The organism is Pseudomonas sp. PSPC3-2 (assembly GCF_049897085.1).
Lineage (GTDB): Bacteria > Pseudomonadota > Gammaproteobacteria > Pseudomonadales > Pseudomonadaceae > Aquipseudomonas > Aquipseudomonas paraveronii.
Genome location: NZ_JAFCVO010000002.1, coordinates 282,846 through 338,481, shown reverse-complemented (window position 1 = coordinate 338,481; position 55,636 = coordinate 282,846). Strand labels below are relative to the sequence as shown.

The following is a 55,636-nucleotide window of genomic DNA, read 5'->3' as shown; positions in this document are numbered from 1 at the left end:
GGCTGTGATCATGCCGAGTGGGCGATTGTCGGCTTCCGGCGCAAGAACGCCGAAGGCACCCAGGACTATTGCTTCGCGGTGCTGCCGCGCAGCGACTATGCGATTCGCGATGACTGGTTTGCCGCCGGCATGAAAGGCAGCGGCACCAAGACCTTGATCATCGAGAACGTGCTTGTGCCGGAACACCGCATCCAGAAAGCCAAGGACATGATGGAAGGCAAGTCCGCAGGTTTCGGTCTGTACCCGGACAGCAAGATTTTCTACTCGCCGTACCGTCCGTACTTCGCCAGTGGGTTTTCCACCGTAAGCCTGGGGGTCGCCGAGCGCATGCTGGATGTCTTCCGCGAGAAGACCAAAACCCGCGTGCGGGCCTACACCGGGGCGGCCGTGGGCGCGGCGACGCCGGCGTTGATGCGCCTGGCCGAATCGACGCACCAGGTGGCCGCCGCCCGAGCCTTTCTCGAGAAGACCTGGCAGGAGCATGCCGAGCACAGCGAGCAGCATCGCTATCCGACCCGCGAAACCCTGGCGTTCTGGCGCACCAACCAGGCCTATGCGACCAAGATGTGCATCCAGGCCGTCGACCGTCTGTTCGAAGCTGCCGGTGGTAACGCCTGGTTCGAGCACAACGAACTGCAGCGCCTGTTCCGTGACTCGCACATGACCGGCGCCCACGCGTACACCGATTACGACGTCTGCGCGCAGATCCTTGGCCGCGAGCTGATGGGCCTCGAGCCCGATCCCAGCATGATCTGAGTCGCTCGCCCCACGCCCCATCACAATAATCAGGACTGCTTGTGCACGCAGTCCGGGAGTCTTGCATGTCCGATAACCGCCCAACCCCCTTCGACCCACGCGCCTTCCGCCGCGCCCTGGGCAATTTTGCCACCGGCGTCACCGTGGTGACCGCCGCCGACGCCAGCGGGCGCAAGGTCGGCGTGACGGCCAACAGTTTCAACTCGGTGTCCCTGGACCCACCGCTTGTGCTGTGGAGCATCGACAAACGTTCCAACAGCCACGAGGTGTTCGAGCAGGCCAGCCACTTTGCGGTCAACGTGCTGGCCGCCGACCAGATCGACCTGTCGAATAATTTCGCGCGGCCCAAGGAAGACCGCTTCGCCGAAATCGAGTTTGAACCGGGCGAGGGCGGATCACCGGTATTCGCCGACTGCTCGGCGCGTTTTCACTGCGAAAAATACCAGCAAGTTGACGGTGGCGATCACTGGATCATGATCGGCAAGGTGGTGGCGTTCGACGATTTCGGCCGCTCGCCGTTGCTGTATCACCAGGGCGCCTATTCGATGGTCCTGCCGCACTCACGTATGACCCGGCGCGACGACAGCCAAGCGCCCAGCAGTCATTTTCAAGGGCGCCTCAGCCACAACCTGTATTACCTGATGACCCAGGCCGTGCGGGCCTATCAATCCGGCTACCAGCCTCGGCAATTGTCCACCGGCTTGCGCACCAGTGAAGCGCGCATGCTGATGGTGCTGGAAAGTGATGCCGGCCTGAGCACGCCTGAATTGCTGCGTGAGGTGGCAATGCCGGTGCGCGAGATCGACGAAGCCGTGGCCAACCTCAAGCGCAAGGCGCTGGTCAGTGACCCTGACGGCCGCGTGCGCCTGACCGCCGCAGGCCTCGAACAGGCTGAAGACCTCTGGTCGATTGCCCAGGAGCAGCAGGATAAGGTGTTCAGTGCATTCAGCGCGGAGCAGATCGATACCTTCAAAACCGTGTTGAAGCAATTGATCAGCCACGCTGCCTAGCCCCGAAAAGGCTCAGGAGCGGCGCAAGGCGGCTCCTGGTTCGATCAAAACGGCACCGCCACGGTCAGTTGGCTGTACACGTTGGTGCCATTCCCCCCCACTGGGTTGCCAGCGTTGTGCTGGTCCCGCTCGGGTTTGTACAGGCCCAGCAGCGGGGTGACGATCAGGTGCTCGCTCACCGCCCATTCGGCGTACAGGTCAAGCTCGCGGCCGTTCAGGTTTGGCATGCCGTGCGTGCTGACGGTCTGGTAATCGAAGAACAAGGCGCCGAGGGTCACGGCTTGGGCCGGCTTGACCTTGAGCGCGACATGTTGGATCACCGCGTTGGTATTGAATGGCCCCGCGTAATTGCCGGCGACTTCGCCCTGCACCCAGGTGCCAAAGCCGCGATTGAAGCCCGAGAACATCGCGTCCCAGTTTTTCGAATAGCGTGTGTAGCGATAGGTCAGGTCCGGCGACCACGGCAGGCTGGTGAAGGTATAGCCGGCCTCGCTGTACCAGGCGTTTTGCGCACCGATGCGTGTGTCCTGCCAGGCATATTCGGCGGCGAAGTGCGCGTTTTCGATGCCGGCATTCCCGGCGCCGCGCAGGCTATAGAGGTTCATGCCGGCCCGTTGTTTTTGCAGGTCATTGGCGTAGCGCTCGTCGACGCTGATGCCGTGGATATAGGTCAACCCCAGGGTGCCCGGGGCGGCGCTGTATTCCAGGGTGCCGGCGGCCATTTCGGTGTTGGCCTGGGCGCGATTGTCCGACTGTATCCACATCAGGCTGCCATGCACGCCCTCCTTGCCGCCCAGGCGCAGCAGCGCGGTTTGATCGAAGGCATGGCGGGCCGCGAGGTAGTAGGCGCCGCCCCGATTGAATTCGCCGTCTGCCACGCCCTTGCCGAGGTTGGTGCCGTCATCGTTGATGATGAAACCATCGCCGAGCATGATCACCTGGCGCCCGAAGGACAGGTCCACGCCGTCCGTGCCCAACACCGGGAATAGTTCGCCAGAACGCCAGCCGGCGAAGGCTTCGTCAAATTGGCTGGTGCGTTCGCTGCCCGTGGTCACGCCGGAGGCATCGCCATCGCCCCAGGTGCCGGAACTGACCTGGTTGGCCGTGCCGTAGACGCTGCCCAGGCCGCCCAAGCGCTGCTCCAGGCTGACGCCATACTTGATGAAACCTTCGCGCCAGGTGGAACCGCCCGGGGTGCCGTCGTAGTTCTTGCGACTGTTGAACATCCCGTAGACGGCCAGGAAGTTGCCGCTTAGTCGCGTGTCGTCGTCCGCATACAGCTCGAAGGCCTGGACCGACGATTCGCCGATCAACAGCGCAAGGCCCATGCCGACGGCCTGGTACAGTCGGCGCGTGTTGTGTGTGTGCTCCATGGTCAGTGTCCCCAACTGGATGAGTGGAGGCGCATTAAGGCGAGCGGGGCCGGGCGGCGTCTTTCATCTGCGTGCCAGGCAATTGACCCAGGCCGCCAGCCGGCCGGCGATGGCAGGGAGCAACAAAACCCAAGGCAGCCAGGGGCAAGACGCTCAATCGAGGCAGGGCGCACAGTGGCTCAACGTCTAAAAATCCGCTGCTTGAGGGGCTGCACCATGTTGATCAACGACCGGCTTAGCGCACATTTGAAACAGGGCACCGTGGGCTTTCCCACGGCGCTCGCCAGCACCATCGGCCTGATCATGGCCAGCCCGGTGATCCTCACCGCCACCATGGGCTTCGGCATCGGCGGCAGTGCCTTTGCGGTGGCCATGCTGATCGCGGTGGTGATGATGCTGGCCCAGGCGACCACCTTTGCCGAGGCGGCGGCAATCCTGCCCACCACCGGCTCGGTCTACGACTACATCAATTGCGGCATGGGCCGGTTCTTCGCCATCACCGGCACCTTGTCGGCCTACCTGATCGTGCATGTCTTTGCCGGTACGGCGGAAACCATCCTCTCCGGGGTCATGGCGCTGGTGAACTTCGAACACCTCAATACCCTGGCGGAGTCGGCCGGCGGTTCGTGGTTGCTGGGGGTGGGTTTCGTGATTGTGTTCGGCATCCTCAATGCTTTTGGCGTCAGCGCATTCGGCAAGGCCGAGATCATCCTGACCTTCGGCATGTGGACCACCTTGACGGTGTTCGGCGTGCTGGGGCTGATCGCGGCACCGGCGGTGCAACTGGACGGCTGGTTCGGCGCATCGTTGGTGGGCACCGACCTGATCACCATCCTGTCGCTGGTGGGCATGGCCATGTTCATGTTCGTCGGCTGCGAATTCGTCACACCGTTGGCACCGGACTTGCGCAACTCGGCCAAGGTCATGCCCAAGGCCATGATGCTGGGGTTGCTCGGCGTCGCCAGTTGCATGTTCATCTATGGCGCGGCGATGAAGCGCCAGGTGGAAAACGTGCTGCTCGATGCCGGCAGTGGCGTACACCTGCTGGACACACCGATGGCGATTCCGAAATTCGCCGAACAGGTGATGGGCAGCATCGGCCCGCTGTGGCTGGGGATCGGCTTCCTGTTTGCCGGGGCCGCGACCATCAACACCTTGATGGCCGGGGTGCCGCGCATCCTCTACGGGATGGCGGTCGATGGCGCGTTGCCCAAGGTCTTCACCTACCTGCACCCGCGTTTCAAGACCCCGCTGCTGTGCATCCTGGTGGCGATGTTGATTCCGTGCCTGCACGCGTTGTACCTGGGTGGCAACACCGACAACATCATGCACCTGGTGCTGGCGGCGGTGTGTGCCTGGAGTTTCGCCTACCTGTTGGTGACGATCTCGGTGGTGAGCCTGCGCATCCGCCGTCCGGACCTGCCGCGCGCCTATCGTTCGCCATGGTTTCCGTTGCCGCAGATCCTGTCCAGCGTCGGCATCCTGCTGGGCATCTGGTTTATCACGCCGCCGGGGATGAACCCGGCAGACATCTACATTCCGTTTGGCGTGATGCTGGCCGGCACGGCGGCGTATGCGTTGTTCTGGACGTTGGTGGTGCAGAAGGTCAATCCGTTCAAGCCGGCGTCAGTCGAAGCGGTGTTGGCCAACGAATTCGCCCATGCACCGAGCCAGCCTCACACCGAGTATCAGCGCCATGCTGCGAAGCCTGTTTGAGCGGTTCAGTGCCCGGCGTGCCCCGGCGGGGTATCGCCCTGGAGTGACCCTGGAACACCTGCGCCGTAACCTTGGCCTGGCGCACTTTCAGCACACCGCTTCGACCGTGGCCGAGGCGGTCCTGCTCGATGGCCGCTTGCGCGTGGAGATCGTCGAACGCGCCGAGTCGCAGTTGCTGATGCACCTGGTGATGACTGAGTTCGTGCTGCGCCTACCTGCCTCGCGAGAGGGCACGGCAAGTGTTGAACTGCACCACACCGGAGCCGTTTGGCGCACCGGCATTCGTTGCCGGCAACGCAGCGGCGACCCGGCGCTGCAGGCGTTGTTACAGCCCCACGGGGCATTGCTCCAAGCGTTGATGCCGCTGGATTTCAAGCGTCTGCGCATCGATCTGCAGGCCCGTCAGTGGTGTGTGCGCCTGGAGCATATGGGCGGTAGCGAGGTGATTAACCGCATGCCCGCGTTTCGCCGCTATATCCCGCTGAGCCCCGATCAACGCAGCGGGTTGCTGGCGACCTTGCTCCATTTTCAGCGCCTGCTGGCGGCACTCTGATCGCAGGTTTTGGCACCATTAGTGCAATCGCTTTGGTTGAGACGGAGGTGTTGCGGGCGCTTAGATAACATGTTAACTATTGCCTGACAACAACAAAAAAACCAAGGTGGACACAACCATGAGCATGCAAGCGGTTGGACAAGATGGGCTCGACAGTTGGACCCGCGATCTGCGCTCGATCTGTGGGCACTTCCACACAGAACTGGCGTTCAATCGCTCGCTGTTTATCGGTGATATCTCGGCCTGTTCCCGTGGCGGGCTGCCCCTGGCCAACCTGCGCACCAACGCCGGCCTGATCAAGCGCCCCAAGGTCCGCGCCGACCACGATGACGACCAGCAGTGTTTCCTGGTCAGCCAACGCAGTGGCTACAGCCAGATTGCCCAGGACGGTCAGGTCATTCGGCTGGGCCCCGGCGAATTGTTGCTGATGGACTCGGTAGGCTCCATCGAGATCACCCCGTTCGGGCTGATCGAGCACGCCTCCCTGTGCCTGTCCCGCCATGAAGTGTGCAAGCAACTTGGCACCCGGCCACGTACCTTCGGCAAAATTTCTTCAAGCAAAGCCTGCGGACGCATGCTGCATGTGTTGATGGATCAATTGTGCACGGATGCGCTGGAGGGTGACGCGGCGGTGGCGGAGGGCCTGGCGTTGCAGTCGGCGTTGGTCTCGCTGCTCGGCTCGGCCTTTGCGCAGCAGGAGGAGGCGACCGACGACTGCGCGGCACTGCCGGGCGTCAACCTGCGCAGTTACGTGCAAAAAGTCATCGATGAGTCGCTCAGCCAGCCGGGATTGAGCCCGCTGGGCCTGGCCAATCGCCTGAATATCTCGGTGCGGCATTTGTACCGGCTGTTTGAAGCGCAGGACGACAGTGTATGCCGCTACATCCAGCGGGCGAGGCTCAAGCGCAGTGCAGATGACCTCGCCAATCCGTTCCTGCGCGGCGAGTCGATCACCGCGATTGCCTACAAGTGGGGCTTCACCGATTCAGCGCACTTCAGCCGCTCGTTCAAGAAGCAGTTCGAGGTCTCGCCCAAGGCGTTTCGCTCCAGCCACGTGCAGCAGGTGGCGCAGGGAGTGTGAGCGTTCAACGAAGATGAAGCGAAGAAGCTGCCGGCGAGCGCCGGCAGCCGAGGCTACTACGCGACGGCGAAGTAGTGTTTGACGAAGCTGGGGCTGACGATTTCCCACAGCACCGCAGTGCCTTTGGTCACGAACCAGCTGTCGCCGGCCTTGAAACGTGTCTGCTGGCCGGTGGTTTCGTCGGTCAGCAGCACTTCGCCGGTGACCACCGTGGCTTGTTCGGTAAACGGGTAGACCATGCGGAACTTGCCCTGGGTGGTACCGAAATAGGCGCTGCTGACCGGGTCTGTGGGCGCGCCGAAGGTCATCTTGCCGAAGGCTTTGCCGTCGCCTTCGAGCAACTGCGAGCCGAGGTCGGCCACGGTGCCCCAGGCGTCGAGTTCCGAAAGCTGGATGTCGTGTTTGAGGGGGGTGAGGGTCATGGCAGGTACTCCTGATGGGAAAAATTAGCGGCGACCGTTCCAATAGCCCGACAGTTGGTGCCAGGACTTGCCGGCGGTCAGCAACAGCGGGCGGATCGCGTCTTTGCCGAGGATGGTCGGGCGGCGGATCGAACTGAGCAGGTCGTAGCGCGCCGACCCTTCGCTCATGCCTTCGGCCAGCACCTTGCAAATGATGTGGCTGGGGGTCACGCCGAAGCCGGAATAACCTTGCACGTAGAAAGCGTTGCTACGGCCGGGCAGGGTGCCGACCTGGGGGAATAGGTTCGGGCTGCACGCCATCGGGCCGCCCCAGGCCAGGTCGATCTTCACGTCCTTGAGGTACGGGAAAATTTTCAGCATCAGGTGGCGGTTCCAGGCTTTCAGGTCGCGGGGGATATGCTCCACCAGCGGTGTGGCAGCGCCGAACAGCAGGCGGTTTTCGTTGGTGACACGGTAGTAGTCGATCACCGGGCGTATATCACTGTAGGCCCCGCGAATCGGGCTGATCCGCTGGATCAACTGTTCCGGCAACGGCTCGGTCATCATCTGGAACGCATAGGTATTGATGGTCGATCGGTGCAGCTCGGGTTCCAGTTTGTTGAGGAAGCTGTCACAGGCCCACAGCAGCTTGCTGGCCCTGACCGAGCCGCGCCCGGTACGCACGTTGATGCGTTCGCCATAGCTGACTTCCAGGGCCGGGCTGTTCTCGAAAATCCGCACGCCGTGCCCCGCCAGGGCCTTGGCTTCACCGAGCAGCAGGTTCAGTGAGTGAACATGACCACCGCCCATGTGCAGCAAGGCGCTGCTGTAGGCATCGGAACCGATGATTTGCTTGACGTCCGAGCCGCCGAGAAAACGAATTTCGTGGGCCGTACCGATCGACTGGAAGTCTTTTTCCCAGGCCCGCAGGGTCTTGGCCTGACGCGCGTTGAAGCCCATGTAGCCATAGCCGTGGCAGAAGTCGGCATCGATATCGTACTTGGCGATGCGGTCCTTGATGATACCGGCCCCCAGGTCGCTGATCTCGAAGATCCGGCGCAGTCCGTCCTCGCCCACTTCCTGTTTGATCTTTTCCAGGTCGTGGCCGATCCCGGCCATGATCTGCCCGCCGTTGCGTCCGGTGCCGCCAAAACCCAGGTAGCGCGCTTCCAGTACGACGATGTTGGTGATGCCTTTTTCCGCCAGTTCAAGGGCCGTGTTGATGCCGGAAAAACCGCCGCCGATGATCACCGCGTCGGCGTCTATGTCCTGTTCGAGGCACGGGAAACTGAGGTTGTATTTCTTGGTGGCCGTGTAATAGGTGGGTGTTTCGATAGTGATCATGGCGCAGCCTGAAAGTGACGATGTGATGGTGTTTATTAAGGGCCATGGCGTCGCACTTGTCTTGATTCTGTGTGCCGCCGCTTTGATCCTGCGCGCCAGCGGCCTGGCGGCGGCCGCAAGTTATAGCGCGCAATGAAGAGGACAGTGGTAGAGTTTCGTTAAAATATTAACTAACTGAGTTGTGATGCCCAGACCCATGCGTAAACTCCGACAATCCCTGACGTTGACCCTGTTGCAGGCCCGCGAAGCGGCCATGAGTTTTTTCCGCCCCTCGCTCAATGAGCACGGCCTGACCGAGCAGCAATGGCGGGTTATCCGCATTCTCAGCCAGCACGATGAGCTGGAAATCTATCAACTGGCCGAATTGGCCTGCATTCTCAAACCGAGCATGACCGGCGTGCTGGTGCGCATGGAGACTGCCGGCCTGGTGCATCGGCGCAAGGCTGAGCAGGACCAGCGGCGCGTACTGGTGACCCTGGCGGATAAGGGCAAGGCCAGCTTCGACTCCATGAGCCAGTGCATGGAGGAGAACTACCAGAAGTTGCAGGCGCAGTTCGGCGAAGAGAAGCTGCAGACGCTGCTGGGGTTGCTGGATGAGTTGAAGGCTATCAAGCGCTGAGTGCCAGCCCATCGCGAACAGGCGAATGGGCTGGTTGTGCTGAGGGCGCTGCGTGCAGGGGGTTAGTACACACCGCCGGACCGGAGTGGCGCCACGCCGTCCTTGAACGTTGCCGCGAGGCTTTGCAGGCCGCGCATTAGCACGGTCGTATCGACCCCGACGGCGACAAACGCGGCGCCCAATTCGATGTAGCGCCTGGCCAGGGCCTGGTCTGCGCTGAGAATCCCCGCCGCCTTGCCGGCCTGGCGAACTCGCGCAATGGCGTCTTCGATCGCGGCCTGCACGGCGGGATGCCCTGGGTTACCGCGATAGCCCATCGCCGCACTCAAATCCGCCGGGCCAATGAACACCCCGTCGACGCCTTCAACCTGCGCAATCGCCTCCAGATTGGCCAGGCCTTCGAGGTTCTCGATTTGTACCAGCAGGCACATCTGTGCGTCGGCCTGATCCAGGTAGCCGGCAATGCTGTTCCAGCGCGACGCACGGGCGAGGGCGCTGCCGACGCCGCGAATGCCCTGGGGCGGATAATGCATCGCGCGCACCAGTTCCCACGCCTGCTGTGCGCTTTCGACCATCGGCACCAGCAGCGTTTGCGCGCCGATATCCAGCAATTGCTTGATCAGTGCGCTATCGCCGACCACCGGACGAATGATCGCTTGGCTCGCATAGGGCGCGATGGCTTGCAACTGGCCGAGCATCCCGCGCAGGTCATTGGGCGCGTGTTCGCCGTCGATCAGCAGCCAGTCAAACCCGGCGTTGGCCGCCAGCTCGGCGCAGTAGGCATCGGCCAGGCCGAGCCACAGGCCGATCTGCGTCTCGCCGCTGCACAGGCGCTGCTTGAAGCGGTTGATGGGCATATCCATGGAACGGTCCTCCAGGGTCAGACAAAGCGGCAGGAGATCGAGCCCAGCATGTCGTAGTCGACATGGAAGGTGTCGCCGGGATTGGCCGCCACCGGGCGGGTAAAGGAGCCGCCGAGGATGATCTGCCCGGGCTGCAACGTCACGTCGTAGGGCGCCAGTTTGTTCGCCAGCCAGGCCACGCCTTTGGCCGGGTGGTTGAGCACGGCGGCCGACACGCCGGACTCTTCGATCACCCCGTTGCGGTACAACACGGCGGGCACTTTGCGCAGGTCGATTTCGGTCGGCCGCACGGCCCGCCCGCCCATGACCACGCCCGCGTTGGCGGCGTTATCGGAGATGGTGTCGAACACTTTACGGGTGGCGTGGGTCTGCGGGTCGATCTGTTGGATGCGCGCGTCGATGATTTCCAACGCCGGGATGACCCACTCAGTGGCGTCGAGCACGTCGAAAATCGTGCAGTTCGGCCCCTTCAGCGGTTTGCCCAGGATGAACGCCAGCTCCACCTCGACCCGTGGCACGATGAAACGCTCGAACGGAATGTCGGTGCCTTCGTCGAAGAACATGTCATCGAGCAGCGCGCCGTAGTCCGGTTCGCTGATGTTCGACGACACCTGCATGGCCCGCGAGGTCAGGCCGATCTTGTGCCCGACCAGCTTGCGCCCGTCCTTGATTTTCTGTGCGACCCAGGCGCGTTGGATCGCGTAGGCGTCGTCAATGGTGATCGCCGGGTAGTCCAGCGAGAATTGGCGGACCTGTTCGCGTGAGCGCTCGGCTCGGTCCAGGTGTGCGGCGGCTTGCAGAATCTGCTGTTGATCGAGCATGACGAAGTTCTCTTACTGTGGGTTGACGATGGCCGCCGGGGTACGCAGGACCAAAAAGCCGCCAAGGGCGATAAACAGCGCCAGCACATACAAGGCCAGGCTGGCGCTTTGGGTGGTGTCACGCATCCAGCCGATCAGGTAGGGCGCGAGGAACGAGGCGATACTGCCGAACGAGCTGATCAGGGCAATGCCGGCCGCCTGGGTGCCGTTGGACAGGAAGGCCGGAGGCAGTTGCCAGAACATCGGCAGCGCCGCGCTGGCCCCCATGCCGGCGATCACCAGGCCGCACAACACCAGGGTCGGGTTGGCGGGCGACAGCCCGGCCACCGCGATACCGACGGCCGACATCAGCAGCGGCACACACAGGTGCCAGCGTCGCTCACGGTTGCGATCGGATGAGCGCCCGCAGCCGATCATGAAGAAACACCCGGCCAGGTAAGGCACCGCGCTGAGCAGGCCGACCTGGCTATCACGGCCGATGCCGGCGCCGTGGATCAGGGTGGGCATCCAGAACGCCAGGGTGTTGACCGCGAGCATCACCGCGAAATAGATCGCCACCAGCAGCCAGACCTGCGGGTCACGCAGGATGCCGCCGAACGAGGTGATCGATTTGCGCTGCTCCTCACTGCTCAGTTGTGTACGCAGTTGCTGTTTCTGCAGCGTGCTGAGCCAGTTCACCGTCTCGAAGCTGTCCGGCAGGCATTTGAGCACCACCAGGCCCAGCAGGATCACCGGGGCGCCTTCGATCAGGAACATCCACTGCCAGCCGCGCAGGCCGCCAAAATCATGGAAGTGTTCCAGGATCGCGCCGGACAACGGCCCGCCGATCACACCGGCCATCGGCACGGCAATGGCAAACAGCGCGGTGACTTGCGCGCGGCGACGGGCTGGGTACCAGCGGTTGAGAAACACCAGAATCCCCGGAAAGAAGCCGGCTTCGGCCACCCCCAGCAAAAAGCGCAGCACGTAGAAACCGCTGGAGCTTTCGATCCACAGCATGCTGGCGGACAGCAGGCCCCAGACCACCATCAGGCAGGCGATCCAGCGCCGTGGTCCGACGCGGTCGAGGGCGATGTTGCTCGGTACGCCGAACAACGCGTAGGCAATGAAAAACAGTCCGGCCCCGAAGCCGTAAACCGTGTCGCTGAAGTGCAGGTCGGTACTCATCTGCATCTTGGCGAAGCCGATGTTGATGCGGTCCAGGTGGGCAAACAGATAACAGATCAGCAGCAAGGGCATCAGGCGCCAGGTGACGAGGCTATGGGTACGCTGGTGTTCGAGCAGGGTGGTGCTGTTGGCGGTATTGGCTGTGCTCATGATGTTGTACTTTTTTTTGAGTGGCCGTTGGCGGAAGGCGGGCAGTGTTCAGCTCGCCTGGTTTTTCAAGAAGGCATGCACGTTGTTTTGCTTGAAGTTGAGTTCGGGGTGCAGCTCGATCATCTCGAACGACAGCGCCAGCAGACGCTGCGACTGCAGTTCGGCGAAGTGTTCGGTGATCACGCTGAACAGACGTTCGGCGACGGTTTTGCGCGTGTCCAGGTCGCGTCCGTGGCCGACCTTGAGGGTCATGTGGACGAAGGCGTAATCGTGCTTGCCGTCGGCCATGCGCCAGGTGTCCAGGCGCACGCCGCGGCTGCGGATGCCGCCCAGGGGGAACACACCGCTGTCGCCCAGCACGGTGTGGACCTTCTCGAACAGCGCGGGCAAGTCGGCCTGCTGCTCGATGTTGTCGGTGTATTCAGCAATGAAGTGCGGCATGGGTGTCTCCTCCCTTGATCGGTGACGCGGATCTGTCCTGTGGGAGCTGTCGGCCCCCACGTGGGTTCTTCGCCCTGGGTCAGAGGGGGAAAATGGCGTTGATCTGGCCGGTGCCGGAGCTGCCGAACGGTGGGGTGATGATCTCGGCCGGTTTGTTGTAGTCCGGGCCGCCCAGCAGGCCGAGAAGCATCGCGGTGTCGTGCATCTTGCCTTCGCCGAAGCAGTGCTCGGCGTAGTCCGGCAGCATTGCGCAGAACTCCTTGAAGCGGCCTTGCTTCCACATGTCCACCACATGCATGTCCATCTGCTTGTCGAATTCACGGGTCCAGTTGTGGATGTTGGCTTCGGCTTCGCGGTCGTCGGAGAAACGGTGGGAGAGGGAGCCCGAGGCCAGCACCAGGACTTTGCGGTCGCTCTTCTCGATCGCGCGGCGCACGGCGGCGCCAAACGTGAAGCTGTCTTCGAGGCGGTGCCAGGCGCACCAGGCGGCAATCGAGATCACCTCGAATTTTTGCTCGTCCGGCACGCCCATGTGCATGTAGCGCATCGGCACGAGGGTGCCGTATTCCAGCTCCAGGCTCGGGATGTTGTGAGCCATCGTGCGCACATCGGCCAGGTTGGCTTCAGCCGCGATCAGTTCCCCCAGTTCCGGGCAACCGGGGTAGTCGTACTCCATGTTCTTGATGAAGTGCGGCAACTCATTGCTGGTGTAGGTGCCCTTGAAATGCTCACCGCAGTTGACGTGATAGCCGCTGTTGACCAGCCAATGCACGTCGAAAACCACCACTGTGTCGGCGCCCAGTTCGCGGGCGCGGCGCCCGATTTCCTTGTGCCCGGCAATGGCGGCTTCGCGACAACCATGGTGCTTGCCGGGCAGTTCCGACAGGTACATCGAGGGTACGTGGCAGATCTTTGCGGCCAGGACGACTTCGCCCATGATGATTCTCCTGAATAATTGTTTTTGTCTTGGAAACATTGTGTGGCGAGGGCGCAAGGGCTCTCGCCAGCGGTCTGACTCACACGCCCCAGCGCGGAATGTGATGACTGCCCATGGAGATACACACGTTCTTGATTTCGGCGAACACTTCAAAGCTGTACTGGCCGCCTTCGCGTCCGGTACCAGAGCCTTTCACCCCACCGAACGGCTGACGCAAGTCGCGCACGTTCTGGCTGTTGATGAACACCATGCCGGCTTCGATGCCGTAGGCCAAGCGATGCGCCTTGCCGATGTCCTGGGTCCAGATATAGGACGCCAGGCCGTACTCGGTCTCGTTGGCCAGTTGCAGCGCTTCGGCTTCATCCTTGAACGGGATCAGGCACACCACCGGGCCGAAGATTTCTTCCTGGGCGATGCGCATCGTGTTGTTCACATCGGCAAACACCGTGGGCTGGATAAACTGCCCGCGACTCAAGTGCGCCGGCAGGTTGGCCGGACGTTCCAGGCCGCCGGCGAGCAGGGTGGCGCCTTCTTCTATACCAATCTTGATGTAGCCGGTGACCTTGTCGTAGTGCGCCTGGGTGATCATCGAGCCGACCTGGGTTTTCAGGTCTTGCGGGTCGCCGACGATCAGGCGTTTGGCGCGGGCGGCAAACTCGGCGACGAACTGCGGGTAGACACTTTCCTGAATGAACACCCGGCTGCCGGCGGTGCAGCGTTCACCGTTGAGCGAAAAGATGGTGAACAGTGCGGCGTCGAGGGCGCGTTCCAGGTCGGCATCCTCGAAGATCAGCACCGGCGACTTGCCGCCCAGTTCCATGGAGTATTTTTTCAGCCCGGCGGTCTGCATGATTTTCTTGCCGGTGGCGGTGCCGCCGGTGAACGAAATCGCGCGCACGTCCGGGTGGCGCACCAGCGCATCACCGGCGGTGGCGCCGTAGCCCTGGATCACGTTCAGCACGCCTTTGGGAATGCCGGCCTCGACGGCCAGGCGCCCGAGTTCATTGGCGGTCAGCGGCGACAGCTCGGACATTTTCAGCACGGCGGTGTTGCCCAGTGCCAGGCATGGCGCGGTCTTCCAGGTGGCCGTCATGAACGGCACGTTCCACGGCGATACCAACGCACAGACACCCACCGGCTGGTACAGGGTGTAGTTGAGCATCTGGTCGTCCACCGGGTAGGTGTGGCCGTCCATGCGGGTGCAGACTTCGGCGAAGAAATCGAAGTTGTGCGAGGCCCGTGGAATCAATACGTTCTTGGTCTGGTGGATCGGCAGGCCGGTGTCGAGGGTTTCCAGTTCGGCCAGGTGGGGCACGTTGTGTTCGATCAGCTCACCGAGCTTGCGCATCAGGCGGGCACGTTCCTTGGCCGGTGTGCCTGCCCACTTTGGAAAGGCTTCCTTGGCCGCTGCAACCGCTTGCGCGACTTCTTCGGCGCCGCCGCTGGCAACTTCACCGATGGCTTCGCCGGTGGCCGGGTTGTAGTTGATGAAGGTGTCTTTGCTTTCGACCTCACGGCCGTTGATCCAGTGTTTGATCATGCTGCTCAAGCCTCTTTACCGGCGCTGAAGAATTGCGCCTCGCTGACAATTCGATTGACCAGGCGCCCCACGCCTTCGACTTCCACGATGACTTCATCGCCCGGCACCACGTCGGCCAGGCCTTCCGGCGTGCCGGTGGCGATCATGTCGCCGGGTTGCAGGGTCATGAAGCTGGACAGGTATTCGATCAGGTACGGGATGTCGAAAATCATGTCTTTTGTGCTGCCTTCCTGGCGCAGTTCACCGTTGATCCAGGTGCGCAGTTTCAGGTTGCTCGGGTCCGGCACGTCGGCGACATCGACGATCCACGGGCCTACCGGCGTGGTCGCGTCGCGGTTCTTCACCCGCAGGTTGGGGCGGTAGTAGTTTTCCAGGTAGTCGCGGATCGCGTAGTCGTTGCACACCGTGTAGCCGGCCAGGTAGTCCAGGGCGTCTGCGCGCTTGACGTTGCGCGCCGGCTTGCCGATCACCGCGACCAGTTCGCACTCGTAGTGCATGTAGGCGACATTGTCCGGGCGCCAGGTCACTTGGTTGTGGCCGGTGTAGGTGCCGCGCGACTTGATGAAGGCCAGCGGCTCGGTCGGCGGCGTGAAGGCCAGTTCGGCGGCATGGTCGGCGTAGTTCAGGCCGAGGGCGAACATGCTGCCGGTGGCCGGTGGCAGCCACTCGACCTGGTCTTCGGCGAGCAGGCGACCGTCGCCCAGGCGCACGGCGTTTTGGGCTTCGACCAGAACCTGATGCACGGCGCCTTCAAAGCGAATACGGGCGTGTTTCATGACAGTTCCTCTGCCTTGATGTGGTTGACCAGACGGCCCAGGCCGCTGATCTCGACTTCAACGGTATCGCCGGGTTGCACATCCACACGGCCTTCGGGCGTGCCGGTGATCAGCACATCGCCTTCGTGCAGGGTCATGAACTCGCTGATTTCGGCGATCAGTTGAGGAATATCGCGCACCCAATTGGCGGTCGAGTTTTGTTGGCGAAGCTCACCGTTGACGAACAGCTTGAGGCTCAATTGGTTGGGGTTGTCGATCTGGTCGCGCCCCACCAGTTCCGGGCCCAGCGCGCAGAACCCGTCGCGACATTTGGCTTTCACCGCCGGGCGGTAGTAGCTGTCTTCCGGCAGGCTGAACTCGTTGATGATGGTGTAGCCGGCCACATGCGCCATCGCGTTCTCGACGCTGACGCGGCTGGCGCTTTTACCGATCACCACGCCCAGCGCCGGGCCGGGCTGAAGGCGTTCGCCGGTGGGCTGCACGACGCTGCCGTCATGGCCATTGCGGGTGTTGGGGGTCTTGATGAACAGCACCGGTTTGAGCGGCGGCTTCTGGTAAGGCGCTTGCTCGAATTCGGCGATACGTTGGTTCAGCAACCCCTGATAGTTCAGCGCAACGCCGAACAGGGTGCCGTTCGCACCATCATGCAGAGCACGGCTCATGCTTTTCTCCTGGCAGTGGCGGGGCAGAGACTGCTCCGAGGCATATTCGTTAACCTGTTAACGTTATAATTAAGATGTTAACTATCGTCAAGCGTGGCAAACTCTTTCGCGCCTGGCGAGCCGCTGAAATCCGGTGCAGGATGGCCTCTGCAGGTTGGTTGATAGCCCAATAAAAAAGAGAAATCCGCGATGATCGATCGTAAACCGATCCCCAATATCAACATCGGTCAGGTCTACGACCAGCGCTACAGTGATGCCGAAGTGCACTACGACAAACTCGGCAACCTGGCGGAGTTTTTCGGTCGCAACATGCCGGTCCATCGGCACGATCGGTTCTTCCAGGTGCATTACGTGAAGAGCGGCGCGGTGCGTGTTTACCTGGATGACCAGCAGTATCTGGAGTCGGGGCCGATGTTCTTTCTGACGCCGCCGACGGTGCCCCACGCCTTTGTCACGGAGGCGGACGCCGATGGGCATGTGCTGACGGTGCGTCAACAGCTTGTCTGGGGGTTGATCGATGCCGACCCGACCTTGGTGCCCGGTTCGCAGTTGCCGGCGGCCTGTGTCGCACTGGCGCAGTTTCCACGCGAAGTCAGGCGGCTGGAGTTTCTGTTCGAAGCGCTGAGCGACGAAATCAACGCTGCCGGCGCTGGGCGCAGTGCGGCGCTGGACAGCCTGACCCGCTTGATCATGATCAGCTTGCTGCGGCTCTGCTCCAACTCCCTGCAAGCCCGGCCGGCGCGCCATGAAGACCTGCGGATCTTCCATCGCTTCAACGCGTTGATCGAGGACCATTACCTGCAGCACTGGCCGCTGTCGCGCTATGCCGACGGTGTAGGCGTCACCGAGGCGCGACTCAATGACGTCTGCCGACGGATTGCCGATCTGCCGTCGAAGCGGCTGATTCTCGAGCGGGTCATGCAGGAGGCCAAGCGGCTGTTGTTGTTCACCGGCAGTTCGGCCAACGAAATCTGCTACCAGCTGGGTTTCAAGGACCCGGCCTATTTCAGCCGGTTCTTTCAGCGTTACGCGCAGATGACGCCGGGGGAATACCGCCAGCGGCAATCGGGGTTGCGGTGAAGCCGCCATAGTCTGTTCTCGATGGGCGTCGGTGCGCTCATGATGGTTGCAGTCACTTCCCCGAAAAATGGCTTTTACGAGGAAGTGAATGCACATTTCATACCGCCGCGGTCACCACAAGGCCAGGCTGTAGCCGACGATGATCCGGCTCTCGTCGATGTCGCTGGTCAGGCCGTTACTTGAGCGAAGGCTGGCGTTGCGCAGACGCACGTTGACGTTCTTCAGCGGGCCGCTTTGAACGGTGTAGACCAGATCGGTATCGCGCTCCCATTCGCGGCCATTACGCACGGTGGCGGTTTGCGCGTGGCTGCCGTCCACGTAGCGGGTCATGAACGTCAGCCCGGGTACGCCGAGGGCTGCGAAGTTATAGTCGTAGCGCGCCTGCCAGGCGTCGGTGTTGGCCTTGGTGAAGATATTGATGGTCACCAGATTGACTGAATACGGGTCTTGGCCTGGGAAGGCAAAGTCGCCGTCGCCGGAGAGGTTTTGATAGCCCAGGCCGAATTTGTGCGCGCCCACCGACAGGCTGAACATGCCGTTGAAAAAGCGGTTGTCGATCCGCCCGCCGTCAACCCTCGAAGGGCTGCGCAGCCGCGCGCTGCCTTGCTCGCGGGTGTCGAAATAGCGCAGGTCGCTGCGCAGATTCACGTCTTCGGCCAGGGGCAGGTCATGCACCAGGCCGATGAAGTTCTGACGGTAGATGTCCTGCATTTGCGCGTAGTAATACGTCGCCGCCAGGTGCGGATTGATCGCGTAGGTGCCCCCGGCCAGGTCCAGGTGGCTGCTGGTGACGCCGCCGTAACTCATTGACTCGTTGTTGGAGGAGTCGCGCAGGTTCTGTTTTTCCAGGCGACCGACGTTCAGGGTCAGCCCATCGATGTCCTGCGAGGTGACCAGTCCGCCGTTATAGGTCGACGGCAGCAGCCGGGTGTCGTTGTAGGCCACCACGGGTAACAGCGGCTGCAAGGTGCCCAGTTTGAGCACGGTTTTTGACACCCGCAGTTTGGCGGTCAGGCCCAGTTCGCTGTAGTTATCAGCCGGTTCGCCGTCTGCGCCGGACGGCAGCAGCCCGGTGCCGCGCCGGTCTCGGCTGGAGTCGAGTTTCAAGCCCAGTTCTCCCAAGGCATCCACGCCGAATCCGACCACGCCGTCGGTGTAGCCCGACTCCATGCGCAATACAAAACCCTGCGCCCATTCGTCCGCCTTGTTCTGCGGCGCATTGCTCTGTCGGAAGTCGCGGTTCATGTAGAAATTGCGCAGGTCCAGAGTGGCTTTGCTGTCCTGGAAAAAATCGGCGTGGGCAGCCAGAGGGGTAAACGCGGCGCACAGGCCAGCGCTTGCCGCCGTGCGAAAGAGGCACGAATGCATGAGGGGCGTTCCTTTTGTTGTTTTTGTTGGTATGGCCCTCTGCTAGGTCAGGGCCTGGGATATTGTTAACATGTTATCGTTAATCCGGATAGAGCGTTTCGCGGGTTTTTGCCAATTTGTTTCGAAGTTAATGATTTTTCAGCGGGCCTGATTGGCACGAAATGGCAAGCCGTGTTGACACGCTCAGTCAAGCGGTGCGGGTGGCGTTCGCCTGTAATGGCGCTGTGCAGCGTTAAACCCTAATAGATCCCAAGAGGAGGTGCCCATGTGGACCAAACCGAGCTACACCGATGTACGCATTGGTTTTGAAGTGACGATGTACTTCGCCAATCGATAACGCCCTCGAAGGCATGGGGGCGATGTACTGCCGTCCCGGGTTGCGCTTCAATCGACCGGCTGTTCGGTGGTAAAGTCGCCGCCATGAAACTGACCCGCTCAGACCGCTCGCTCATTGCCTGGACGTTGTATTTCTGCGTCCTGTTCAATGTGTTCGCCTGCGGTTTGGCGCACGGACAGACGATGGGCCTGGCGCTCAATGGCGTAGGCGGGCAGTTCTGCTCGTCCCAGAGCAGCCCTGCGCCGGCCTCGAAAGCGGATCCCGCCGATCTGTCCGCCAGTGGCTGGGCCGGGAGTTTTGCCTGTCCGATCTGCTCGTCCGTGACCTTGAGCATCGCGTTACTGTTCTGTCTGGGCTGGTTGCTGCGGATCGGGCAGGTACGCCGGCCTGGCCGCGAACAGCGCTGCAAGGCGCCCCCGCGTTATTCCTGGCCCTCGGCCAACCCCAGAGCGTCCCCCGCACTTTGCGCATGACCGCGTTTGTCTAAGCCCCCTTGTGCCTGTCGACCCCGGTCAGCTAGGCGTTGTGGGGGCTCCACGGTTAAAGGTGACACGGGAAGGAGCACACAATGGCTCATGTATTGGTACGCCTCAATCGCCGGCTACTGCCAGGATTGGCTGCGGCCGTTTACGCAAGAAGACACGCAAAGTCCGCAACTGCGCCAATCGGCCGGAGGTCGCCATGTGCGCGCTAGCCGTTCCATCGGGGGCTTCGCGATTGGTCAGCAAAGCCTCGCGTCTGCGTAATCAAGCGGACTTCCTACTGCCGTTTCCGGATTACCCAGGTAATGCGCGCAGTTTCGTACACCTGGATGCCCGACTGCTGCCTTACTGGCACACCTTGTTCGATGTGTGCCCCGGCTTGCTCAAGCTCGATCCGCCCGATGGCCTGAATATATTTCGCGGCTTCATGACCTGGGCCTATCGCAATCATCCGCCGTTGAACTGGACCTATTACCTGAGCGTATGCCGCTGGCTCCTGGGCTCCAAGTATCAGGCGCGGATCAACGAAGAGCACATCGAGTCGTTTATGTGCGCTGCGGCGGCACGCTGGATCAATAGCGATGACAGCCAGGCTCGGGGGCTGGTGTTGGCCTGGCAGGGCGCGCCGGAAAGGGTGTTCGATTGGAAGCAGGCGCCTCGTCCGGTGCCCGGGCTTGAAGCTGATCTGGAGGAGTTTCCGCCCCTGCCCTGGGACTTTGCCTGGTGCCCGTTGACCAGCAAGGGCGGCGTGGGATTTCGCCGCTGGCTGCCGATTCCTTGACGCGGTGTTGACCCAGGGCGACGCCAGTGAGCTGCGACAAAGCACCACACCTGATCAGCATTGATCGCGCGCGCCGCCAGCACCGCGGATCGGGTCGATTAGCGCGTGCGATGTGCCCGATTGTCGCAGTTGTCGCCCTGAGACTGTGCTCATAAAGTGTGCAGGCTTTGAGCGGAGGCAGACACTTCCACGGTAGCTCGAGGCGCGGCATTTGAACCCGTTCATGTGCCGGTTGCCAGGCCCTCTTCCCAGAGGGCTTTTTTTTGCCTGATAAACCCGCTCATCACTCGCCCGCGTGCCGGTTTGGCGTTCATGAGCCCGGTTCATCGGGTTCGGTGCTGCGCTCGTTGCCGTTGAACGAGGAGCCCCAGTGCGACAGCCCGCCACAGTCAGGAGGGGAGAGCGCCAAGGCGTGGTTCTTCATTGTGCAATGAGGCGCGGCCTGTGGTGGTTTGTCGCAGGTCAGGTGGCGCGCACTGGCATGCTAGATTCTGCGTCGACACGGCATTTTCCCTTGGCAGGGTTTTGGTCGCGTTACTGAGCGCCAGGAATCGCAAGGTTCCTGGCGCTCCTTTAATGTGTGTTCGAGCCTCAACCGGCGGTTGCGGGCTCTGCACTGGCACCTCCACATGCCCCTACTTGACCTGCGCCTCCTCCAACAGCCAATGCGCAAATGCCTGGATGGGCGCGCGGCTCAGCTCTAGGGGTTCAGGTAACACGAGGCAAAAGGTCTTGGCCACATTCTTCTCCTGCGGCCATGGCGCAACCAGTCGACCTTGCGCCAGCTCTGCCTCCACGTACAGGCGCGGTACGAGTGCCACACCGAGACCAGCCAGTGCGGCCTCAATCAACATCGCATGCAAATCGTAGCGTGCGCCCATCGCTGGGTTGCTCAGCACAATCCCGGTTTCTTGGGCATAGCGCTGCCACGCATCCGGGTGCTGTCGTCGGTGTAATCGTGGCAGTGAATCCAGCGCCGTTGCCGGTTTGCCCTGATTCAGGAGGGCAGGGTGACAAACCGGAATGAGCACTTCCTTCAACAGGCGGTGCGTGTGCATGCCTGTCCAGGCCGGGTGCTCAAAATGGATGGCGGCATCAAAGCCGCTACCGGCAAGCACGAACGGTTCCATGCGTTCCGAGAGATGTACGCAGATATTCGCGTGTTGCTGGCTAAAGCCAGGCAACCGAGGGATTAGCCAGCGCAAAGCAAAGGTTGGGCTGACGGCGATATCCAGGCTGGCGCCGTTTCTGGGCTGGCCCATCAAATACTGGCTGTCCCTGTCGAGGCGGTCGAGTAGTTCGCGCACTTGCGCCGCGTAGCGCTCACCGTTAGGCAAGAGCCGCACGCGGTTGCCCACGCGCTCGAATAGGGTGACGCCCAGAAAGGCTTCCAGGCGGCCTATCTGCCGACTGATTGCGCCCTCGGTCAAGGCCAATTCATTGGCGGCACGGGCGAAGCTGCCATGGCGGGCTGCCGTTTCAAAGGCAATCAGGGCTGCATTACTCGGTAGCTTTCGACGCATGGTCTTTTCCTGTAGCCAAGGCAGCCACCTTGATGTTTAGTCACTGAAGGGTGCCGAAAGATCGTTTTATGGGGCTCTACCGTGCCACTAGCATGATGGAACATCAATCCATGAAGTGACTTTATGATTTACACAGTCGAATGCAACTACGCTGACCCTGCCAGCGAAGCCGAGTGGAATGGGTTTTACAGCCTGGAAAAACTGCCGGCGCTGATCTCGGTGAGCGGTTTCAGCGCTTCACAGCGTTTCGAAGCCTTGAGCGGCACTTGCCCGGCCTACTTGGCCTTGCATTCAGTCGACACGCTTACCGTATTGCAGAGCGACGAGTACCGCGAAAAAGGCGGTGGCACTTTTTCCGGCTGGCAGTCGCACATCACTGATTGGAGACGCAACCTCTATGCCGGGCAGGACCGGGCAGTTGCCGTGGGCGCGGACGAGTTCCTGTTGATCAGTGAACAAGGCCCTCACGTGTTGATTGAGTTAGGCCTTACGCCTGTAGCGCTGCACGCCGTTGCGTTGGACAAGACCCCTGCACACCGCTGGTTGGCCAAACTGGATTGCGTTCAGGCCAGGGCCTGCGATCTGCAGGGGCTGAATGTGTATCGCGCCATGACCGTGCAGTTACAGTCATGAGTAACGTGGACATCCCTCGCTGGAGACTCCCCAGCCAGCAAGTCGGGGAGTTTTCAATCACCGCCATCAGCGACGGCTACTTGGGGGCGAGCCTGGATTTTCTCGCCAACATCGCGCCAACGGAGGCGGTCCGACTTCAGTTAGCCGCCGGAATCAGCGAGCCAGCGTCAATCCATATCAATTGCTATCTGATACGTGGGCGTGGCCGAACGGTTCTGATCGACGCTGGCGCCGGCGGATTCAATCAATGGGGCGGCGAGTTGCTGGCCAATCTTGCATTGGCCGGCGTGCAACCCGGTGACATAGATACGGTTCTGCTGACTCACGCGCACCCCGACCACATCGGTGGCTTGTTGAACGCAGCGGGACAAATGGCCTTCGCCAATGCTGAGTTGGTTGTGCATCAGCGAGAGCTAGCGTTCTGGGAGGACGATGGCCACCTTGGCCAGGCCAGTGAACGCGCGCGTCGAAACTTTCTGTTTGCACGAAGGGTGTTCGATCAGTACCGAAAAAATCTGCGCCCGTTCACCGCCAATGACGTCCTGCCGGGCATCAGTGCGATGCCGTTGCCTGGGCATACCGTCGGGCATTGCGGCTACCGATTTGAGTCCGTGGCAGGCAGTCTGCTGATATGGGGCGATATTGTTCATTTTCCTCAGATTCAGATTGCGCGCCCTGATGTCACGATTGCCTTCGACCAGGACCCGCTGCTATCGGCGGCCACGCGAACGAGGCTGCTGGACGTTGCCAGTTCAGACAACTTGATGGTCGCTGGCATGCACTTGGGAGCGCTCGGCTTTGCTCATATCAAGCGCTCCGGGAACACCTACGCCATTGCTTACGAAACGTGAGTCAAGTATCGGCTGAGCGGCAAAGTGCCTAGAGAATCCGGGGCGCTTCAACCCCTTGTCGCGAACAGAACAGTTCTTGCGCACCCGGCTAAACATAGGTCGCAACTGTTGCAAGGCAAAACGTCGCAGACCGGTAGTCTAAGGTGATGCCCCGGGAGAATATCAATGACTCGACGCGCTTGCTTGGCCGCTTTATTGACGCTGACTGTTTCAACTGCATTTGGCGCGCCCAGTTACGATCATCTCTATGCGTTCGGTGACAGTTACTCTGACAATGGTGCGGGTCAAACCTTCACTAGACTATTGGCCACGCAGAAGGTCAAAGACGCACAGGAACTACCGGGCTCGTTGTACTGGAAGGGACGCTGGAGCAATGGCCCCACCGCCGTAGAGGAGCTGGCTCGCGCGTTGAAAACCGACCTGACCGACTACGCGATTGGCGGCGCTAAAAGCGGCAACGGCAACTACTACGCCTGGATGGAGCCATCTCGCGACACCGGGGTTTTTGGCCAAATCGCCGATCATCTGAACGCCGCGAAAACGCACAAAGCGGATCCGAATGCGCTCTATTTTATTTTCATCTCAGCAAACGATTTTTTTGAATGGGCCGACTTTTCGCACCCAGAATCGATTGACGTGCTAAGCCAGAACAGCGTGGCGAATATACAAAAGGCTACCCAGACGCTGATTGCAGCCGGCGCGAAGCACGTGATGGTCGTGGGGACTACGGATTTGAGTCATGTGCCGGCCGTGGTGCAGGGCAATCAGGTCAAGAACGCAACAGAATACCAGCAGATACTCGAACAAAAGCTGCCCGCCGTGTTAACAACACTGGCTAAAGCCCATCACGTCAGTATTAGTTACTTTGACCACCTGGCCTTCAGCAACAGGCTTCGTACAGCCCCCGATGTTGCGGGCCTGAAGGATCTGGATAGCCCGTGCCAAGCCACCTATCCGGACGTCAAGCCGGTGTGTGAACATCCAGATGCCCACTACTACTGGGATGAATGGCACCCGACCCGTAAAGTTCACACGCTGGCCGCCGAGGCGATGCTTGAAACGTTAAAGGCCAACCGCTGATGTTCTCTAACCGGCCTTAGCCGACGCGCGCGCAGGGTAAATCACGCAGCTAATCGCCCTTAGCGTTGGTGTCCGGAAGATGTGTCGCCCGGACGGTTAAAAACGTTAGGTGCCGCCTTCACCTCGAAGACCGAATTAGTGCCGGCCCTGGAGTGGGCCGCAAGTGCGACGCGCGCCAGTGCAGGAATCGATTTGGAGTGAGTGCGCGTCATAATTGAAGCGCGATGATTTTCAACCGTGCGCTGACTGATTCCGAGTTCTGCAGCAATGTTTTTACTCGGCTTCCCTGCAAGTACCATGTCCATGATTTGACGCTGTCGCAAAGTAAGACTGTCGATGCAATGGGTTGCGTTCTGAGTCCACGCCATTTTTTTGTTTGCGTCCTGCGAGTGCTCCAGAGCGCGCGCAACTATTTGCAGAACCTCGTTGCGACTAAACGGCTTTTCGATGAAGTCCGATGCACCGGCCTTCATCGCATTCACGGCAAGTGAAACGTCGTGGCTGTCGCTGATCATGACGGTTGGCAGTTCATCGCCATTGCTTCTCAGCCGGTGGATGAGTTCAAGGCTTTGCATTCCAGGCAGGTTCGCATCTACCAGCAAGCACGCGCGTAGGCCGGGAGAGTATGCCTCCAGGAACGCCTCGCACGAAGCATAGTCCTGAACTTGATAGTCTTTGGATTCGAGCAAACTGCGGATGGTAGTGCGAAAAAAATCGTCACGATCAACGACGAATATGATGGATGTTTCGGTGTCGGCGGTTTCGGCTTCCTCGCGGCATTCATCTTGGGCAATCACCAAACGCTGTTGTTCAAGCAGAGACGTAATGACGAAAATAATCTCTTTAAGTTTCGCTGGCTTGTTGAGCTGAGTACAGTGCTCAAAGGCTACGTCACGCGCGGTTTGATGAGAAATATCACCCGTGAGAATGATCGCAGGCATGCTGCGATGCAGTGTTTTGCGCAGTTGAGTGATGACTTGTAAGCCATTCAACGAGCCCGGCAAATTAAAGTCAGCGAGTATCAGATCAGGTTGCACGCCGCCTTGGGTGACGCTTTCCAGAGCGCTCAGCCCGTCAACAGCCATCTCCACTTGATAACCTTCGGACTTGAGTAGCATGCCCAGTAGTTCGAGGACCTCGACATCATCGTCGACAATCAGGATCATTTCACCGTCGTGCGCCAGGGCGTTCTCTTTTAGATCAGTTTCTAGCTGAGCATTTGGTAACGAGATGACGGGACGAGAAAAAGTGACATCAATGGAAAATACCGACCCTTTCGCTTGAATCGATTGCGCGCGCAGTCGATGTCCCAGCACCGAGCACAGTTGCTTAACCATAAGTAAACCTGGCGCATCTGCCTGGGCTGCGTGGTCGACAGGTACATAGCGATCCGGGGAGGGCACCGGCTTGGACGTCTGCGTCACTGTGCCGCAATTCCAGACTTCAATGCTGAGCCACCCGCCGTGCCGGCGGCAGCCCAAAAGTATGCGGCCTTCATGGGTGTGTTGCAGTGCATTGGACAGCAAGATACGCAGCATCTGCTCAAGCAGGCGCGGGTCACTTTCTACGATGAGTTGACAGGGTACTACCTTGAGTTTCAGACCTTTAGCGCCGGCTTTGTAGCTGAACTCATCGGCGAGCCGATCGAGCAAATCGCTGATGCGAAAGTCGGAGGGGTTTGCTCCATTAGCGTCTGTTTCAATGTGGTTGATATCCAGAAGCGCGTTAAGCATTCCGGAGATTGCCCCCACCGTTTCGCCCATTCTCGCGGTCAGTTTTCGAGGTTTCTCATCTTTAAGCATTCCCAGCAACAGACCCTGCAACAACTTAAGCGTCTGCAAAGGCTGGCGCAGATCATGGCTCGTCGATGCGAGAAAGCGTAACCGAGTGGCCGTCGCCTGTTTGGCTTGTTGCGTGGCCCTTTCGAGTGCCTGCGTCAGCTGTTTTTTTTCGCCCACCTCCGTAAAGGTGATGACCACGCCCTCAACACAATTGTGTTGCAGGTTGTAGGGCGAAATACGGCGGACAAAACTCATGCCATCACGTGACTCAACGTCTCGCTCCAAAACAACCCTGTCGCGCATGACGGTTCTGGCGTCATCCAGCAGATTGAGATCAGTGGCCATGGGGCGAAGGTCTGCCAGTGGTCGCCCGATGTCTTGGCTAAGGATATTGAACAGCGGCTGACTGGCGGGCGTGAACAAGCGGATATTCAGATCTGCGTCGAGCAGAATGGCTGCAATGTGGGTGCTGTGGAGTACGCCTAAAGCAACCTGTGAGGCAGCCCGTTGCTGTTCCAGTGAACGCCGCAGCTGTTCGTTTTCACTGTTAAGTGAGCGTAGGCGGTCAAGGGGCTCCGTGGTCATTTGAGGTGTAGATGCCTTTTTCTGGCCCCGTGTTGCAGCGTCAGCTAAAGGTGGTCGTGTAAGCACCTCGGGCGTGGCCGTTCCCGCATCGAGTGGACGGCGAACTGGCATTGTGATTTTCCGTATCACTGCGTTCCGAAGGAACACCTCTGTTTTGAGACTACACCCCTTTGAGTGCTACGCAATCTCGCATTCGTGCGGCTAGGCCGTTTAAGGCGTTTAAAGGTGTTTAAGGGCGTTTAAATTGCGTCAACAGATGGCCGGTTAAACGCTATCTCGACTTTGCTGGGGAGAGACCGTTGATTCCGTTGCCGTCAGCGCCAATATCTGCGATCAGCGGTTCGCTGTTAACTGCGTCGGCCTGCCTAACCACCGGAACCTGAGTAGTTTCCGAGCCTGCTGCGATATCCCGCAAACGAATACCGTGATCTACGCAGTTGCGCCTAGTCAGCCCCGACTCTTCAGATTAAAAGGAGCGCCACCATGAGAGGACTCATTTCAAAAAGGCCGGACGTGCCAATGAGTAGCCAGTAGCGCGGGGAGGCGTCAGTGTCGCGAATGAACTCGTAACTAGGCGCCTAAGTTGCATGGCTCTGCAGCGGACTTCGTAGCCCAAGGCAAGGTCAAGGCCGCTATTGAATGGCGCCCGCTGTCGGCGATCAACCCGCGTTTTTAGCGCCCTGAATGCAGTGGCGTTCCATCGCGGGCGATCATTGATTGGGGTGCTGTTTAAGAGGGTGAAAAACATGAACCGGTTGAATGCAGAGTCTGAACCGAGCAGTCGCCAGACCGCCGTGTTAACCGTGCGGCAGATGACGGAGGCTGACCGGCTTTCGGTTGCTGCCGGCGTGTCGTCTTTCGAGTTGATGGGCAATGCCGGAGCGGCTGTGGCGCGCGAAATCGGGTGCCGCTGGACTCCCAGGCCGCTGTTGGTTTTGTGCGGGCCTGGCAATAACGGCGGTGACGGGTTTGTCGTCGCGCACTTGCTGGCTGAAGCTGGCTGGCCAGTGCGGGTGGCAATGCTGGGTAGCCGGTTCAGTCTCCAGGCCGAGGCCAGGCAGCATGCACAGCGGTGGGTCGGGGAGGTCGAGGCATTGAGCCCGTCGGTACTTGAAGGGGCCGAATTGGTGGTGGACGCACTATTCGGCGCGGGTCTTAGCCGCCCACTGGAAGGGCAGGCGCTGGACACCCTGGCCGCCGCCGGACGCGGCTGCGTACCGATTGTCGCAATCGATACGCCCAGCGGTGTGATGGGCGACACCGGGGAAGCGCTTGGAGCCGTAAAGGCGGTGCTGACCGTGACGTTTTTCCGCAAGAAGCCAGGCCACCTGTTGCTGCCGGGGCGGGACTTGTGCGGCGAAGTCATTGTTGCCGATATTGGCACGCCCACGTCGGTGCTCGATGCCCTCGCACCGTTGGCCTTTGAGAATCATCCCGCGTTGTGGCTGGCCGACCTGCCGCGCGTTCATGCCGATTCCAATAAACACACTCGCGGGCATGCGTTGGTATTTGGTGGCTACCCGATGACCGGGGCCGCTCGCATGGCGGCCCGAGGTGCAGCAAGAGCCGGAGCGGGCCTGACAAGCATTGCCGTGCCTGAAATAGCGCTACCTGTCTATGCCGCGACGCTCAACAGCATCATGGTGCATCCCTGGGTGACGCCGGAAGACTTTGGTCATTTACTCAACGGCAGTCGTTTTTCCGCTTGGTTGGTCGGCCCTGGTGCCGGGGTCAACAAAGACACGTTTGGCCACGTCTTGGCGATGCTTGCAACGGCGCGGCCCACGGTGATTGATGCCGATGCCATTACGGTCTTTCAGGATGACCCTGCGGCCCTCGATCGTGCGATACAGGGCCCGTGCGTGCTGACGCCCGATGACGGTGAATTCCGCCGGATATTTGACCCCGCCGGCGACAAGCTAAGCCGTACCCGAGCAGCAGCCCTGCGCTGCTCGGCGGTGGTTGTGCTCAAGGGCAGTGACACCGTGATCGCGGCGCCTGATGGGCGGGCAATCATCAACAACAATGCGCCTGCATCCTTGGCCACTGCGGGTTCCGGCGCCGTTCTGGGTGGCATCATTCTGGGGTTGTTGGCCCAGGGAATGTCGGCATTTACGGCAGCGGCGGCGGGTGTCTGGCTGCACGGCGCGGCGGCGGCCGAATGTGATCCCGGATTATTGGCAGAGGATTTACCGGATTTACTGCCGATCGTTTTCCGTCGGTTGTACAGCTCTGTGGAGGCTTGTCAGGTACGCGACAGTGTTTTGCGAAATCGGTAGCCGTGAACCTTCGGCCCGAGTCTTTCACTTATTGATACAGGGCCTGGTCAGATGACGGACGATGCAGTAGAAAAAATTCTCGCGGCGCTCGGCGATGAACCACCCCACGAGCATTGGATAGAGGCGTTGAACAACGGCACCCATGTGCTGATTCGCCCGTTGCATCCACAAGACCGGCAACTTGAGTTCCAGTTCATGGGACAGTTGTCCGCCGAGTCGTTTCGAACGCGTTTTTTCGGGGTAATAGGGGCGGCGCAGGTGCCGCTCCTGGATCAAATGATGGACGTGGACTACCGCAACCGTACCGCTTACATCGCGATGATTCATGAGAATGGCCTGTTGTGTGAAGTTGGCATCAGTCGCTATGCCGTCGCAGCGGATGCCCAGCAGTGTGATTGCGCAGTGGTTGTAGCCGACCGTTGGCAGCGTCAGGGCGTGGGCACGCTGTTGATGCAGCACCTAATCGTTACGGCCCGGCAAAATGGTTTCAAAAAAATGATGTCGGTTCATCAGAGCAATAACTTTGGAATGCATCGCCTGGCTCGAAGCCTTGGGTTTCATGGCCGATACCCGGCGACTGGCGATGACGAAATTATTTACGAACTCGACCTGACTCCCGCCTTTGGGTAACGCCTCAGTGAACGAAGCCGGAGTGTGCATGATGCTGATCACTACCCATCAAACCAGGCCTGTGATGTCGTTTCCATTACTGCCCCAACCATCGGTAAAAACCGCTGATCACTGCGCCATTCGCGAGGTGTTTTTATCGTCGGAGTGTTCTGAGCAGGTGTGTGAACGCTTCGATGAATTAATCACTCACACCGTGCGCATTGCAAAGGGCGCTGAGCTTTATCACGCAGGGGTCAATGCGCGGTATCTATATTTTGTGCGGTCCGGCAGTTTCAAAACTGTTCTAGTCGGCGAACAAGGGTTCAGCCTGGTCACCGGATTCCCCATGTCCGCAGAACCGATAGGGCTGGAAGCAATTACCGGCGAACCGCACGTGTGCTCGGCAGTCGCCCTGGAAGACAGCGAAGTTTATATGATCTCTTATCAGCGCTTGGAACAGCTTGCCCGCGAGGTGCCCTCGTTACGCTTGAGCTTGAGCAGAATGCTTAGCCGAGAAATTACCCAGGGCCAGAGCAGGCTATACACGCTGTGGCACTACAACGCAGAAGAGCGTTTGGCAATCTTCATGTTGGGGCTGTCCAAGCGCTTTGCGCAGCGGGGGTACTCCGCGCACCGCTTTCTGTTGCGTATGTCACGTGAGGATATTGCCTTGTCCATTGGCGTAAGGTCCGAAACGATTTGCCGAGCCATTGCGCGTCTGCGCGAAATGAGCTTGATGGCGGTCGAAGGGCGTAGCGTCGAAATCATGGATTTGCCTCTGCTGAAAGCGCTTTGCCAGCGTGGTCAAACACCTGAGTCATAAGCGCCAAAGGCGCGCTCAAGGGGCCACCGATCAATTAAATGCCCGAGCATCACTGCAAAGAGCCACTAAGTAGTTTCCGAACCTCCTGTGCCCGCATGACACCTGCGCAGCGCGATCGCGAGCCTTTTCCACCCTCTCCCGGCGTGGGATGGCCCTCTGACAACGGCGTTGTAGTGCTACTCAAGATCGCTTGTAGGTAGTTTCCGAACTACTCTGTAGCCTGTCAGGCCGCTAACTTGGGGCTCTGCCATTGTGGAGCCGGGTGGATATTTAGGCGTTGCGCGGCCGCCGCACGCCCGGGCGACGTTCGGCATCGTCTGTGCCCTCAGCTCGAGTGGGTGTCATTCCTCCACTCAATCGGCCAGTCGCTGTGTCGTTGATGGTTACTGTGGCTCGCCCAACGCCCCTGAACAGGCCTGGCTAACCTGCTGCTCCGGCACGCGCTCATTGACCGAGCAAGGCTGCACCCCGGCTCGCCACGACAACCGAACAGGAAGCTGCGAGATGACGCAACGCCAGGTGACGCCCGAGAGCGGTGCAGTGAACGTCGGCGTGGTGACTGCCGTGCGCGGCAGCGTTGTGGATGTTCGTTTCGATGCGGTGCTGCCGCCCATCCATACCCTGCTGCGCGCCGGTGATGCCGGCCAGGTGATCATCGAGATTTTGGCCCAGCGCGACGAACACCACGTGCGTGGCATTGCACTGACGCCCACCCAGGGGTTGGCGCGAGGGATGAGCGTGCAAGACACCGCAGGCCCGTTAAAAGCGCCGGTGGGCAATCAGATCCTGTCGCGCATGTTCGACGTCTTTGGCAACACCATCGATCGCCAGCCCGCGCTGGATGCCGTGCAGTGGCGCTCCGTACACCAGGCGCCCCCGCCGCTGGTACGCCGCTCCACCCAATCCGAAGTGTTCGAGACCGGCATCAAAGCCATTGATGTGCTCGCCCCTCTGGAGCGCGGCGGCAAGGCCGGCTTGTTCGGTGGCGCGGGTGTCGGCAAGACGGTGCTGCTGACCGAGATGATCCACAACATGGTCGGCCACCAGGAAGGCGTGAGCATCTTTTGCGGCATCGGGGAGCGTTCACGAGAAGGCGAAGAGCTTTATCGAGAGATGAAGGCCGCCGGTGTGCTGCCCAATATGGTAATGATTTTTGCCCAGATGAATGAGCCGCCTGGGGCGCGCTTCCGGGTCGGGCATGCGGCATTGACGATGGCGGAGTACTTTCGCGACGACCAACACCGCGATGTGCTGCTGCTCGTCGACAATATTTTTCGTTTTATCCAGGCCGGTTCCGAGGTTTCCGGCTTGATGGGGCAGATGCCGTCTCGCTTGGGTTACCAGCCGACGATGGGCACTGAACTCGCGGCGCTGGAAGAGCGTATCGCCAACACTGACAGTGGCGCTATCACCTCTATTCAAGCGGTCTACGTGCCGGCTGATGACTTCACCGACCCGGCGGCGGTACACACCTTCTCGCACCTCTCGGCATCGATTGTCTTGTCGCGCAAACGCGCGAGCGAAGGCCTGTTTCCAGCCATCGATCCCCTGCAGTCCAGCTCGAAGATGCTCACGCCGGGCATTGTCGGCGAGCGCCACTACCGGCTCGCACAGGCTATCCGCCGCACGCTTGCCCAGTACGCTGAACTCAAAGACATCATCGCCATGCTCGGGCTTGAGCAATTGTCGCCGGATGACCGCAAGGTGGTAGCGCGCGCGCGTCGCCTGGAGCGCTTCCTGACCCAGCCATTTTTCACCACCGAGCAATTCACCAACATGCCCGGCAAGCTCGTCAGCCTGCAGGACGCGCTGGAGGGGTGTGAGCGCATCCTGGCAGACGAGTTCAAGGGCTTCCCGGAAAGCGCGCTCTACATGATCGGCGCAGTCGATGAAGCTAAGGCGAAGGCCACGCCTGAGACCCCCGAGGAGCGTAGTCATGCCGTTGATGACACTTAAAGTATTGCTGCCGTTCGAAATTTTCGCGGTTGAAAGGAACGTGTCGCGAATCGTCGTCGAGACGGTGCAAGGTTCGTTCGGCCTATTGCCCAGGCGCCTGGACTGTGTCGCGGCGCTTGTGCCAGGCATCCTCAGCTTTCAGAGCGAAGCCCACGGTGAAGTGTTCTTCGCGCTGGACGCAGGAGTGTTGGTCAAGACCGGACAGGACGTGGTGATCTCGGCGCGGCGGGCAGTGCGTGGCGATGATCTGTCCCGGCTACACGACGCAGTCGCGCAGGAGTTTCTGACACTGGATACGCAAGAAGTCGCCATGCGCGCGACCATGGCTCGCCTGGAGAGCGGTTTCATGCGCCGCTTCGCGTCATTACGCGATCGCCGGTCATGAAGCAGAACCCGAAGCGCCCACCGTCCACGCCTGTACCAGGCGACCCGACACTGGCCGAACAGGTCGGCGCCAAGGCCGCCCGTAAACTCAAGGCGCGCCGCAGCGCTACACCTGGCGTGTGGTTTGGGCTGGGCATGATGGGGTTGATCGGCTGGTCAGTGGTTGTCCCCACATTACTGGGCGCAGCCCTGGGACTGTGGCTCGACCAGCAGCACCACCCGTCCGGCGGCCGTTCGTGGACCCTGGCGTTGTTGGTGGCGGGGCTGACAATCGGCTGCTTTAACGCGTGGCACTGGGTGGCCAGGGAAGACCAGGCCATGCACGACGAACTCGATGAGAAGGAGCAGGATGATGATTGACTACGGCAACTGGGTACTGGCTGGGGCGGGCGCGCTGTTGGCCGGTGGCGCGCTGGGTGGAATTTTCTTCGGCGGGCTGTGGTGGACCGTGCGCCACGGCGCCTCGTCGCCGACCCCGGCACGCTGGTTCCTTGGCAGCCTCATCCTGCGAACCGCCGTCGTATTGCTTGGCTTCTATGTCGTCGGTGCCGCCCAACCTGTGCGCCTCGGGCTGTGCATGCTGGGTTTCCTGGTGGCGCGTGCTGTCGTCATGCGCGTCACACAATCGACCGCAATCACCAAGGCAGCGCATTCGCCGGGAGCACCGCCATGCGCCTGACGCCTGATGCGTGGATCTTTTGGCAGGATGGCTTCTTGAAGCTCAATGCCACGATTGTATTCACTTGGGCACTGATGGCAGTGCTGGTGTTGGGTGCAGCGCTGATCACACGCCGCCTAGCCACAGGCCACGAGCGTTCGCGCTGGCAAAACCTGCTGGAGATCGTGGTGACGGCAATTGTCGGCCAGATCAAGGATGTCGGCCTGAAGCATCCGCGGCGTTACCTGGGCTTTCTCGGCACGTTGTTCCTGTTTGTCGCGGCTTCGGCGCTGGGCACCGTGGTCCCTGGCTTTGAACCGCCCACCGCTTCGCTGTCGACCACCGTTGCATTGGCTTTGTGCGTGTTGGTGGCGGTGCCGATGTTTGGTATCTACAGCCAGGGACTTGGGGCTTACATGAAGTCGTACATGCAGCCGACGCCGATCATGCTGCCTTTCAACCTCATCAGTGAAGCCTCGCGCACGTTGGCCCTGGCGGTACGCCTGTTCGGTAACATGATGAGCGGCGCCATGATCATCGCCATCCTGTTATCGATCACGCCGTTTGTTTTCCCCATTGTGATGACAGTGCTGGGCTTACTCACCGGCATGGTGCAGGCCTACATCTTTACCATTCTGGCGGCGGTGTACATCGCTGCGGCCACCCGTAGCAGCACAGCGTCCACGAAGCCGGGGTCCTGAGCCACTGCGACACCTCCTTCAACTCACATAAAGGCCCCTTATGGACTCTCTCACCTGGATCGCCATTGCTTCGATTGTCATGGCCGGCTTGACCACCGGCTTCGGTACCATGGGCCCGGCATTGGCCGAGGGCAAGGCGGTGTCCGTGGCGCTCACGTCACTGGCTCAACAGCCCGATGCGTCAGCGACCATCACGCGCACCTTGTTCGTCGGCCTGGCGATGATCGAGTCAACCGCCATTTACTGCTTTGTCGTGTCGATGATCCTGATCTTCGCCAACCCATTCTGGAATACCGCTATCGCGTCGGTTGCCCAGGCGGCAGGTAAATAGACCGTGCTCATCGACTGGTTCACCGTCGCCGCCCAAGTGCTGAATTTCCTCATCCTGGTGTGGTTGATGAAGCGTTTTCTGTACCAGCCGGTGCTGAACGCCATCGCTGCGCGAGAAGCGAAGATTGCTGCCGAGCTCAAAGACGCTGCCGACACCAAGGCCAAAGCCCACCAGCAGCAAGACGAGTTCGAGAAAAAGAACCAGTCTTTTGACGAACAACGGGCGGCCCTATTGAGTAAGGCCGTCGCGCAAGCAAACGATGAACGTGTGCGCCTGTTGGCCGAGGCGCGCAGTGCCGCAGACGCTGCACGTGAGATGAGCGCAAAAGCACTGTTGGCACACACGCAGGATCTGCACGCCAATTTAGTCCGCCAGACGCAACGACAGGTTTACGACATCTCACGCCGGGTGCTCGGCGACTTGGCGTCGGCCAGCCTGGAGCAGCGCGCTTGTGAGGTCTTCCTCCAGCGCCTGCATACGTTTGACGGACCTGCGCGAGACGAATTGGCTGCCGCCTTGAAGGCCACGTCCAACGACGAGCCAGCACGACTGCGCAGCGCATTCGACTTGCCGGCCGCGCAGCAGAGCTTGATCCAGTCGGCATTGGATGAGTGGGCCGGGCAGGCCATTGTGCTCAAGTTCGAGACCGCGCCTGAACTGGTCAGTGGTATTGAAATCAACGTGCAGGGGCTGACGCTGGCCTGGAGCATTGCTGACTACCTTCAAGCGCTGTCGTCAGATGTGCCAGAGCAACAATCCTCAACGGGGCGCACATGCCAATGATCGCGCCTGTCGACGCTACGCGGCAACACGCCGAGGAAGAGGCGTTCAGCCTTATCAGCCAACGACTCCGGGACTTCAAGCCGCATCTGACCCTGCATGAAGTCGGCACAGTGGTCAGCGTCTCCACCGGCATTGCCCGTGTCCAAGGGTTGCCGCACTTGGGGTTCGAGGAGCTGCTGACATTTCCCGGCGGTTTGTCGGGCATCGCGTTCAATCTGGACGAGGAGGGCGTCGATGTAGTGCTGCTGGGCGATTCGGCTCACCTGCGCGCCGGTCAGAAAGTCCGACGTACCGGGCGAGTGATGGACGTCGCAGTGGGCGATGCGTTGCTGGGTCGGGTGATCGATCCACTCGGCCGCGCCCTGGATGGTGGGGCGCAGCCTGCGACCCGATCGCGCCTACCCATCGAACGGCCGGCGGCGCCGATCATGGACCGTGCGCCCGTGACCGAGCCGCTGCAAAGCGGCCTGAAAGTCATCGATGCGCTAATCCCCATCGGCCGAGGCCAGCGCGAACTGATCCTGGGCGACCGCCAGACCGGCAAGACGGCGATCGCCATCGATACCATTTTTAATCAGCGCGACAAGAATGTGTTGTGTGTGTATTGCGCCATTGGCCAGCGAGCGTCGGCCGTGGCCAAGGCGGTGGCCAACCTGCGAGAGAGAGGGGCGTTGGCCTACACCGTCGTGGTGGTCGCCGAAGGCAACGAAGCGCCGGGACTGTCCTATATCGCGCCCTACGCCGCCACCAGCATCGCCGAGCATTTTATGGAGGCCGGCCGCGACGTGCTGATTGTCTACGACGACCTGACTCACCACGCGCGCGCCTACCGCGAGCTGTCGCTGTTGCTGCGTCGGCCACCGGGGCGCGAGGCCTTTCCGGGCGATATTTTCTACATCCATTCGCGCATGCTGGAGCGCGCGACCCATCTGAACCAGGAACGCGGCGGCGGTTCGATGACAGCACTGCCCATCATTGAAACCGAAGCCCAGAACATATCGGCCTACATCCCGACCAATCTGATCTCGATTACCGATGGGCAGATCGTGCTGTCGCCGTCATTGTTTGAACTCGGCGTGCTGCCGGCCATTGATGTCGGCCAGTCAGTTTCGCGTGTCGGCGGCAAGGCTCAACGCCCGGCTTATCGCGCCGTGGCGGGCGCCCTCAAGCTGGCCTATGCGCAATTTGAGGAGCTGGAGACCTTTGCGCGCTTCGGTGCAAGGCTGGACGAGGACACGCGCCAATCCATCGTTCACGGCCAGCGCATCCGCGCCTGCCTGGGCCAGTCGGAGCTTTCACCGGTGACGGTGCCTGCTCAAATCGCGATTTTGCTGGCCTTGAATGCGGCACTCTTCGACCCGGTGCCGCTTGAGCGCATGACGGCTGCGCAGCAGGCTGTGGAGGCGGCCGCCGATGGCCTCCCGGCTGTTCTGGGCAAGCGCCTGGCCGATGCCGAGGCGCTCACCGACGCTGATCGCGAGCAGGTCACCGAAGCGGCGCGCCAGGCACTTGCGGCGTTTGTGCCTGCGCCCAAGGAGGTTTGATGGCTGCCACCATCACGGCATTGCGCCGCCAAATCAGCAGCGCCTCTGACCTCAAGTCCGTTGTCCGGGTCATGAAAGCCTCCGCCGCATCGGCCATCGGGCAGTACGAGCGATCAGTGGCGGCACTCGCCGACTACGCGCGCACCGTCGAACTGGGGTTGGGCGTTTGTCTGCGTGCGGTCGATCCCGCAACGATACACGCCCGGGCACCCCATGCACGGGATGAGGGTCACACTGTGCATGCGGTGGTATTCGGCTCCGATCAGGGACTGGTCGGGCGGTTCAACGACGAGGTGGTCGACTACGCAATCGCCCAGTTCGCGTCCTTGCCGGTGAAGGTTTGGGCGGTTGGTGAACGTGTGCATGAACGACTGCTCGATGCCGGTAGAGCGCCCGAAGGCGTGTTTGCCGTGCCTGGGTCGGTGGAGCAAATCACGCAACTGGTGGGGCAGGTCCTGCAAACAGTCCCGATGGCGGACAGCGAGGGCGCGGGAGAACCACAACGTGCCACGCTGATGCTTTTCTATAACCGGCCCAGCGGTAACGGCTATAGCCCGGTGAGCCAGCGACTGCTGCCCCTGGATGAGCAATGGCAACAGGCACTCGCTTTGCAACCCTGGCCCACGCCTCAATTGCCCGAAGTCCTGAGCGCGAACACACAGACGCTGCGTGCGTTCATCCGTGAGCACCTGTTCGTCTCGCTGTTTCGCGCCAGTGCCGAGTCGTTGGCCAGTGAAAACGCCAGCCGTCTTGCCGCGATGCAGCGCGCAGACCGCAACATCGGCGAACTGTTGCAAGACCTTGGCGCCACCTATCACCGTTTGCGCCAAGCCGGTATCGACGAGGAACTCTTTGACGTGATTTCAGGTTTTGACGCCCTGTCGCCGAACGCCGATGCCGGCTCCCAGGGTTGAACCGACGGGGCGTGCTGTCGCATTGCGTCTCCCGCCTTGCCTTTGCCGCTAATCAGCCGTTGCTGTGCGGTATCGACAAGTGCCCGCGTGCCTGTACACGCGCCCCAAGTGTTATTCGATGATTTCATTGAGCGTGCAGTAATCCGTCCATTCCATCTCAACCATTTCTGACACTTCTCGATGGAACGCCAGGGTCATGCTTTTCAGCTCTTCGGGAGACTCCGAGATCATGGTCAGCGTCAGCTCCCATACCGCTATCCCAAGTCGTGCTGCCTCTTGCTCAAAGGCCGATTCGATACACACTTTCTTTTCAGCCTGACTCAGTCCCTGTACCGCTTCATTGAGGGAAGAGTCACCTTTGAAGAATTTTGATAGCGCGAGTTCTTTGCGTAGCTCATCTGAGTTCATCAACGTCTCCGCGACTGCGATGGGGGCCGGCTTTTGCCGTGTAATCAGCGGGTATTGAAGCGACTCATGCGATCTCGGTCTCATCGAACCAGCTACGGATCGTCCGGGTGAAAAACAGATGCACGGTATCCCACCAACGTGTCCACCAATAGCCTTGCTCTGCGTCCACAAGGACGACCAATGGCCGCTCCCCCAGTTTATGTTCGGCGTCGAACAGATCTAGCCTTCCGATGACTGTGCCTGCAGTGATAGGGGCTTCGATCGGACCGTCAAACGCCAAGCGCATCTCGATTTTTCGACTTGCGTTTTTAGGCAGCGTGAGAGTCATGTCGTCGAGCAACCCCACGCTGATGGACGGTTGTTTACCCTTCCAGAGCGCAGCCTGTGCGAGTACTTCGCCGCCTTTCTTATAGGTTTGGGTGTCGTAGAAGCGAAAACCGTACCCCATCAGCTTTTCTGTTTCTTCCGCACGTTTACGGGTGCTACTGGCGCCCAGTACTGCACTGATCAAGCGTTGCCCATCCCGCTGTGCGGAGGCCACCAAGCAATACCCCGCCGCCTCTGTATGACCGGTCTTCAAACCGTCGTAGATGGAGTTGCGCCACAACAGTGCGTTGCGGTTGGATTGCTGAATGCCGTTCCAGGTGAAGGTTTTCTTGGCGTAGAGAGGGTAGTAGGTGGTCCCTTCATTGATGACTTTCAGAGCTAAGGTCGCCATGTCTCGCGCGGAGGAGTAATGCTCCGGGTCCGGTAGACCGGTGGAGTTCATAAAGTGCGTGTTGATCAATCCCAGCGTTGAAGCGGTCGAGTTCATCATCCCGACAAACCCGCCTTCACTTCCCGCGATATGTTCGGCCAACGCCACGCTGGCGTCGTTGCCTGAATCGATGATCACGCCGCTCAGCAAGTCGTGAACCGAAGCAGAACTGCCAGGTTCGAGGAACATGCGTGAGCCACCAGTGCGCCAGGCGTTTTCGCTCACGACGACTTGGTCATCGGCGCTTATCCGCCCCGACTTGAGCTCACGTGTAGTGACGTAAGCCGTCATTAATTTGGTGAGGCTGGCCGGGGGGAGGCGTGCATCACTGTTGTGGCTGGTAATTACGCTGTCCGTTGCCGCGTCGATCAGTATCCAGGCTTCGGCACCCAGCTTCGGTGCAGCGGGGATCATTGCCCCCAGGGTTGCATTGGCAGCCAGCGCGTCGTTTGCCCAAAGAAGCGGTGGCGTTACACAAAGCACGGTCAACACACGCAGGAACAGCAGATATCTCACAAGCAAAAGGCCTTGGGTCAGCAATAAGTGCTGCCAAATTAGGCCTCGCAGGCGGGGCGCTCAAATTAACCAGTGTTAAGTTAAATTTAATGTTCAGGTACAGATCAATCGGTGGCTTGACCGATGAACAGCGGGCAATGAATCAATACGCATGTTCCCCTGTCCAGGGCGGCAGGGCGGATATCCAGTGTGTACCCGTGCAATTTGACGATGGCGGCGACTAACGATAAGCCTAAGCCGTGGCCAGGGTTTATCTGGCTTCCCTCACCGCGATAGAGCCTGCGAATGACATGTGTACGATCCGCTTCAGGGATGCCGGCACCATCGTCGACGACTTCAATCATGACCGATGAATCCTTGACGCTCCCGCGCAATTCGATATGGCCGCCCTCAGGGGTAAATTTAAGGGCGTTATCGAGCAGGTTGACCAGCGCTTCGAACAGCAACGAAGAGTCGCCGTACACCCTGGGACAATCGCTGGGAATGGCCAACGAAAGCGTTTGGGAGCGGTCCAGCGCCATCGGCTCATAAAATTCATGCGCCTGTTTCAACAGCGCCATGATCGGAAAGGGCGCAAATGCAGAACGGCGACGAATATCCTCAAGCTCGGCAACCCGCAGCAGCCCTTGAAAACGCACCATGATCGACTCGCTCTCCTCAAACGCCTGGTTCAAGGCCTGCTCATGTTCACGCGCCAGCGGCAATTGCTGCAACTGATAGAGCCTTGCGCGCAAGCGTGTCAACGGCGTGCGCAAGTCATGGGCAATACCGTCGCAGACGCTTTTGACTTCATACATCAGTTGCTCAATATGATCGAGCATCGTATTGACGGCGCTGGCCAGCATATCCAGTTCATCGCGGCGTGCGGACAACGGCAAACGTTCAGACAGGTTGCCCGAGACAATACTTTCGGTACACAGCTGCAGGCGTTTGACACGCCGCAATGGCCGCCGCCGTAATAAACGCCAGCCAATCAATCCGGGGATAAGGGTTAATGACAACCCCCACATCAGTGCCTGCTCGATAATGCCACCCACGGCGGATATTGACCCTCCGTCACGGGCCAGAATGAGGATATGCCCGTCGGGGCGTCGTGCCATCAGGGCATAGCTGCTTCTGGTTTCGGTGCTGGGTAACGCAATGCTCAGGCCGCGCTCAAGGTAATGGACTTGGCCATCGTCGGGCAGGTTGGAGCGTAGTTTCAGCAGGTCGCCGGCGACGTGTTTGCCATCGGGTGCAAACAAGCCGTAGGCGTCGATCCCTGGCGTTGAAAAAGCCTCACTGGCAGCCAGCTCTGCGAGCAATTGGGTGTCGTCGATCTGTTGATAATAGTGGGCGCGTTGCAACAACGTCCGTTCAGCGACCGTTCCGAGATAGTGGGAAATTTCCCAGTACAGCACACCCGTAAAAAGTGCGCCCCAGGCCACGAAAAACACTGCGTAAAACCCGATCAGCCGACTTCCGGACGAGCGCCAATCCTCATTTTTGGGTAACGAGGACATAGCCGGCACCGCGTATTGTATGGATGACAGGCGAGTTTTCGTCGCTTTCCAGCTTTTTGCGCAGTCGACCGATGTGCACATCAATGATGTTTGTTCCAGGGTCGAAGTGGTATCCCCAGACGCCTTCAAACAGCATGGTGCGCGTGACCAACTGGCCGGCACTGCGCATCAGGTAATTGAGCAGCTTGAACTCGGTGGGCAGCAGTTGGATGTCTTCGTCATTTCGAGTCAGTTTGTGCTCTACCAGGTCCAGGCGCAGGTTTCCGCAACTGAGGTGGGGGTTGCTGGGGTCTGCGGCAGTGCGTCGAAGCAATGCATCCAGGCGTGCGACCATCTCGACCGCGGAAAACGGCTTGGTCAGGTAATCGTCGCCGCCCGCACGGAGCCCCAGGACGCGCTCATCCACATCGGACAGTGCGCTGATCATCAAGACCGGTGTTTGAATCCCAAGGCTGCGCAAGGTGCTGACAATTGTCAGCCCGTCAAAGTCAGGCAGCATGCGATCCAGGGTAATGGCGTCGTAGCCGCCTGCAATCGCCAAGGCCAGTCCGTCGCGGCCGGTAGCAGCCCACTTTGAGCTGAAGCCGTGGCGTTGGAGCTCAGCGACGATGATTTCAGCAGTCACCTGATCGTCCTCTATGACCAACGCACTACTCATGATGTCCTCCATTTGAACGTGTTTTCAGCGCTCCCGACTCAATGCCGACACCCAATGCAAGCGAACCCTATTGATCTAAGGCGCGCCCGAATACTAACTATTTCTTAACCCACCTTAACCTTCCCATCTCGCCAGCATGGATATATTCGCTATAACAGCCTAACGCGCTGACTTAGATGAGGGGGAAATAGTGACGACTTATCTGGCTTTCTTCTTGCTGACTTTTGCCTTGGTGTGCGCCCACACGAGCTGGATGACCCGAAAGAGAAAGCGCAGTGATGGCGCCTAGGCATTCGGGCTTGCCGGTTGCGTGCGTCGTCGCACGCTGCGTGGCCGGACGAAGAAGGGGGCCGGCTGATCGTGTTAATCCGACCATCAGCCGGCCTTGCACGTCCATATTTGAATAAAACGCTGGCGAGCGGTTGGCGCGCCAATCCAGGGATTCAGGGCGTGACACTGGCCATCAACCCACAGCGGGTAATCGCCAGCCTCCGGTGTGCGCCCCAGGCGCAAGGGTTGCAGCGGCGGCCAGCATGGCGAAGCGGTTCTTTACGCGCATGGGAATCTCTGCGTCTTGTTTGTTTTTATTCAGGGCGACTCCACAGTAGTTGATTGATCAGCACAGTCGCGAGCGGACAGTCCTACCCTGCATCAGATTGCCGGGGTAACTGCACGTGGAGTGGGTAGCAGGGGAAGATGATGGCTATAATCCTTTAGCCGCTGCTGGCTGGACCTGACCGTTTAACCCGGTAGTCTTGTTTTCTGGGTTTTATTTAACCTCTACAACGGGAATCCGCTCGGGTGATCAAGCCGATATTACTCATACGTCGTCGCTTTGCCTCGATCCGATGGCGTACTCGTGTGACGCTCTGGGCTGCTGCTACCCTCGCCGGGTTACTGGTTGTGCTGTTCGCCCGGCTGGCCGACCTGGCGCTGATGCAGTTCGTTCAACAAACCGCCGGCCGGCCTTGGCTGCCGTTTATCTACACGCCTTTGATCGGCATGTTTGTCGTATGGATGACCACCCGCTTTTTTGTCGGGGCACAAGGCAGCGGTATTCCTCAGGTCATTGCGGCTACACGGTTGGCCCATCAAGGTAAACCCGTGGATAAGTTGGTGTCCTTGCGCCTTGCTGTTGCCAAGATAGGGCTAGGTACTCTGGCGTTGACCGGTGGTTTTTCAGCCGGGCGTGAAGGCCCGTCAGTTCAAGTCGCCGCCTCGATCATGCATTTCTTTCACCGTTATCTGCCTAACGCTCGAATCATCCGCCCCGAAGACCTCATTCTCGCCGGCGGTGCAGCGGGTATTGCCGCCGCGTTCAACACGCCTTTGGCCGGTGTGGCCTTTGCGGTGGAGGAGTTGGGGCGTAAGTTGGAAACCCGTACCAGCGGGGTATTGCTCAGTACGATCATCTTGTCGGGGATGGTCGCGATTGCTTTGCAGGGCAACTACAACTATTTCGGGCATTTCGACGTGCAAGAGGTCAATCTCGATATCGTTATCCCGGTACTGGCGATTGGTATTGGCTGCGGCCTTATGGGAGGGTTGTTCAGTCGGATGCTCCTGTGGCCGCAGAGGTATCGCCGATTTTTCGTATGGGAATGGCGTCGCATGCACCCTGTCTGGTTCGCAGGTGGTTGCGGGATGATCGTGGCTATTCTCGGTTGGCTCAGTGGCGGGATGTCCTTTGGCAGCGGTTATGGGATCACATCCCAGATCATCGTGTCTGATATCGGTCTGCCCTGGCACGCGCCGATCACGCGTTTTCTCGCGACCGTAGTGACTTATTTTTCCGGTATCCCGGGCGGTATTTTTGCCCCGTCTCTGGCGGTAGGGGCTGCGTTAGGCGCCAACGTCGCTGAGTTCTTCGCTCTGGCGGCACAGCCCATCATTGCCTTATGCATGGTTGGCTTTCTGGCGGCTGTCACGCAATCGCCGATCACGTCCGCGATCATCGTGATGGAGATGATCGACAGCCATGGCATGGTGATCAGTCTGATGGCTGTTGCGCTGATTGCCAAAGCAGTCAGTGCCAGGATGGGGCCTGAGCTCTATCAACAGTTGGCGCGTGGCTTTCTGCAGTCGGAGGGCAATGACGCCGCCACGCAAAAAGCCAAACCATAGGCTGGGTCAGCGCAACTGCGCTGCGCCCTGGGTGAATGCCGCACTTGCTGGCCTCGCAAACATTACGGTAAGCCGTTACGCAGTAGTTGGTGCAGCGCATAGCGCTTGATCCTCGTCCCGGGATGTGATGTGGTGGCTAACACTGTAAAGACGATTACCCTTCGCCAACTATGGCGTTTGCAACGTATATTTTTTCCAGCATTTCGAGGTTTCATGCAAATCGAGTTACAGGAGATTAGCGACCACCTCTATCGTTTCGCCCCATTTGATACGCTGCCAAAGGAGTCGGTAGACGCCATCGCTCGGCGGGTAGAAGTAAGTTATTTCAAGGCCGGCAGTGACATCCTTGAAGCGGGTGCGATTATTCAGGACTTGCACTATGTGCGCAGTGGTGCCGTGGAGATCTACCGGCGTAATGGCGAACTCTACAACCGACTTGTCGAAGGCGACATATTCGGGCAAGCAGGTCTGTTGCGCAGTAACAAGGTGCGTTTTCCTGCCAGAGCATTGGAAGATAGCCTGATCTATTACATACCCGCCGACGTCTTCGCTGATCTGTGCGCGCAACATGATGCTTTCGCCGACTTTGTTGAAGCCGAGGGGCACTCCAGGCTCAAGACGGCCGTTGAGGCGCAGGGCCGTGCGAGTGAACTTATTCAGCTCAAATGCCGTGCCCTTATCTCACGCCCCTTGGTGTGGATCGCGTCGGATGCCTCTGTTGGCGACGCGGCAAAAATCATGACAGAGCAAAGCGTTTCTTGCGTGTTGGTAATGTCGCCTACGGGCTTGCAGCCGGCTGAAATCCAAGGGATCGTGACTGATCGCGACCTGCGCACGCGCGTTGTTGCTGCTGGCCGAAACGCTGATGAAACGAGCGCCAGCGACATCATGACTGCCGACCCGGTTGCGATCGGCGCCGATGACTCAGTGTTTGAAGCCATGCTGATGATGTTGCGCCGCAATATTCACCATTTGCCAGTCGTCCACCATGGCCATCCGATCGGTCTGATCAACCTGTCGGATATCATTCGCTACGAGTCGCACAGCAGTTTGTACCTGGTAAACAGAATCTCTAATCAGACCTCCGTCGAAGGCCTGAAATCGCTTTTGCGCGACCTGCGTGGAACCTACATCCGCATGGTGCGTGATGGCGCCACTGCACACATGATCGGCAGCGCAATTTCCGGCATTGGCCGGGCCTTTACCCAGCGTTTGCTGGAACTGGCAGAGAAGAAACTGGGGCCGCCTCCGGTGCCTTACTGCTTTATGGTGCTCGGTTCCATGGCGCGCGATGAGCAGTTGTTGGTGACTGACCAGGACAACGCATTGGTGCTTGACGACAGCTTCGATCCGATCCAGCACGATGCTTACTTTCGGGCCTTGGCAACGTTTGTGAGTGATGGCCTGGCCGCGTGCGGTTACAGCTACTGTAAGGGCGGGATAATGGCGACCAACGATCAGTGGCGTCAGCCCTTGAATGTGTGGCGACGTTATTTCGATCAGTGGATCGAGAAACCTAACCCGACGACGTTGCTCAATAGCTGTATTTTTTTCGACCTTGACGGTGTTTTTGGCCAGCTTGAGTTGGTACAAGAGCTAAAAACTCTGTGTGCTCGCAAATCCAGCGCACACCCTGTTTTTCTGAGTGCCATGGCTCGAATTGCGCTTGACCGGACGCCGCCATTGGGGTTTTTCCGTACTTTTGTCGTCGAGACAGACGGGCAGCACAAAAGGATCATTAATCTCAAGGGGCGGGGCACCGCTCCGCTGACTGACCTTATCCGCATCCATGCGCTTGCGTGCGGCAGTACCGCGCAGAATTCGTTTGATCGCATGGATGCGATAGCGAGCAGCAACGTCATCCCGCCTGAAGGATTAAAGCAACTTCGATATGCACTGGAGTTTCTGTCGATGGTGCGAATCCGACATCAGGCAGACGCGTTGGAGCAGGGTGCTGCGCTCAATAACTACGTCGAGCCCGAGCGTTTTTCCAACAGTGAGCGGCGTAATCTAAAAGAGGCGTTTCAGGTCTTGAGTAATGGCCAGAATTTCTTGCGATTCCGCTATCCTCCAAAAGGTCGCCTCGCGTCATGAAGCACATGAATGCGCAGCCCAATCGTAAAATGCTGGACTGGTCTTCCAGGTTTGAGACATTGGCGCAAAACGCCGTTAACAGCCGCTTGCGACAGTTCTATCAAGCCGGTGCAGTCTCAGCCCAGGCCTCCATTGAGAGTGTGCAACTGCTCGCAATGGATGTGGAAACCACCGGTCTTGATGCACACGCGCACAGCATTGTGAGCATCGGCGTGATGCCGTTCACACTACAGCGCATTTATTGCGGGAACTCACTTTACTGGGTGATAAACCCATCTTCCGAACTGAATGAAAAGTCAGTGACTTTTCATCACATAACCCATACCGAGATTCTCGATGCTCCCACCTTTGCACAGGTGCTAGATCCGTTGCTGACGGCTATGACCGGCAAGGTGATGGTCGTCCATTATCGCAATATCGAGCGCGCCTTCTTGGATCAGGCAGTCCGTAGATATTTAGGGGAGGGGCTGGACTTTCCAGTCATCGATACGATGCAGTTAGAGGCTCGACTGCATCGGCAAAAACTCGGTTGGTTTGCCCGACTCATGGGGCGCTCACAGCAATCCATACGATTGGCAGATAGTCGCAAGCGGCTTGGCCTTCCGGCGTACCATGCCCACCACGCTTTAACCGATGCCCTTGCGACAGCAGAATTGTTGCAGGCGCAGATCGCGACTCACTATTCAACGTCCACCCCGGTTGGCGAGTTGTGGAATTGACTCAGTTGCTCAACTGCTGGCGTTAACGCGCGAGGCTAACGCCATTTGATAGTAACCGCTCCTTGAACCCTGCATTCAAAGCGCTTGGTTGATCCCGCGCTACCTCGCCTGACCTGGTGCGATCCAAATCCAAATCCAAGTGACGCCGCCAAGCGCACTGGGCAATGATGTCGATCAGGCAAGGCACGAGCCTCTAGATCGGGTGTTTGGAATCATTCAAAAGCCTATCCTTGCCGGGATCGGAGGCAATGTAGACCGTGCGTGACGGATAGGCAAAGTTGACGCCCAGTTCCTCGAACGCGTCGATTATTCCAAGATTGATGTCTTGCTGGACATCCATATAAACGTTGTAACTAGGGTCGAGCACGATGTAAACGGTCTCGAACTCTAACGCACTATTGCCGAAGTTTCGAAAGTGACAGCGATCGAATCGTGCTCTTTCTTGCTTGCGGATAATCTGTTCTATGCGTTGCGGCACGTCTCTAACTTGTTGCGGAGAGCAGTGGTAGGTCAACGCAATTTCGAACACGACTCGGCGTTCTTGAAGCCTTTTATAGTTTTGTATGGTACTTCCGATCATTGCGGCGTTCGCCATGACGATCTGTTCGCCCCCCAAGCGACGTATCGTGGCTGATATGGGCATTGGGTAGTACAGATACTGTCCGAAGTTTTCTCCGAAAAAAGCCAATCGCCGCCCTGGCCAAGATAAAGCTGATCATTGCCAGTGAGGTAGCGACAATCCAGTTAGCTAACGCTATTCCCAGAAAGTTGTGGATGACGAAGAAACTGTTGATTTGTTGGAACATATTGCCCTCGGTTTTAGCTTCAAGGTGCAAACGTATTGACGTGTTACACCTTGAAACTTGAAGCGAAAGTTACGTATGTCTTAGCTCAGGTTCACTAACGAGGCTCAGTCATCAATCCTTTCACGAGAGAGATACATCCCAACATCAGAACGATTGCGAAGGGCAAACCTGTGGAAACTGCCATCGCCTGCAGTGCTACCAGACCACCCCCCAATAGAAGGGCAATCGCAATCACGCCCTCGATGACCGCCCAGAACACACGTTGAGGCACCGGCGCATCAACCTTACCCCCGGCGGTGATCGTATCGATCACCAACGAACCGGAGTCCGAAGAGGTAATAAAAAACACGATGACCAGAATGATGCCCAGGAATGAACTGATCTCCTTAAGCGGCAGTTCTCCCAGCATGGCGAACAGTTTCAGTTCCAGCACAGCGTCCTTGACGCCCATCACGCCCTGTACCGTCGCTTGGTCAATGGCCGTTCCGCCGAACGTGGTCATCCACAGCACAGAAACCACTGAAGGAACGAGCAGGACAGAGATCAGAAACTCTCTGACCGTTCGACCACGACTGACGCGCGCGATAAACATGCCTACAAACGGCGACCAACTGATCCACCAAGCCCAATAGAAGGCCGTCCAGCCTTGGGTGAATTGAGTGTCAGTGCGTCCGAATGGGTTCGAAAGTGCCGGCAGGTATTCAACATACGTCACCAGGTTTTTGAAGAAACCCGTGAAGATGGCCAACGTCGGTCCCACTACGATGATAAACACCAGCAAGAGTAATGCGAGTCCCATATTGATCTGGGAAAGCATCTTGACACCCTTGTCCAAGCCGGCAAGGACTGACCAAAGAGCGATCAAGGTGATACCAACGATCAGCACGACCTTGCTGAGATTCGTCGATCGGATTCCGAAAAGGTATTCAATCCCTGCGGCAGCTTGTTCTGCACCAATGCCCAGCGAAGTCGCCAACCCGAATAGCGTGGCGAATACCGCCAGGATATCGATGATATGCCCTGGCCATCCCCAAACACGCTCGCCCAATAGGGGGTAGAAAATTGAGCGTATCGAAAGCGGTAAGCCCTTGTTGTAAGAAAACAACGCCAAGGACAGCGCCACTATCGCGTATATCGCCCAGGGATGGAGCCCCCAGTGAAAGATCGTGGCAGCCATCGCCAAATCGGCGGATGCCTTCATGTCGCCTGCAGCCCCTCCTAACGGCGCCCAGTCCGTGCGCACGCCGCTGGCATCGACTGTCACACCGCCCATGGACGCAGCGTAATGCGACATGGGTTCGGCTACGCCATAAAACATCAAACCAATGCCCATGCCTGCGGCAAAAAGCATTGAAAACCATCCGACGTAGCTATGGTCTGGCTTGGCATCTCTGCCGCCCAAGCGAACCTTACCCAGCGGAGAGAAAATCAACGCAATGCACAGCACGACAAAAACATTCGCAATGCTCATGAAGAGCCAGGCAAGGTGGCTGGTTAACCAGTTTCGGATAGAGCTGAAGAGGGGTTCAACTTCGTTCTGCAATGCCAGCGTCAAAACCACGAACAGTAAAATGGTGGCCGCTGAAATAATGAACACTTTGCCGTGGATATCGAGCGAGAACGAAAACTCTCCCTTGATGTTGTCTTGACCGATCACATAGTCAGTGTCGATCAGATTGGCAGCTCCGCTCGGTGCTGGAATACCGTCCTCACTGGGGACGTGAGGGATGTTTGGCCGATCATCCGTAGGCTTTTCAACCATGAGAATCTCCTTATTGGTGGCACGCCATGACGTGCAGTTGTCATTATCCCCGCTGTTCCTATGGTTAAACGAGATGTTAGCCGCTTTATCCTAACAAGCTTTGCGGACAAATCCGGTAAAACCTGTCTATTTCAAGGCCGCTTGGTCGAATAGGTGACCGCCACCGGACTTCTTTGCGGTTTCAAACTGTGTGATGTGCGTGCTCGGCTCCGAGCTCAAAGACACCTGCGACCTGCACATCCAGCCAGCAAAGCGCTTGGCCGTCGGTCACCCTTCCAACGGGCAAACCGTTATCTTTGAGGATCGGGCCCTGTTCAATATGGGCTTCGAAGTGGGCGTCGAATGGCCGCCTAAAGTGCCTTGGCGCTTGAGTGTCTGTTCACGCGGCTCGTGGAACGCACTGAGCTTGAACGCGGGTATGAACAACGCTAGCGCTGATTGAGCATGGCCAGCATGCGTGGCGCGATAAAGCGATGGAACGGCGCCACCGGCAGCATATACAGGCGGCCCAGCCAGTTGTGCGGCTGGACCACGGTGGAAAGTACCGCCCGGCGGGTCCCTTGCGCGTCGAGCGGCATAAGGTTGATGGCCAGGTACACATCCAGGTGCCGGTCTTGGTCGACCAGCAGAACCTCGTCGGGGGTTTGCGAGACCAGGGTGAAAATCCCCACCCGGTCGCCGGGTCGATAGTCGGCATCTGCACGCTCAAGGTCGATGCGTGTCAGCCTGCCGAGGTCCTTGAGGCCAAACACCTGCACCAGTCGATTGCGCAGCGCCATCAATCGGTCGATCCAAATAGGTGTCCGGGCCATCAGCCGCAGTCCATGCCGCAAGGCGCTGCGCGCGTGGTCATCGGTCAAGGTGCTCTGGCAATCGATGAAACTGGCACCTGTGGCATGGCGGGCAATGCTTGAGTCGGGCGGGAGCGCGCAGCGGCTGACGCTGGAGTTCATAAGGTTTGTCCGAAGTTGTTATTTGGGTTCCACGAGGTGCCGCGCGCTCTTTAGCACTTCACACGAGCGCGCGATCAAGTGGGCCAGAAAGTGCAGGGCATCCTCAAGCGTTTTAATTGCTCAGTGCCGCGCACCAATGAAAGGCCCAGAGTGGCAGGGCGCTTTGGCGGCGGCTGAACGCAAAAAAGGCGCCCGAAGGCGCCAAGGGTTTCACCCTAACCGAGGGAGCCGGGTGAAGCCGTTCACAGCAAAGGTCGCGGTGGTAAGGCGCGACGGGAACGGAAGCGGGGTGCGCCGAGTGGTGGCGCGCACGTGTTAGTTGCCGAGCTTGACCTTGGTCCAGCCGCGGGTCATCAGGCGCTGCACGGGAATGGGCTGGTCGGGGATCGCGTACAGGGTCGCGAGCACTTCCTGGGGCGGGTAGGACGCCGGGTCGTTGCGGATCGCCTCGTCCACCAGGGGCGTGGCCGCGGCGTTGGCGTTGCTGTAGCCGATGCTGTTGGTGACCTCGGCGATGATATCCGGGCGCATCAGAAAGTTCATGAAGGCATAGGCATTGTCGACGTTGCTCGCGTCCCGGGGGATGGCCACCATGTCGTAGAAACTGCCGGCGCCTTCCTTGGGAATGCTGTAGTCGATCTTCACCCCGTTGTTGGCTTCTTCAGCCCGGGCGCGCGCTTGCAGCACGTCGCCGGAGTAACCCACGGCCACGCAGATATTGCCGTTGGCCAGGTCCGAGATGTACTTGGAGGAATGGAAGTACGCCACCGAAGGGCGGATCTTCATGAATACTTCCTGGGCCTGGGCGATCTGTTGCTTGTCCTGGGAGTTCACCGGGAAGCCCAGGTAGTGCAGGGCCGCTGGCAGCATTTCGGTCGGCGAATCGAGGAAGCTGATGCCGCAGGCCTTGAGTTTCGCGGCATTCTCGGGGTTGAACAGCAGGTCCCAGGAGTTCAGCGGCGCGTCGGTGCCCAGTGCCTGGCGGACTTTCTCCGGGTTGTAGCCGATGCCGATCGAACCCCACATATACGGGAAGGCATGCGCGTTGTCGGGGTCGCTGGCGGCGGCATTTTTCAGCAGCACCGGGTTCAGGTTCTTCCAGTTCGTCAGTTTGGATTTGTCCAGGGTCTGGTAGACCCCGGCCTTGATCTGCTTGGCCAGGAAGCTGTTGGACGGGACCACGATGTCGTAGCCCGACTTGCCGGCCAGCAGCCGCGCTTCCAGGGTTTCGTTACTGTCGAAAACGTCGTAGGTGACGTGTATGCCCGTCTCGGCCTCGAACTTTTTCAGGGTGTCGGGGGCGATGTAGTCCGACCAGTTATACACACGCAGCACCTTGTCGGATGCCTGGGCGCCGCCAGCCATGGCGCCCAACAGGGACAGTGTGAGCAGAGTCCTGCCAAACCTTTTCATGCATCCAACTCCATTTTTTATTGTGGGGTAAAACACGACGGCCTAGGCCGTCGCCGGTGTTCGTTATGACTGTTGGGGTTGCGGCTGCCAGGCTTCGCTGGTGGTCTGGTCCATGGCTTCCTGGATCGCCCGCTTGCGGTTCATTTCGGCCTTGCGGCTGAAATACCAGACCATGAAGGTCACCAGCGACACCGCCAGCAGAATCAGGCTGGCCACGGCGTTGATCTCCGGCTTGACCCCCAGGCGCACGGCGGAGAACACCTCCATCGGCAGGGTGGTGGAGCCGGGCCCGGAGACGAAACTGGCGAGCACCAGGTCATCCAGGGACAAGGCGAACGCCATCATGCCGCCCGCCGCCAACGACGGCGCGATCATCGGGATGGTGATCAGGAAAAACACCTTGAGTGGTCGCGCGCCGAGGTCCATCGCCGCTTCTTCGATGGACAGGTCCAGCTCCCGCAGGCGCGCCGAGACGACCACCGCGACATAGGCCGCGCAGAAGGTGGTGTGAGCGATCCAGATGGTGACGATGCCACGCTCCATGGGCCAGCCGATCATCTGCGCCATGGCCACGAACAGCAGCAACAGCGACAGACCGGTGATCACTTCCGGCATCACCAGAGGCGCGGTCACCAGGCCACCGAACAGGGTCCGGCCCTTGAAACGGGTGACGCGGGTCAGCACGAAGGCGGCCAGGGTGCCCAGCGCCACGGCGGCCACGGCGGTGTAGCAGGCAATCTCCAGGGAGCGCGCCACCGAGCCCATCAATTGGGTGTTGTCCAACAGCCCCAGGTACCACTTGAGCGACCAGCCGCCCCAGACCGTCACCAGCTTGGAAGCGTTGAACGAATAGATCACCAGAATCAGCATCGGCAGGTAGATGAACAACAAGCCGAGCACCAGCATCAGGGTCGAAAAACTGAAACGCTTCATGCCCGTGCCTCCATTTCTTTGGCCTGGCTGCGGTTGAACAGCAAGATGGGAATAATCAGGATCGCCAGCATCACCACCGCCAGGGCGGACGCCACCGGCCAGTCGCGGTTATTGAAGAACTCCTGCCACAACACGCGGCCGATCATCAGGGTCTCCGGGCCGCCCAGCAGTTCCGGGATCACAAACTCGCCAACCACCGGGATGAACACCAGCATGCTCCCGGCGATGATGCCGTTCTTGGCCAGCGGCACGGTGATTTTCCAGAAGCTGTTGAAGTTGCTCGATCCCAGGTCCGAAGCGGCTTCCAGCAGGCTCTGGTCGTGCTTGACCAGGTTGGCGTACAGCGGCAGCACCATGAACGGCAGGTAGGCGTAGACCACGCCGATGTAGACCGCCGTGTTGGTGTTGAGGATTTCAATCGGGCTTGAGGTCAGGCCGCTCCACATCAGGAAGGCGTTGAGCAGGCCGTTATTGCTGAGGATGCCCATCCAGGCATAGACGCGGATCAGGATCGCGGTCCAGGTCGGCATCATGATCAGCAGCAGCAATACGTTTTGCATTTCCTTGCGGGTCTTGGAAATCCCATAGGCCATGGGAAAGCCGATCAGCAGGCACATCAACGTGCTGAGCAGGGCGATCTTCAGCGAGCCCAGGTAGGCCGAGATGTACAAATCGTCGGCGGCCAGCAGGCTGTAGTTACCCAGGTTCAGCAGCACCTGGAGTTTCTGGTCGACGAAGGTGTAGATTTCCGAGTAGGGCGGAATCGAGACGGCCGCTTCGGAGAAGCTGATCTTCATCACCAGGAAGAACGGCAGCATGAAAAACAGGAACAGCCAGAGGAAGGGAATGCCGATCACCAGCTTGCGACCGCTGGGCAGCACACGGATCAACGCTTGATTGAAAGTGCTCATGGTCGATGTACTCATGCCCGCAGTACCACGCCACTGTCGTCTTCCCACCACACGTACACGGTGTCGCCCCAGGACGGTCGGGAGCCACGGCGTTCGGCGTTGGCCATGAACGACTGGACGATCTTGCCGTTCGGCAGCTCCACGTAGAACACTGAGTGCCCGCCGAGGTAGGCGATGTCGTGGACCTTGCCGCTCGACCAGTTGTGCTCGCCGGTCGGCATTACGGTGGTGACCAGCAGTTTTTCCGGGCGGATCGCGTAGGTCACCGACTTGTCTTCCACCGAAGTGGCGATGCCGTAGCCGACGTAGATGTCGCGGTCCAGGTCCGGGCACTGGAGCACCGCGTGACCTTCGGCGTCGTCGACCACCTGGGTCTCGAAGATGTTGACGTTGCCGATGAACTCGCAGACCAGGCGGCTCACCGGGGTTTCGTAAATGTCCACCGGGCTACCGATCTGGGCGATCCAGCCCAAGTGCATGATGGCGATGCGCTGAGCCATGGTCATGGCCTCTTCCTGGTCATGGGTCACCATCACGCAGGTCACGCCCACGCGCTCGATGATCTCTACCAGCTCCAGTTGCATCTGCGAGCGCAGCTTTTTATCCAGGGCGCCCATGGGCTCATCGAGCAGCAGCAGTTTCGGGCGCTTGGCCAGGGAGCGGGCGAGGGCGACGCGCTGGCGCTGGCCGCCGGAGAGCTGGTGGGGTTTGCGCCGCGCGTACTGGGTCATGTGCACCAGCTTGAGCATTTCCTCGACCCGCGCCTCGATTTCGCTGGCCGGCAGGCGATCCTGCTTGAGGCCGAAGGCGATGTTCTGCGCCACGGTCATATGCGGGAACAAGGCATAGGACTGGAACATCATGTTGATCGGCCGCTCATAGGGCGGCATATCGGTAATGTCCACGCCATCCAGCAGGATGCGGCCTTCGGTGGGCCGTTCGAAACCGGCGAGCATGCGCAGCAGGGTGGATTTGCCGGAACCGGACCCCCCCAGCATGGCGAAGATCTCGCCCTGGTGGATGTCCAGGGACACATCGTCCACGGCCACGGTTTCATCGAACTTCTTGGTCACGCGGTCGATCTTCACCAGCACCTTTTGTGGTGGCTGATGACCTTCCAGAGCCTTGCGATAAATGCTGGAGGCGTTTGCCATGTGAAACTCCCAACAGGTCGTCGGGCCAATGCGGCCTGACTTAATAAGGTTGATTGCAAACCTGCGTCATCAATGCGGTGCAGGTTTATTCGGCGCTGCCATCCTGGCTGCCTGGGCTTGCTTGTTGTTGTTTGGGTGTTGCCGTTCATGCCGCACGGCGGGTGCACACAGGTGCGCGCGCCGCGTGGGCAGGGCGTGTCAATCGGTGAATCGAGTACTGGTGGCCCTGTGCGGGCCGCCTTGTGTTAGCGGTGCTGACGCTGCGCGGCGCGTTGCCGACAGGCATCGCCGAAGGCCTGGAAAATACTCAGGTAGACCGGGTTCGACAGGACCTGCCATTCCGGGTGCCACTGCACGCCAAACGCAAACGCCTGGCTGTGCTCCACCGAAATGGCTTCGATCAGGCCATCCGGGGCCACGGCTTCGACCCGCAGATCGTCACCCAGGCGGTCGATGCCCTGGCTGTGGATCGAGTTGACCTGGATCTCGCCGGTCAGGCCCATGGCCTCGAACACGCCGCCGGGCTGGATCGCCACCGGGTGCGCCGGGGCGTACTGGACTTCGAGGCGTGGGTCGTCGGCTTCGCGGTGGTCTCTATAGCCCGGCAATTCATGCACCTTCTGGTGCAGGCTGCCGCCAAAGGCCACGTTCATTTCCTGGAAGCCGCGGCAGATACCGAGGACCGGCACGCCGGCCGCCACCGCTGCCCGCAACAGGGGCAGGGTGGTGGCGTCGCGCTGCGGGTCATGGGCGGTGCCCGGCGCGCTGGGCGAGCCTTGATAGTGGAAGGGTTCGACATTGGACGGCGAGCCGGTAAACAACAGGCCATCGACGTAGTGCAGCAGATCCTTGATCTCGCAGAGGTCCGCCAGGGAAGGGATGATCACCGGCAGCCCCAGGGCCGCGACGCTGACAGCACGCAAATACTTGTCGCCGCTGACATGGTAGGGGTGCAAGCCAATCTCTTTGACGCATGCAGTAACACCGATCAATGGCTTGAGTGCCATTTTTATCACCTCGAAATTCACGCTGGAACGAGTTTTTCCAGAGCTTATCCATGTTGATTTTAATTAACAACCTTCATGTAAAAAATTATAGACGCATCGGGGTGTTGGTCTGCGTGTTTGCTTGGTTTTTTCCCTGTGTTTGCCTATCCAGTATCAATATAATTAACGAATAGCCCGCGCTTTTCGCTATTGACTTCACTTTATCTTTCGGATTGACTGCTGCTAC

Annotated in this window: 54 protein-coding genes and 2 pseudogenes (1 of these 56 running past the window's edge); 29 read left to right on the top strand and 27 right to left on the bottom strand. The window is 59.6% G+C overall.

Features of this window, described 5'->3' with window-relative positions:
• Positions 1-756 carry the 3' portion of a p-hydroxyphenylacetate 3-hydroxylase oxygenase component gene (locus ACP7CJ_RS06460; protein ID WP_276193155.1) on the top strand. Its footprint begins 414 nt before the window's first position, so 756 of the gene's 1,170 nt are visible here — the last part of the coding sequence; its start codon lies off the left edge, out of view; the stop codon is at positions 754-756.
• Positions 757-821: 65 nt separating this feature from the next.
• Positions 822-1,766, top strand: coding sequence for a p-hydroxyphenylacetate 3-hydroxylase reductase component (locus tag ACP7CJ_RS06455; protein WP_426099860.1), 945 nt, complete (start codon positions 822-824; stop codon positions 1,764-1,766).
• Between the two features lie 44 nt (positions 1,767-1,810).
• On the opposite strand, the gene ACP7CJ_RS06450 is transcribed toward ACP7CJ_RS06455, so the two are convergent.
• Positions 1,811-3,139: a hypothetical protein gene (locus ACP7CJ_RS06450; protein ID WP_426099859.1), complete on the bottom strand. Its 1,329-nt coding sequence runs from the start codon at positions 3,137-3,139 to the stop codon at positions 1,811-1,813.
• 216 nt (positions 3,140-3,355) lie between these two features.
• Between ACP7CJ_RS06450 and ACP7CJ_RS06445 the strand changes: the two genes are divergently transcribed.
• The 3 genes from ACP7CJ_RS06445 to feaR all read left to right on the top strand — a co-directional run bounded on the left by ACP7CJ_RS06445 (position 3,356) and on the right by feaR (position 6,489).
• Positions 3,356-4,855: an APC family permease gene (locus ACP7CJ_RS06445; RefSeq protein WP_276193150.1), complete on the top strand. Its 1,500-nt coding sequence runs from the start codon at positions 3,356-3,358 to the stop codon at positions 4,853-4,855.
• The gene (locus ACP7CJ_RS06440; RefSeq protein ID WP_276193149.1) at positions 4,836-5,408 is read left to right on the top strand and encodes a DUF3156 family protein; all 573 of its coding nucleotides are present in this window, start codon (positions 4,836-4,838) and stop codon (positions 5,406-5,408) included. The genes ACP7CJ_RS06445 and ACP7CJ_RS06440 overlap by 20 nt, the downstream gene beginning before the upstream one ends.
• Positions 5,409-5,526: 118 nt before the next feature.
• Positions 5,527-6,489, top strand: coding sequence for a transcriptional regulator FeaR (gene feaR / locus ACP7CJ_RS06435; RefSeq protein WP_276193148.1), 963 nt, complete (start codon positions 5,527-5,529; stop codon positions 6,487-6,489).
• Positions 6,490-6,545: 56 nt separating this feature from the next.
• Here feaR and ACP7CJ_RS06430 read toward each other — a convergent pair whose 3' ends face one another.
• Positions 6,546-6,911, bottom strand: coding sequence for a cupin domain-containing protein (locus tag ACP7CJ_RS06430; RefSeq protein WP_276193147.1), 366 nt, complete (start codon positions 6,909-6,911; stop codon positions 6,546-6,548).
• A 24-nt stretch (positions 6,912-6,935) separates the two neighbouring features.
• Complete coding sequence (locus ACP7CJ_RS06425) at positions 6,936-8,234, bottom strand: NAD(P)/FAD-dependent oxidoreductase (RefSeq protein WP_426099858.1); 1,299 nt, start codon at positions 8,232-8,234, stop codon at positions 6,936-6,938.
• Here ACP7CJ_RS06425 and ACP7CJ_RS06420 point away from each other — a divergent pair.
• Together ACP7CJ_RS06420 and hpaR are read left to right on the top strand one after the other, a co-directional pair.
• The gene (locus ACP7CJ_RS06420; protein ID WP_276193145.1) at positions 8,233-8,370 is read left to right on the top strand and encodes a hypothetical protein; all 138 of its coding nucleotides are present in this window, start codon (positions 8,233-8,235) and stop codon (positions 8,368-8,370) included. The genes ACP7CJ_RS06425 and ACP7CJ_RS06420 overlap by 2 nt on opposite strands.
• 60 nt (positions 8,371-8,430) lie before the next feature.
• Complete coding sequence (hpaR, locus tag ACP7CJ_RS06415) at positions 8,431-8,853, top strand: homoprotocatechuate degradation operon regulator HpaR (RefSeq protein WP_108523997.1); 423 nt, start codon at positions 8,431-8,433, stop codon at positions 8,851-8,853.
• Positions 8,854-8,915: 62 nt separating this feature from the next.
• On the opposite strand, the gene hpaI is transcribed toward hpaR, so the two are convergent.
• The 8 genes from hpaI to ACP7CJ_RS06375 all read right to left on the bottom strand — a co-directional run bounded on the left by hpaI (position 8,916) and on the right by ACP7CJ_RS06375 (position 16,210).
• Positions 8,916-9,716 carry a 4-hydroxy-2-oxoheptanedioate aldolase gene (gene hpaI, locus ACP7CJ_RS06410; protein ID WP_426099857.1) on the bottom strand — a complete coding sequence of 267 codons (801 nt, stop codon included), beginning with the start codon at positions 9,714-9,716 and terminating at the stop codon, positions 8,916-8,918.
• A 17-nt stretch (positions 9,717-9,733) separates the two neighbouring features.
• The gene (gene hpaH / locus ACP7CJ_RS06405; protein WP_108523999.1) at positions 9,734-10,537 is read right to left on the bottom strand and encodes a 2-oxo-hept-4-ene-1,7-dioate hydratase; all 804 of its coding nucleotides are present in this window, start codon (positions 10,535-10,537) and stop codon (positions 9,734-9,736) included.
• A 12-nt stretch (positions 10,538-10,549) separates the two neighbouring features.
• Positions 10,550-11,854 (bottom strand): MFS transporter, encoded by a 1,305-nt coding sequence (locus tag ACP7CJ_RS06400; RefSeq protein WP_426099856.1) that lies wholly within the window; start codon positions 11,852-11,854, stop codon positions 10,550-10,552.
• Positions 11,855-11,902: 48 nt separating this feature from the next.
• Entirely contained in the window at positions 11,903-12,295 is a 393-nt protein-coding gene (locus ACP7CJ_RS06395) for a 5-carboxymethyl-2-hydroxymuconate isomerase (protein WP_426099855.1), read from the bottom strand.
• A gap of 79 nt (positions 12,296-12,374) precedes the next feature.
• Positions 12,375-13,232 carry a 3,4-dihydroxyphenylacetate 2,3-dioxygenase gene (hpaD, locus tag ACP7CJ_RS06390; protein ID WP_426099854.1) on the bottom strand — a complete coding sequence of 286 codons (858 nt, stop codon included), beginning with the start codon at positions 13,230-13,232 and terminating at the stop codon, positions 12,375-12,377.
• A gap of 79 nt (positions 13,233-13,311) precedes the next feature.
• Positions 13,312-14,772, bottom strand: coding sequence for a 5-carboxymethyl-2-hydroxymuconate semialdehyde dehydrogenase (hpaE, locus tag ACP7CJ_RS06385; RefSeq protein ID WP_276193139.1), 1,461 nt, complete (start codon positions 14,770-14,772; stop codon positions 13,312-13,314).
• 5 nt (positions 14,773-14,777) lie between these two features.
• Positions 14,778-15,548 (bottom strand): fumarylacetoacetate hydrolase family protein, encoded by a 771-nt coding sequence (locus ACP7CJ_RS06380; protein WP_276193138.1) that lies wholly within the window; start codon positions 15,546-15,548, stop codon positions 14,778-14,780.
• The gene (locus ACP7CJ_RS06375; RefSeq protein ID WP_276193137.1) at positions 15,545-16,210 is read right to left on the bottom strand and encodes a fumarylacetoacetate hydrolase family protein; all 666 of its coding nucleotides are present in this window, start codon (positions 16,208-16,210) and stop codon (positions 15,545-15,547) included. Before ACP7CJ_RS06375 ends, ACP7CJ_RS06380 begins: the two co-directional genes overlap by 4 nt.
• A gap of 189 nt (positions 16,211-16,399) precedes the next feature.
• Between ACP7CJ_RS06375 and hpaA the strand changes: the two genes are divergently transcribed.
• A complete protein-coding gene (gene hpaA / locus ACP7CJ_RS06370; protein WP_276193136.1) occupies positions 16,400-17,290 on the top strand; it encodes a 4-hydroxyphenylacetate catabolism regulatory protein HpaA in 891 nt (296 codons plus the stop codon).
• Between the two features lie 111 nt (positions 17,291-17,401).
• Here hpaA and ACP7CJ_RS06365 read toward each other — a convergent pair whose 3' ends face one another.
• Positions 17,402-18,658 carry an OprD family porin gene (locus tag ACP7CJ_RS06365; RefSeq protein WP_426099853.1) on the bottom strand — a complete coding sequence of 419 codons (1,257 nt, stop codon included), beginning with the start codon at positions 18,656-18,658 and terminating at the stop codon, positions 17,402-17,404.
• 265 nt (positions 18,659-18,923) lie between these two features.
• Between ACP7CJ_RS06365 and pqqA the strand changes: the two genes are divergently transcribed.
• From pqqA to ACP7CJ_RS06350, 3 genes are all read left to right on the top strand, one after another.
• Positions 18,924-18,995 carry a pyrroloquinoline quinone precursor peptide PqqA gene (gene pqqA / locus ACP7CJ_RS06360; protein WP_108524256.1) on the top strand — a complete coding sequence of 24 codons (72 nt, stop codon included), beginning with the start codon at positions 18,924-18,926 and terminating at the stop codon, positions 18,993-18,995.
• Positions 18,996-19,078: 83 nt separating this feature from the next.
• A complete protein-coding gene (locus ACP7CJ_RS06355; protein ID WP_276193134.1) occupies positions 19,079-19,468 on the top strand; it encodes a DUF2946 domain-containing protein in 390 nt (129 codons plus the stop codon).
• 208 nt (positions 19,469-19,676) lie between these two features.
• A complete protein-coding gene (locus ACP7CJ_RS06350) occupies positions 19,677-20,258 on the top strand; it encodes a putative natural product biosynthesis protein (protein ID WP_276193133.1) in 582 nt (193 codons plus the stop codon).
• Between the two features lie 635 nt (positions 20,259-20,893).
• Here the strand turns inward: ACP7CJ_RS06350 and ACP7CJ_RS06345 are convergent.
• A complete protein-coding gene (locus tag ACP7CJ_RS06345) occupies positions 20,894-21,781 on the bottom strand; it encodes a LysR substrate-binding domain-containing protein (RefSeq protein ID WP_276193132.1) in 888 nt (295 codons plus the stop codon).
• Between the two features lie 123 nt (positions 21,782-21,904).
• Here ACP7CJ_RS06345 and ACP7CJ_RS06340 point away from each other — a divergent pair, with 123 nt between their 5' ends.
• The 3 genes from ACP7CJ_RS06340 (at position 21,905) to ACP7CJ_RS06330 (ending at position 24,345) form a co-directional block, all read left to right on the top strand.
• Positions 21,905-22,414 carry a sugar ABC transporter gene (locus ACP7CJ_RS06340; protein WP_276193131.1) on the top strand — a complete coding sequence of 170 codons (510 nt, stop codon included), beginning with the start codon at positions 21,905-21,907 and terminating at the stop codon, positions 22,412-22,414.
• A complete protein-coding gene (locus tag ACP7CJ_RS06335; protein WP_276193130.1) occupies positions 22,411-23,265 on the top strand; it encodes an MBL fold metallo-hydrolase in 855 nt (284 codons plus the stop codon). Before ACP7CJ_RS06340 ends, ACP7CJ_RS06335 begins: the two co-directional genes overlap by 4 nt.
• 165 nt (positions 23,266-23,430) lie before the next feature.
• Positions 23,431-24,345 carry an SGNH/GDSL hydrolase family protein gene (locus ACP7CJ_RS06330; protein WP_276193129.1) on the top strand — a complete coding sequence of 305 codons (915 nt, stop codon included), beginning with the start codon at positions 23,431-23,433 and terminating at the stop codon, positions 24,343-24,345.
• A 59-nt stretch (positions 24,346-24,404) separates the two neighbouring features.
• Here the strand turns inward: ACP7CJ_RS06330 and ACP7CJ_RS06325 are convergent, their stop codons facing one another.
• Positions 24,405-26,822, bottom strand: a complete 2,418-nt coding sequence (locus ACP7CJ_RS06325) for a response regulator (RefSeq protein ID WP_276193128.1) — start codon at positions 26,820-26,822, stop codon at positions 24,405-24,407.
• Positions 26,823-27,457: 635 nt separating this feature from the next.
• Between ACP7CJ_RS06325 and ACP7CJ_RS06320 the strand changes: the two genes are divergently transcribed.
• From ACP7CJ_RS06320 to ACP7CJ_RS06265, 12 genes are all read left to right on the top strand, one after another.
• Positions 27,458-28,990, top strand: a complete 1,533-nt coding sequence (locus tag ACP7CJ_RS06320; RefSeq protein ID WP_276193127.1) for an NAD(P)H-hydrate dehydratase — start codon at positions 27,458-27,460, stop codon at positions 28,988-28,990.
• Between the two features lie 51 nt (positions 28,991-29,041).
• A complete protein-coding gene (locus ACP7CJ_RS06315) occupies positions 29,042-29,620 on the top strand; it encodes a GNAT family N-acetyltransferase (RefSeq protein ID WP_247398834.1) in 579 nt (192 codons plus the stop codon).
• 28 nt (positions 29,621-29,648) lie between these two features.
• On the top strand, positions 29,649-30,422 hold the full coding sequence (locus ACP7CJ_RS06310) for a cyclic nucleotide-binding domain-containing protein (RefSeq protein WP_276193126.1): 774 nt from the start codon (positions 29,649-29,651) through the stop codon (positions 30,420-30,422).
• A 504-nt stretch (positions 30,423-30,926) separates the two neighbouring features.
• Positions 30,927-32,378, top strand: a complete 1,452-nt coding sequence (gene atpD / locus ACP7CJ_RS06305; RefSeq protein WP_276193125.1) for a F0F1 ATP synthase subunit beta — start codon at positions 30,927-30,929, stop codon at positions 32,376-32,378.
• Positions 32,359-32,763, top strand: coding sequence for a F0F1 ATP synthase subunit epsilon (locus tag ACP7CJ_RS06300; protein ID WP_247398843.1), 405 nt, complete (start codon positions 32,359-32,361; stop codon positions 32,761-32,763). The genes atpD and ACP7CJ_RS06300 overlap by 20 nt, the downstream gene beginning before the upstream one ends.
• A complete protein-coding gene (locus tag ACP7CJ_RS06295; protein ID WP_276193124.1) occupies positions 32,760-33,122 on the top strand; it encodes an AtpZ/AtpI family protein in 363 nt (120 codons plus the stop codon). The genes ACP7CJ_RS06300 and ACP7CJ_RS06295 overlap by 4 nt, the downstream gene beginning before the upstream one ends.
• Complete coding sequence (locus tag ACP7CJ_RS06290) at positions 33,115-33,441, top strand: ATP synthase subunit I (protein ID WP_276193123.1); 327 nt, start codon at positions 33,115-33,117, stop codon at positions 33,439-33,441. Before ACP7CJ_RS06295 ends, ACP7CJ_RS06290 begins: the two co-directional genes overlap by 8 nt.
• Positions 33,432-34,121, top strand: a complete 690-nt coding sequence (locus tag ACP7CJ_RS06285) for a F0F1 ATP synthase subunit A (protein WP_426099852.1) — start codon at positions 33,432-33,434, stop codon at positions 34,119-34,121. The genes ACP7CJ_RS06290 and ACP7CJ_RS06285 overlap by 10 nt, the downstream gene beginning before the upstream one ends.
• A 40-nt stretch (positions 34,122-34,161) precedes the next feature.
• Positions 34,162-34,452 (top strand): F0F1 ATP synthase subunit C, encoded by a 291-nt coding sequence (locus ACP7CJ_RS06280; protein ID WP_247398855.1) that lies wholly within the window; start codon positions 34,162-34,164, stop codon positions 34,450-34,452.
• A 3-nt stretch (positions 34,453-34,455) separates the two neighbouring features.
• Complete coding sequence (locus ACP7CJ_RS06275; RefSeq protein WP_276193122.1) at positions 34,456-35,235, top strand: F0F1 ATP synthase subunit delta; 780 nt, start codon at positions 34,456-34,458, stop codon at positions 35,233-35,235.
• Positions 35,226-36,779, top strand: a complete 1,554-nt coding sequence (locus ACP7CJ_RS06270) for an alternate F1F0 ATPase, F1 subunit alpha (RefSeq protein WP_276193121.1) — start codon at positions 35,226-35,228, stop codon at positions 36,777-36,779. Before ACP7CJ_RS06275 ends, ACP7CJ_RS06270 begins: the two co-directional genes overlap by 10 nt.
• Positions 36,779-37,693, top strand: a complete 915-nt coding sequence (locus tag ACP7CJ_RS06265; RefSeq protein ID WP_426099851.1) for a F0F1 ATP synthase subunit gamma — start codon at positions 36,779-36,781, stop codon at positions 37,691-37,693. The genes ACP7CJ_RS06270 and ACP7CJ_RS06265 overlap by 1 nt, the downstream gene beginning before the upstream one ends.
• A gap of 111 nt (positions 37,694-37,804) precedes the next feature.
• Here the strand turns inward: ACP7CJ_RS06265 and ACP7CJ_RS06260 are convergent, their stop codons facing one another.
• The 4 genes from ACP7CJ_RS06260 to ACP7CJ_RS06245 form a co-directional block, all read right to left on the bottom strand.
• Positions 37,805-38,101 (bottom strand): DUF6388 family protein, encoded by a 297-nt coding sequence (locus ACP7CJ_RS06260; RefSeq protein ID WP_247398310.1) that lies wholly within the window; start codon positions 38,099-38,101, stop codon positions 37,805-37,807.
• A gap of 64 nt (positions 38,102-38,165) precedes the next feature.
• The gene (locus ACP7CJ_RS06255) at positions 38,166-39,374 is read right to left on the bottom strand and encodes a D-alanyl-D-alanine carboxypeptidase family protein (protein WP_426099850.1); all 1,209 of its coding nucleotides are present in this window, start codon (positions 39,372-39,374) and stop codon (positions 38,166-38,168) included.
• Positions 39,375-39,478: 104 nt separating this feature from the next.
• On the bottom strand, positions 39,479-40,876 hold the full coding sequence (locus ACP7CJ_RS06250) for a sensor histidine kinase (protein ID WP_276193118.1): 1,398 nt from the start codon (positions 40,874-40,876) through the stop codon (positions 39,479-39,481).
• On the bottom strand, positions 40,854-41,534 hold the full coding sequence (locus ACP7CJ_RS06245; RefSeq protein ID WP_247398301.1) for a response regulator transcription factor: 681 nt from the start codon (positions 41,532-41,534) through the stop codon (positions 40,854-40,856). Before ACP7CJ_RS06245 ends, ACP7CJ_RS06250 begins: the two co-directional genes overlap by 23 nt.
• Positions 41,535-42,335: 801 nt before the next feature.
• On the opposite strand from ACP7CJ_RS06245, the gene ACP7CJ_RS06240 reads away from it, so the two are divergent.
• From ACP7CJ_RS06240 to ACP7CJ_RS06230, 3 genes are all read left to right on the top strand, one after another.
• Positions 42,336-43,658 (top strand): chloride channel protein, encoded by a 1,323-nt coding sequence (locus ACP7CJ_RS06240; protein ID WP_426099849.1) that lies wholly within the window; start codon positions 42,336-42,338, stop codon positions 43,656-43,658.
• Between the two features lie 213 nt (positions 43,659-43,871).
• On the top strand, positions 43,872-45,752 hold the full coding sequence (locus ACP7CJ_RS06235; protein WP_426099848.1) for a DUF294 nucleotidyltransferase-like domain-containing protein: 1,881 nt from the start codon (positions 43,872-43,874) through the stop codon (positions 45,750-45,752).
• Complete coding sequence (locus ACP7CJ_RS06230; protein ID WP_276193115.1) at positions 45,749-46,471, top strand: 3'-5' exonuclease; 723 nt, start codon at positions 45,749-45,751, stop codon at positions 46,469-46,471. Before ACP7CJ_RS06235 ends, ACP7CJ_RS06230 begins: the two co-directional genes overlap by 4 nt.
• Positions 46,472-46,664: 193 nt before the next feature.
• On the opposite strand, the pseudogene ACP7CJ_RS06225 reads toward ACP7CJ_RS06230, so the two are convergent.
• From ACP7CJ_RS06225 to ACP7CJ_RS06185, 9 genes and pseudogenes are all read right to left on the bottom strand, one after another.
• A pseudogene (locus ACP7CJ_RS06225) lies at positions 46,665-47,096 on the bottom strand (mechanosensitive ion channel family protein); the annotation flags it as partial.
• Between the two features lie 275 nt (positions 47,097-47,371).
• Entirely contained in the window at positions 47,372-49,039 is a 1,668-nt protein-coding gene (locus tag ACP7CJ_RS06220; protein ID WP_247398282.1) for a BCCT family transporter, read from the bottom strand.
• Between the two features lie 220 nt (positions 49,040-49,259).
• A pseudogene (locus ACP7CJ_RS06215) lies at positions 49,260-49,388 on the bottom strand (Zn-dependent hydrolase); the annotation flags it as partial.
• Between the two features lie 79 nt (positions 49,389-49,467).
• A complete protein-coding gene (locus ACP7CJ_RS06210; RefSeq protein ID WP_426099847.1) occupies positions 49,468-49,992 on the bottom strand; it encodes a DUF2867 domain-containing protein in 525 nt (174 codons plus the stop codon).
• A gap of 315 nt (positions 49,993-50,307) precedes the next feature.
• Positions 50,308-51,405, bottom strand: coding sequence for a polyamine ABC transporter substrate-binding protein (locus ACP7CJ_RS06205; protein WP_426099846.1), 1,098 nt, complete (start codon positions 51,403-51,405; stop codon positions 50,308-50,310).
• A gap of 63 nt (positions 51,406-51,468) precedes the next feature.
• Entirely contained in the window at positions 51,469-52,338 is an 870-nt protein-coding gene (locus tag ACP7CJ_RS06200; RefSeq protein ID WP_247398273.1) for an ABC transporter permease subunit, read from the bottom strand.
• Entirely contained in the window at positions 52,335-53,216 is an 882-nt protein-coding gene (locus tag ACP7CJ_RS06195; protein WP_276197942.1) for an ABC transporter permease subunit, read from the bottom strand. The genes ACP7CJ_RS06200 and ACP7CJ_RS06195 overlap by 4 nt, the downstream gene beginning before the upstream one ends.
• A gap of 44 nt (positions 53,217-53,260) precedes the next feature.
• Positions 53,261-54,403, bottom strand: coding sequence for an ABC transporter ATP-binding protein (locus tag ACP7CJ_RS06190; protein ID WP_276193112.1), 1,143 nt, complete (start codon positions 54,401-54,403; stop codon positions 53,261-53,263).
• Positions 54,404-54,648: 245 nt separating this feature from the next.
• Entirely contained in the window at positions 54,649-55,410 is a 762-nt protein-coding gene (locus ACP7CJ_RS06185) for a gamma-glutamyl-gamma-aminobutyrate hydrolase family protein (protein ID WP_426099845.1), read from the bottom strand.
• Between the last annotated feature and the right edge of the window lie 226 nt (positions 55,411-55,636).

Coding starts and splice junctions, on each gene's coding strand:
- ACP7CJ_RS06260 (WP_247398310.1), bottom strand. CDS start 38,101: ATGAACTCAGATGAGCTACGCAAAGAACTCGCGCTATCAAAATTCTTC.
- ACP7CJ_RS06265 (WP_426099851.1), top strand. CDS start 36,779: ATGGCTGCCACCATCACGGCATTGCGCCGCCAAATCAGCAGCGCCTCT.
- ACP7CJ_RS06420 (WP_276193145.1), top strand. CDS start 8,233: ATGGCGCAGCCTGAAAGTGACGATGTGATGGTGTTTATTAAGGGCCAT.
- feaR (WP_276193148.1), top strand. CDS start 5,527: ATGAGCATGCAAGCGGTTGGACAAGATGGGCTCGACAGTTGGACCCGC.
- ACP7CJ_RS06325 (WP_276193128.1), bottom strand. CDS start 26,822: ATGCCAGTTCGCCGTCCACTCGATGCGGGAACGGCCACGCCCGAGGTG.
- ACP7CJ_RS06395 (WP_426099855.1), bottom strand. CDS start 12,295: ATGCCGCACTTCATTGCTGAATACACCGACAACATCGAGCAGCAGGCC.
- ACP7CJ_RS06310 (WP_276193126.1), top strand. CDS start 29,649: ATGATGCTGATCACTACCCATCAAACCAGGCCTGTGATGTCGTTTCCA.
- ACP7CJ_RS06330 (WP_276193129.1), top strand. CDS start 23,431: ATGACTCGACGCGCTTGCTTGGCCGCTTTATTGACGCTGACTGTTTCA.
- ACP7CJ_RS06245 (WP_247398301.1), bottom strand. CDS start 41,534: ATGAGTAGTGCGTTGGTCATAGAGGACGATCAGGTGACTGCTGAAATC.
- ACP7CJ_RS06345 (WP_276193132.1), bottom strand. CDS start 21,781: ATGCGTCGAAAGCTACCGAGTAATGCAGCCCTGATTGCCTTTGAAACG.
- ACP7CJ_RS06400 (WP_426099856.1), bottom strand. CDS start 11,854: ATGAGCACAGCCAATACCGCCAACAGCACCACCCTGCTCGAACACCAG.
- ACP7CJ_RS06295 (WP_276193124.1), top strand. CDS start 32,760: ATGAAGCAGAACCCGAAGCGCCCACCGTCCACGCCTGTACCAGGCGAC.
- hpaR (WP_108523997.1), top strand. CDS start 8,431: ATGCGTAAACTCCGACAATCCCTGACGTTGACCCTGTTGCAGGCCCGC.
- ACP7CJ_RS06270 (WP_276193121.1), top strand. CDS start 35,226: ATGCCAATGATCGCGCCTGTCGACGCTACGCGGCAACACGCCGAGGAA.
- ACP7CJ_RS06320 (WP_276193127.1), top strand. CDS start 27,458: ATGAACCGGTTGAATGCAGAGTCTGAACCGAGCAGTCGCCAGACCGCC.
- ACP7CJ_RS06365 (WP_426099853.1), bottom strand. CDS start 18,658: ATGCATTCGTGCCTCTTTCGCACGGCGGCAAGCGCTGGCCTGTGCGCC.
- hpaD (WP_426099854.1), bottom strand. CDS start 13,232: ATGGGCGAAGTCGTCCTGGCCGCAAAGATCTGCCACGTACCCTCGATG.
- ACP7CJ_RS06285 (WP_426099852.1), top strand. CDS start 33,432: ATGCGCCTGACGCCTGATGCGTGGATCTTTTGGCAGGATGGCTTCTTG.
- ACP7CJ_RS06340 (WP_276193131.1), top strand. CDS start 21,905: ATGATTTACACAGTCGAATGCAACTACGCTGACCCTGCCAGCGAAGCC.
- ACP7CJ_RS06350 (WP_276193133.1), top strand. CDS start 19,677: ATGTGCGCGCTAGCCGTTCCATCGGGGGCTTCGCGATTGGTCAGCAAA.
- ACP7CJ_RS06445 (WP_276193150.1), top strand. CDS start 3,356: ATGTTGATCAACGACCGGCTTAGCGCACATTTGAAACAGGGCACCGTG.
- ACP7CJ_RS06280 (WP_247398855.1), top strand. CDS start 34,162: ATGGACTCTCTCACCTGGATCGCCATTGCTTCGATTGTCATGGCCGGC.
- hpaH (WP_108523999.1), bottom strand. CDS start 10,537: ATGCTCGATCAACAGCAGATTCTGCAAGCCGCCGCACACCTGGACCGA.
- ACP7CJ_RS06210 (WP_426099847.1), bottom strand. CDS start 49,992: ATGAACTCCAGCGTCAGCCGCTGCGCGCTCCCGCCCGACTCAAGCATT.
- ACP7CJ_RS06355 (WP_276193134.1), top strand. CDS start 19,079: ATGAAACTGACCCGCTCAGACCGCTCGCTCATTGCCTGGACGTTGTAT.
- ACP7CJ_RS06450 (WP_426099859.1), bottom strand. CDS start 3,139: ATGGAGCACACACACAACACGCGCCGACTGTACCAGGCCGTCGGCATG.
- ACP7CJ_RS06220 (WP_247398282.1), bottom strand. CDS start 49,039: ATGGTTGAAAAGCCTACGGATGATCGGCCAAACATCCCTCACGTCCCC.
- ACP7CJ_RS06440 (WP_276193149.1), top strand. CDS start 4,836: ATGCTGCGAAGCCTGTTTGAGCGGTTCAGTGCCCGGCGTGCCCCGGCG.
- ACP7CJ_RS06200 (WP_247398273.1), bottom strand. CDS start 52,338: ATGAAGCGTTTCAGTTTTTCGACCCTGATGCTGGTGCTCGGCTTGTTG.
- ACP7CJ_RS06380 (WP_276193138.1), bottom strand. CDS start 15,548: ATGAAACACGCCCGTATTCGCTTTGAAGGCGCCGTGCATCAGGTTCTG.
- ACP7CJ_RS06230 (WP_276193115.1), top strand. CDS start 45,749: ATGAAGCACATGAATGCGCAGCCCAATCGTAAAATGCTGGACTGGTCT.
- ACP7CJ_RS06190 (WP_276193112.1), bottom strand. CDS start 54,403: ATGGCAAACGCCTCCAGCATTTATCGCAAGGCTCTGGAAGGTCATCAG.
- ACP7CJ_RS06455 (WP_426099860.1), top strand. CDS start 822: ATGTCCGATAACCGCCCAACCCCCTTCGACCCACGCGCCTTCCGCCGC.
- ACP7CJ_RS06290 (WP_276193123.1), top strand. CDS start 33,115: ATGATTGACTACGGCAACTGGGTACTGGCTGGGGCGGGCGCGCTGTTG.
- ACP7CJ_RS06300 (WP_247398843.1), top strand. CDS start 32,359: ATGCCGTTGATGACACTTAAAGTATTGCTGCCGTTCGAAATTTTCGCG.
- ACP7CJ_RS06375 (WP_276193137.1), bottom strand. CDS start 16,210: ATGAGCCGTGCTCTGCATGATGGTGCGAACGGCACCCTGTTCGGCGTT.
- ACP7CJ_RS06205 (WP_426099846.1), bottom strand. CDS start 51,405: ATGAAAAGGTTTGGCAGGACTCTGCTCACACTGTCCCTGTTGGGCGCC.
- hpaA (WP_276193136.1), top strand. CDS start 16,400: ATGATCGATCGTAAACCGATCCCCAATATCAACATCGGTCAGGTCTAC.
- ACP7CJ_RS06315 (WP_247398834.1), top strand. CDS start 29,042: ATGACGGACGATGCAGTAGAAAAAATTCTCGCGGCGCTCGGCGATGAA.
- ACP7CJ_RS06250 (WP_276193118.1), bottom strand. CDS start 40,876: ATGTCCTCGTTACCCAAAAATGAGGATTGGCGCTCGTCCGGAAGTCGG.
- ACP7CJ_RS06425 (WP_426099858.1), bottom strand. CDS start 8,234: ATGATCACTATCGAAACACCCACCTATTACACGGCCACCAAGAAATAC.
- ACP7CJ_RS06335 (WP_276193130.1), top strand. CDS start 22,411: ATGAGTAACGTGGACATCCCTCGCTGGAGACTCCCCAGCCAGCAAGTC.
- hpaI (WP_426099857.1), bottom strand. CDS start 9,716: ATGGATATGCCCATCAACCGCTTCAAGCAGCGCCTGTGCAGCGGCGAG.
- atpD (WP_276193125.1), top strand. CDS start 30,927: ATGACGCAACGCCAGGTGACGCCCGAGAGCGGTGCAGTGAACGTCGGC.
- ACP7CJ_RS06430 (WP_276193147.1), bottom strand. CDS start 6,911: ATGACCCTCACCCCCCTCAAACACGACATCCAGCTTTCGGAACTCGAC.
- ACP7CJ_RS06235 (WP_426099848.1), top strand. CDS start 43,872: ATGCAAATCGAGTTACAGGAGATTAGCGACCACCTCTATCGTTTCGCC.
- hpaE (WP_276193139.1), bottom strand. CDS start 14,772: ATGATCAAACACTGGATCAACGGCCGTGAGGTCGAAAGCAAAGACACC.
- ACP7CJ_RS06185 (WP_426099845.1), bottom strand. CDS start 55,410: ATGGCACTCAAGCCATTGATCGGTGTTACTGCATGCGTCAAAGAGATT.